Annotated in this window: 53 protein-coding genes and 1 other RNA gene (1 of these 54 running past the window's edge); 32 read left to right on the forward strand and 22 right to left on the reverse strand. The window is 72.6% G+C overall.

Going from position 1 to position 55,199, the window contains the following annotated elements; translation table 11 throughout:
* Window positions 1-868 precede the first annotated feature (868 nt).
* The 3 genes from ACIBK8_RS29950 to ACIBK8_RS29960 all read left to right on the forward strand — a co-directional run bounded on the left by ACIBK8_RS29950 (window position 869) and on the right by ACIBK8_RS29960 (window position 2,517).
* Complete coding sequence (locus tag ACIBK8_RS29950; RefSeq protein ID WP_399045325.1) at window positions 869-1,162, forward strand: hypothetical protein; 294 nt, start codon at window positions 869-871, stop codon at window positions 1,160-1,162.
* 327 nt (window positions 1,163-1,489) lie between these two features.
* Entirely contained in the window at window positions 1,490-1,909 is a 420-nt protein-coding gene (locus tag ACIBK8_RS29955) for a hypothetical protein (protein WP_399045176.1), read from the forward strand.
* Window positions 1,910-2,172: 263 nt separating this feature from the next.
* Window positions 2,173-2,517, forward strand: coding sequence for a hypothetical protein (locus tag ACIBK8_RS29960; RefSeq protein ID WP_399045177.1), 345 nt, complete (start codon window positions 2,173-2,175; stop codon window positions 2,515-2,517).
* Window positions 2,518-2,589: 72 nt separating this feature from the next.
* On the opposite strand, the gene ACIBK8_RS29965 is transcribed toward ACIBK8_RS29960, so the two are convergent.
* A complete protein-coding gene (locus ACIBK8_RS29965; protein ID WP_399045179.1) occupies window positions 2,590-3,528 on the reverse strand; it encodes an alpha/beta fold hydrolase in 939 nt (312 codons plus the stop codon).
* Window positions 3,529-3,777: 249 nt separating this feature from the next.
* On the opposite strand from ACIBK8_RS29965, the gene ACIBK8_RS29970 reads away from it, so the two are divergent.
* Together ACIBK8_RS29970 and ACIBK8_RS29975 are read left to right on the forward strand one after the other, a co-directional pair.
* On the forward strand, window positions 3,778-4,362 hold the full coding sequence (locus ACIBK8_RS29970) for a TetR/AcrR family transcriptional regulator (RefSeq protein ID WP_399045181.1): 585 nt from the start codon (window positions 3,778-3,780) through the stop codon (window positions 4,360-4,362).
* Window positions 4,363-4,916: 554 nt separating this feature from the next.
* The gene (locus tag ACIBK8_RS29975; RefSeq protein ID WP_399045183.1) at window positions 4,917-6,074 is read left to right on the forward strand and encodes a Cmx/CmrA family chloramphenicol efflux MFS transporter; all 1,158 of its coding nucleotides are present in this window, start codon (window positions 4,917-4,919) and stop codon (window positions 6,072-6,074) included.
* 151 nt (window positions 6,075-6,225) lie between these two features.
* Here ACIBK8_RS29975 and ACIBK8_RS29980 read toward each other — a convergent pair whose 3' ends face one another.
* The 3 genes from ACIBK8_RS29980 to ACIBK8_RS29990 are packed head-to-tail and all read right to left on the reverse strand — an operon-like array spanning window position 6,226 to window position 9,219.
* Window positions 6,226-7,470, reverse strand: a complete 1,245-nt coding sequence (locus ACIBK8_RS29980) for a sensor histidine kinase (protein WP_399045185.1) — start codon at window positions 7,468-7,470, stop codon at window positions 6,226-6,228.
* Window positions 7,471-7,513: 43 nt separating this feature from the next.
* A complete protein-coding gene (locus ACIBK8_RS29985; RefSeq protein ID WP_399045187.1) occupies window positions 7,514-8,242 on the reverse strand; it encodes an ABC transporter permease in 729 nt (242 codons plus the stop codon).
* Window positions 8,242-9,219 carry an ATP-binding cassette domain-containing protein gene (locus ACIBK8_RS29990; protein ID WP_399045189.1) on the reverse strand — a complete coding sequence of 326 codons (978 nt, stop codon included), beginning with the start codon at window positions 9,217-9,219 and terminating at the stop codon, window positions 8,242-8,244. Before ACIBK8_RS29990 ends, ACIBK8_RS29985 begins: the two co-directional genes overlap by 1 nt.
* Window positions 9,220-9,511: 292 nt before the next feature.
* Between ACIBK8_RS29990 and ACIBK8_RS29995 the strand changes: the two genes are divergently transcribed.
* The 3 genes from ACIBK8_RS29995 to ACIBK8_RS30005 all read left to right on the forward strand — a co-directional run bounded on the left by ACIBK8_RS29995 (window position 9,512) and on the right by ACIBK8_RS30005 (window position 12,554).
* On the forward strand, window positions 9,512-10,396 hold the full coding sequence (locus ACIBK8_RS29995) for a MaoC/PaaZ C-terminal domain-containing protein (protein WP_399045191.1): 885 nt from the start codon (window positions 9,512-9,514) through the stop codon (window positions 10,394-10,396).
* Between the two features lie 60 nt (window positions 10,397-10,456).
* Window positions 10,457-11,533: a Zn-dependent alcohol dehydrogenase gene (locus ACIBK8_RS30000; protein ID WP_393679805.1), complete on the forward strand. Its 1,077-nt coding sequence runs from the start codon at window positions 10,457-10,459 to the stop codon at window positions 11,531-11,533.
* 79 nt (window positions 11,534-11,612) lie between these two features.
* Window positions 11,613-12,554: a 3-oxoacyl-ACP reductase gene (locus ACIBK8_RS30005; RefSeq protein ID WP_399045193.1), complete on the forward strand. Its 942-nt coding sequence runs from the start codon at window positions 11,613-11,615 to the stop codon at window positions 12,552-12,554.
* A gap of 75 nt (window positions 12,555-12,629) precedes the next feature.
* Here ACIBK8_RS30005 and ACIBK8_RS30010 read toward each other — a convergent pair whose 3' ends face one another.
* Together ACIBK8_RS30010 and ACIBK8_RS30015 are read right to left on the reverse strand one after the other, a co-directional pair.
* Window positions 12,630-12,797, reverse strand: coding sequence for a hypothetical protein (locus ACIBK8_RS30010; RefSeq protein WP_393679802.1), 168 nt, complete (start codon window positions 12,795-12,797; stop codon window positions 12,630-12,632).
* A gap of 151 nt (window positions 12,798-12,948) precedes the next feature.
* Window positions 12,949-14,475, reverse strand: coding sequence for a hypothetical protein (locus ACIBK8_RS30015; protein ID WP_399045195.1), 1,527 nt, complete (start codon window positions 14,473-14,475; stop codon window positions 12,949-12,951).
* Window positions 14,476-14,723: 248 nt separating this feature from the next.
* Between ACIBK8_RS30015 and ACIBK8_RS30020 the strand changes: the two genes are divergently transcribed.
* The 4 genes from ACIBK8_RS30020 (at window position 14,724) to ACIBK8_RS30035 (ending at window position 18,659) form a co-directional block, all read left to right on the forward strand.
* Complete coding sequence (locus tag ACIBK8_RS30020) at window positions 14,724-15,758, forward strand: ABC transporter substrate-binding protein (protein WP_399045197.1); 1,035 nt, start codon at window positions 14,724-14,726, stop codon at window positions 15,756-15,758.
* Window positions 15,759-15,858: 100 nt separating this feature from the next.
* Window positions 15,859-16,725 (forward strand): Nif3-like dinuclear metal center hexameric protein, encoded by an 867-nt coding sequence (locus ACIBK8_RS30025; RefSeq protein ID WP_399045199.1) that lies wholly within the window; start codon window positions 15,859-15,861, stop codon window positions 16,723-16,725.
* Window positions 16,722-17,465: a zinc ribbon domain-containing protein gene (locus ACIBK8_RS30030; RefSeq protein ID WP_393680333.1), complete on the forward strand. Its 744-nt coding sequence runs from the start codon at window positions 16,722-16,724 to the stop codon at window positions 17,463-17,465. The genes ACIBK8_RS30025 and ACIBK8_RS30030 overlap by 4 nt, the downstream gene beginning before the upstream one ends.
* A gap of 3 nt (window positions 17,466-17,468) precedes the next feature.
* A complete protein-coding gene (locus tag ACIBK8_RS30035; RefSeq protein ID WP_399045200.1) occupies window positions 17,469-18,659 on the forward strand; it encodes a bifunctional RNase H/acid phosphatase in 1,191 nt (396 codons plus the stop codon).
* Between the two features lie 98 nt (window positions 18,660-18,757).
* Here ACIBK8_RS30035 and eda read toward each other — a convergent pair whose 3' ends face one another.
* Both eda and yaaA read right to left on the reverse strand, forming a co-directional pair.
* Window positions 18,758-19,420, reverse strand: coding sequence for a bifunctional 4-hydroxy-2-oxoglutarate aldolase/2-dehydro-3-deoxy-phosphogluconate aldolase (eda, locus tag ACIBK8_RS30040; RefSeq protein ID WP_399045202.1), 663 nt, complete (start codon window positions 19,418-19,420; stop codon window positions 18,758-18,760).
* Window positions 19,421-19,483: 63 nt separating this feature from the next.
* Window positions 19,484-20,281, reverse strand: coding sequence for a peroxide stress protein YaaA (gene yaaA, locus ACIBK8_RS30045; RefSeq protein WP_399045203.1), 798 nt, complete (start codon window positions 20,279-20,281; stop codon window positions 19,484-19,486).
* Window positions 20,282-20,446: 165 nt separating this feature from the next.
* On the opposite strand from yaaA, the gene ACIBK8_RS30050 reads away from it, so the two are divergent.
* The 3 genes from ACIBK8_RS30050 (at window position 20,447) to ACIBK8_RS30060 (ending at window position 23,110) form a co-directional block, all read left to right on the forward strand.
* Window positions 20,447-21,958, forward strand: a complete 1,512-nt coding sequence (locus ACIBK8_RS30050) for an RNB domain-containing ribonuclease (RefSeq protein ID WP_399045204.1) — start codon at window positions 20,447-20,449, stop codon at window positions 21,956-21,958.
* A 62-nt stretch (window positions 21,959-22,020) separates the two neighbouring features.
* An RNA gene (gene rnpB, locus ACIBK8_RS30055) (RNase P RNA component class A) lies at window positions 22,021-22,448 on the forward strand.
* Window positions 22,449-22,786: 338 nt separating this feature from the next.
* Window positions 22,787-23,110 (forward strand): Lsr2 family protein, encoded by a 324-nt coding sequence (locus ACIBK8_RS30060; RefSeq protein WP_393679788.1) that lies wholly within the window; start codon window positions 22,787-22,789, stop codon window positions 23,108-23,110.
* Window positions 23,111-23,384: 274 nt separating this feature from the next.
* Here the strand turns inward: ACIBK8_RS30060 and ACIBK8_RS30065 are convergent, their stop codons facing one another.
* The 3 genes from ACIBK8_RS30065 to ACIBK8_RS30075 are packed head-to-tail and all read right to left on the reverse strand — an operon-like array spanning window position 23,385 to window position 26,098.
* Window positions 23,385-24,278, reverse strand: coding sequence for a PhzF family phenazine biosynthesis protein (locus ACIBK8_RS30065; RefSeq protein WP_399045207.1), 894 nt, complete (start codon window positions 24,276-24,278; stop codon window positions 23,385-23,387).
* Between the two features lie 53 nt (window positions 24,279-24,331).
* Entirely contained in the window at window positions 24,332-25,144 is an 813-nt protein-coding gene (locus tag ACIBK8_RS30070) for an SDR family oxidoreductase (protein WP_399045209.1), read from the reverse strand.
* 42 nt (window positions 25,145-25,186) lie between these two features.
* Window positions 25,187-26,098, reverse strand: a complete 912-nt coding sequence (locus ACIBK8_RS30075) for a DUF4429 domain-containing protein (protein WP_399045210.1) — start codon at window positions 26,096-26,098, stop codon at window positions 25,187-25,189.
* A gap of 160 nt (window positions 26,099-26,258) precedes the next feature.
* On the opposite strand from ACIBK8_RS30075, the gene ACIBK8_RS30080 reads away from it, so the two are divergent.
* From ACIBK8_RS30080 to ACIBK8_RS30100, 5 genes are all read left to right on the forward strand, one after another.
* On the forward strand, window positions 26,259-27,581 hold the full coding sequence (locus ACIBK8_RS30080; protein ID WP_399045212.1) for a Bcr/CflA family multidrug efflux MFS transporter: 1,323 nt from the start codon (window positions 26,259-26,261) through the stop codon (window positions 27,579-27,581).
* A 56-nt stretch (window positions 27,582-27,637) separates the two neighbouring features.
* The gene (locus ACIBK8_RS30085) at window positions 27,638-28,711 is read left to right on the forward strand and encodes a serine hydrolase domain-containing protein (RefSeq protein ID WP_399045327.1); all 1,074 of its coding nucleotides are present in this window, start codon (window positions 27,638-27,640) and stop codon (window positions 28,709-28,711) included.
* Window positions 28,712-28,763: 52 nt separating this feature from the next.
* A complete protein-coding gene (locus ACIBK8_RS30090) occupies window positions 28,764-29,705 on the forward strand; it encodes a small ribosomal subunit Rsm22 family protein (protein ID WP_399045213.1) in 942 nt (313 codons plus the stop codon).
* A gap of 77 nt (window positions 29,706-29,782) precedes the next feature.
* Window positions 29,783-30,379 (forward strand): TetR/AcrR family transcriptional regulator, encoded by a 597-nt coding sequence (locus ACIBK8_RS30095; protein WP_399045215.1) that lies wholly within the window; start codon window positions 29,783-29,785, stop codon window positions 30,377-30,379.
* A 164-nt stretch (window positions 30,380-30,543) separates the two neighbouring features.
* Window positions 30,544-31,287: a bifunctional DNA primase/polymerase gene (locus ACIBK8_RS30100; protein ID WP_399045217.1), complete on the forward strand. Its 744-nt coding sequence runs from the start codon at window positions 30,544-30,546 to the stop codon at window positions 31,285-31,287.
* A gap of 63 nt (window positions 31,288-31,350) precedes the next feature.
* Here the strand turns inward: ACIBK8_RS30100 and ACIBK8_RS30105 are convergent, their stop codons facing one another.
* The 4 genes from ACIBK8_RS30105 to ACIBK8_RS30120 all read right to left on the reverse strand — a co-directional run bounded on the left by ACIBK8_RS30105 (window position 31,351) and on the right by ACIBK8_RS30120 (window position 35,594).
* The gene (locus ACIBK8_RS30105) at window positions 31,351-32,343 is read right to left on the reverse strand and encodes a hypothetical protein (protein ID WP_399045218.1); all 993 of its coding nucleotides are present in this window, start codon (window positions 32,341-32,343) and stop codon (window positions 31,351-31,353) included.
* A 182-nt stretch (window positions 32,344-32,525) separates the two neighbouring features.
* On the reverse strand, window positions 32,526-33,377 hold the full coding sequence (locus ACIBK8_RS30110) for a heme ABC transporter ATP-binding protein (RefSeq protein WP_399045219.1): 852 nt from the start codon (window positions 33,375-33,377) through the stop codon (window positions 32,526-32,528).
* Window positions 33,374-34,477, reverse strand: a complete 1,104-nt coding sequence (locus tag ACIBK8_RS30115; protein ID WP_399045328.1) for a FecCD family ABC transporter permease — start codon at window positions 34,475-34,477, stop codon at window positions 33,374-33,376. The genes ACIBK8_RS30110 and ACIBK8_RS30115 overlap by 4 nt, the downstream gene beginning before the upstream one ends.
* A gap of 31 nt (window positions 34,478-34,508) precedes the next feature.
* On the reverse strand, window positions 34,509-35,594 hold the full coding sequence (locus tag ACIBK8_RS30120) for a hemin ABC transporter substrate-binding protein (protein ID WP_399045221.1): 1,086 nt from the start codon (window positions 35,592-35,594) through the stop codon (window positions 34,509-34,511).
* A 248-nt stretch (window positions 35,595-35,842) separates the two neighbouring features.
* Between ACIBK8_RS30120 and ACIBK8_RS30125 the strand changes: the two genes are divergently transcribed.
* Window positions 35,843-37,480 (forward strand): HtaA domain-containing protein, encoded by a 1,638-nt coding sequence (locus ACIBK8_RS30125; RefSeq protein WP_399045330.1) that lies wholly within the window; start codon window positions 35,843-35,845, stop codon window positions 37,478-37,480.
* Window positions 37,481-37,662: 182 nt separating this feature from the next.
* Here the strand turns inward: ACIBK8_RS30125 and ACIBK8_RS30130 are convergent, their stop codons facing one another.
* Window positions 37,663-37,977, reverse strand: a complete 315-nt coding sequence (locus tag ACIBK8_RS30130; protein WP_399045222.1) for a hypothetical protein — start codon at window positions 37,975-37,977, stop codon at window positions 37,663-37,665.
* A 171-nt stretch (window positions 37,978-38,148) separates the two neighbouring features.
* On the opposite strand from ACIBK8_RS30130, the gene ACIBK8_RS30135 reads away from it, so the two are divergent.
* Window positions 38,149-38,841 carry a PhzF family phenazine biosynthesis protein gene (locus tag ACIBK8_RS30135; RefSeq protein WP_399045224.1) on the forward strand — a complete coding sequence of 231 codons (693 nt, stop codon included), beginning with the start codon at window positions 38,149-38,151 and terminating at the stop codon, window positions 38,839-38,841.
* A gap of 46 nt (window positions 38,842-38,887) precedes the next feature.
* Here the strand turns inward: ACIBK8_RS30135 and ACIBK8_RS30140 are convergent, their stop codons facing one another.
* A complete protein-coding gene (locus tag ACIBK8_RS30140) occupies window positions 38,888-39,559 on the reverse strand; it encodes a heme oxygenase (biliverdin-producing) (protein WP_399045226.1) in 672 nt (223 codons plus the stop codon).
* Between the two features lie 127 nt (window positions 39,560-39,686).
* Complete coding sequence (gene map, locus ACIBK8_RS30145) at window positions 39,687-40,544, reverse strand: type I methionyl aminopeptidase (protein ID WP_399045228.1); 858 nt, start codon at window positions 40,542-40,544, stop codon at window positions 39,687-39,689.
* A gap of 66 nt (window positions 40,545-40,610) precedes the next feature.
* Here map and ACIBK8_RS30150 point away from each other — a divergent pair, with 66 nt between their 5' ends.
* Complete coding sequence (locus tag ACIBK8_RS30150) at window positions 40,611-40,868, forward strand: hypothetical protein (RefSeq protein ID WP_393679759.1); 258 nt, start codon at window positions 40,611-40,613, stop codon at window positions 40,866-40,868.
* Between the two features lie 158 nt (window positions 40,869-41,026).
* On the forward strand, window positions 41,027-42,109 hold the full coding sequence (locus ACIBK8_RS30155) for a sugar ABC transporter substrate-binding protein (protein WP_399045231.1): 1,083 nt from the start codon (window positions 41,027-41,029) through the stop codon (window positions 42,107-42,109).
* 42 nt (window positions 42,110-42,151) lie between these two features.
* Here the strand turns inward: ACIBK8_RS30155 and ACIBK8_RS30160 are convergent, their stop codons facing one another.
* The 3 genes from ACIBK8_RS30160 to ACIBK8_RS30170 all read right to left on the reverse strand — a co-directional run bounded on the left by ACIBK8_RS30160 (window position 42,152) and on the right by ACIBK8_RS30170 (window position 45,427).
* On the reverse strand, window positions 42,152-42,790 hold the full coding sequence (locus ACIBK8_RS30160; protein ID WP_399045232.1) for a hypothetical protein: 639 nt from the start codon (window positions 42,788-42,790) through the stop codon (window positions 42,152-42,154).
* Window positions 42,791-42,873: 83 nt separating this feature from the next.
* Window positions 42,874-44,379, reverse strand: a complete 1,506-nt coding sequence (locus ACIBK8_RS30165) for a sialate:H+ symport family MFS transporter (protein ID WP_399045233.1) — start codon at window positions 44,377-44,379, stop codon at window positions 42,874-42,876.
* Between the two features lie 67 nt (window positions 44,380-44,446).
* Window positions 44,447-45,427 (reverse strand): dihydrodipicolinate synthase family protein, encoded by a 981-nt coding sequence (locus ACIBK8_RS30170; RefSeq protein WP_399045235.1) that lies wholly within the window; start codon window positions 45,425-45,427, stop codon window positions 44,447-44,449.
* Between the two features lie 179 nt (window positions 45,428-45,606).
* Between ACIBK8_RS30170 and ACIBK8_RS30175 the strand changes: the two genes are divergently transcribed.
* The 7 genes from ACIBK8_RS30175 (at window position 45,607) to ACIBK8_RS30205 (ending at window position 52,444) form a co-directional block, all read left to right on the forward strand.
* The gene (locus ACIBK8_RS30175; RefSeq protein ID WP_399045236.1) at window positions 45,607-46,290 is read left to right on the forward strand and encodes a FadR/GntR family transcriptional regulator; all 684 of its coding nucleotides are present in this window, start codon (window positions 45,607-45,609) and stop codon (window positions 46,288-46,290) included.
* Window positions 46,291-46,560: 270 nt separating this feature from the next.
* Window positions 46,561-47,652, forward strand: coding sequence for an exo-alpha-sialidase (locus ACIBK8_RS30180; protein ID WP_399045238.1), 1,092 nt, complete (start codon window positions 46,561-46,563; stop codon window positions 47,650-47,652).
* Window positions 47,649-48,980 carry an ABC transporter substrate-binding protein gene (locus tag ACIBK8_RS30185; RefSeq protein ID WP_399045240.1) on the forward strand — a complete coding sequence of 444 codons (1,332 nt, stop codon included), beginning with the start codon at window positions 47,649-47,651 and terminating at the stop codon, window positions 48,978-48,980. Before ACIBK8_RS30180 ends, ACIBK8_RS30185 begins: the two co-directional genes overlap by 4 nt.
* On the forward strand, window positions 48,977-49,948 hold the full coding sequence (locus ACIBK8_RS30190) for a carbohydrate ABC transporter permease (protein ID WP_399045242.1): 972 nt from the start codon (window positions 48,977-48,979) through the stop codon (window positions 49,946-49,948). Before ACIBK8_RS30185 ends, ACIBK8_RS30190 begins: the two co-directional genes overlap by 4 nt.
* A complete protein-coding gene (locus tag ACIBK8_RS30195; protein ID WP_399045244.1) occupies window positions 49,945-50,793 on the forward strand; it encodes a carbohydrate ABC transporter permease in 849 nt (282 codons plus the stop codon). Before ACIBK8_RS30190 ends, ACIBK8_RS30195 begins: the two co-directional genes overlap by 4 nt.
* Window positions 50,794-51,145: 352 nt before the next feature.
* The gene (gene npdG, locus ACIBK8_RS30200; protein WP_399045246.1) at window positions 51,146-51,925 is read left to right on the forward strand and encodes an NADPH-dependent F420 reductase; all 780 of its coding nucleotides are present in this window, start codon (window positions 51,146-51,148) and stop codon (window positions 51,923-51,925) included.
* Window positions 51,926-52,213: 288 nt separating this feature from the next.
* Complete coding sequence (locus ACIBK8_RS30205) at window positions 52,214-52,444, forward strand: hypothetical protein (RefSeq protein ID WP_399045248.1); 231 nt, start codon at window positions 52,214-52,216, stop codon at window positions 52,442-52,444.
* A 221-nt stretch (window positions 52,445-52,665) separates the two neighbouring features.
* On the opposite strand, the gene ACIBK8_RS30210 is transcribed toward ACIBK8_RS30205, so the two are convergent.
* Entirely contained in the window at window positions 52,666-53,472 is an 807-nt protein-coding gene (locus ACIBK8_RS30210; RefSeq protein WP_399045250.1) for a site-2 protease family protein, read from the reverse strand.
* A 912-nt stretch (window positions 53,473-54,384) separates the two neighbouring features.
* Between ACIBK8_RS30210 and ACIBK8_RS30215 the strand changes: the two genes are divergently transcribed.
* Window positions 54,385-55,199: the beginning of an AfsR/SARP family transcriptional regulator gene (locus tag ACIBK8_RS30215; RefSeq protein ID WP_399045252.1), read on the forward strand. The gene runs 2,989 nt beyond the window's last position; only the first 815 of its 3,804 coding nucleotides appear in the window; it begins with the start codon at window positions 54,385-54,387; the stop codon falls past the right edge of the window.

Below are 55,199 nucleotides of genomic sequence, written 5' to 3' on the forward strand. Positions count from 1 at the left end.
GCTACGAGCGCAAGGCTGACCACTTCCTCGCCTTCACCAGCATCGCCTGCACCCTCATCTGCTACCGCAGACTCGCCAAATGAGATGACTTCTTAATCCCGTGGCACCCCCGGCACAGCACCTGAACGTTCCCGTCCACGCCCTCGCCGCCGAGCGACAACGGCCGCTACGTCCAACAGCTCACGTGGCGAACGCGTTCAGGCGCCAGTCACACCATCCGCGCCCCCGCTCGTCCACGCGTCGCCGGAGTCGAGCAGCAGCGTGCAGGCTGGCTCGTTGCCTGCCCCGCGCACGTCGGGTGCGGACGCGCTCCCGTCCCTCGTACGTCGTGTGAGGGGAAGTGCAGCGTCCGCGGTGCGTCGCAGGCTCGGTGCAGTCGATGCAGCGCATGATCAACGCGCTTTACTGACCTGCCTATTGGAACCTGATTGATCTCGGAATTTGGAAATTGGGCGGCCTCGAACACGCAATGATGATTGGTACGACTGAGCGACCCTGATCGGATGCGGTGGCGCGTGGCGCGAGCCTGAAAGTGGTAGCCGTTGGCTGACGCGTTGCGGCTGCTTGGCGCCAAACACGCCAAGCAGCAGTTGACTGCTGTAGTCGCGTTGCTCAGGCGGTTGCCCCGCTGTGCTGCTCGCAGCGCCGCATTCGGTGGGTGGAGCCAGCAGTTAGAACAAGCGTATGCCTGATCATCACGCTGTGAAAAGCATTCGATGCAGTTACACCTTCCAAGCCATCTGCTCCTGAGCATGTAGCAACGGGCAAGCTGCTGGACAGGATTCCTGCGGACGCCCGGAGGTCGTGAATTGACGCACTGCGGGCACTCGAATGCGACACAGTGAGATAAGGGAGTTGCAAAGTGAGCATGATTCAAACCGGCAATCTGCAACTGCGCTCGCAGCACCCCGTAGCGACCACGGGTGGCGACGCCAGCACCTTCACACGGGTCGAATTTCCCACTCCGTTCCCGGCCGGCTCGGATGTCATCGTGCACGCCACCACGCAGACCTTCGATGCACCTGACACCCCGGGTATCCGGCTGCACGAGGTGAGCGAGACCGGATTCCTTATTCGCTTTAACGAACTCTTCGGAGCAGGCACCAAGTCAAATGGCCTGCACGGCCTGGAGACTGTCGGGTGGACCGCTTACACGGTCTGACACGCTAAATGCGTATCCCGGTGCGATAGATTCCGCCGATCGGCCAGCCGCTCGACTTTGTTCCTCGCGGCTGGCATGCCGGGATAAAGCCAGCGGGCCTGCCCCTGTTGCTGTCACTGCGCCAGCGGCGGGCCTGCTGGTCGCAAAGCATGTTGCCGACGACCGGCCCGCCCCGACCCCCGTCCCCTCGCCGCCTTTGCGATCCCCTGACGAAACGGAAGGCAACGCCCTCCCGGGACGTACCGTCTCATCGGTCGACAGAGCGCTGATCACCGGGCAATTCCGGTAGTCGGCGCGGCAGTTGGAGATCCCTGAGAGGGATGGAACATGATGCTCGACACGAAGAGGCGTTCCCTGCGCATGGCCACCATCGGCGCGATGGGAGCGACCGTGGTCGCTCTGGCCGCGGCTCCCGCGTTCGCCAAGGGGGACATCGACCTCACCGTCACGCCGCGCACCGTGGCCGTCGGCCACACCGTCAAGGTGACGGCCGGCGGCGACGATGACGCGGCGCAGTACCTGCGTACCTGCATCCAGCAGCGCACCGGCAGCCACGGCGCGTGGCACACCGTCACCTGCGGCAAGGTGAGCGGCTCCTGGGGCGACGCGAAGGCCAACGCGTCGGTGAAGGCGGCCCACCGCGGCGCCCTTCAGTTCCGTGCCGTGCTGTACGGGTCCGACACCCTGCAGGCCAAGCACCCGGTCGTGGAGCGGACCTCGCCCGTCAAGACGGTCACCGTTCGCTGATACGCGGTACGCAGTGGGCCCGCCGCGTCCGTCGGGCGCGGCGGGATGGCGGGGCCGTGGGGGCGGCGTGGTCCCGTCAATCCCGGTCGGGGCGTAACAGCCCTTTGTCTAATACCTGGTGCTGCCTGGAGATGACCGGAGGATCGATTCTCCCTTCCCGATCGGGTGACCGGGAGGATTGCTGACGGCGGGCGGGGAAGCTTGTCTCTCGTCACTGTCGCGGCAAGCGTGAGGTGGAAATGAAGCGAGCCAGGTTCTTGTGGGTGCCGGTCATCGTGGCGCTCACCGCCGGTACGGGTTACGCCTTTGCTCAGAACGGGCCCGACGAGCCCAATGCGCCGGGGAAGAAGATCCAGCAGACCGTCTACCGCCAGGTATTCGGCCCCAACGTGACACTCCAGCCCGGACAGGAAGGGGGAGTGACGGTCGAGTGCCCCGCGGGACAGGTTCCCACCGGGGGCGGCGGTGGTACCGGCACCACGGGAAATCTCAACTTCGACTTCTCCTATGCTTCCGGCAGGTCATGGATCATCCGCGGCAAGAATTTCGGAAATGCCGCTGAAGACCTGAGGGCTTTCGCGGTCTGTACCGCGGGCGTTGCCGCCTAGTACGGCAGTCAGACTTCGTGGTCCGAGTTTCGCGCGGCCTTGGGTGGCGCGTCGGGTGGGTAACGACGGGTGTCAGTCGCCGTCGGTGATGAAGTCTGTTATCGCGGCAGCGATAGCTTCGGGCTGCTCGTCGGGGATGAAGTGTCCAGCGTCGGGCACGACGATTCGGGTGGTGTTGTCGGCCCACGGGCTGATGGAGGCGGCCATGTCCGGAACGGAGCCGTGGCTGCTGGAGATTCCGAGGATGGGCACGGTCAGGTGCCGCCGCTTGAGCGCCTCGCGGTTCTTGCGCGCTGACTCCGCGGCGTCTCGGTAATACGCGAGGGAAGCGCGCAGGCCGCCGTCGACGGCGACGGCGGCTGCGTAGTGGTCGAGCTCGGCGTCGTCGAACGTGTCGGGAGACAGGGCCTTCACCTTCAGGAACCAGCCGACGTACTCGCGTTCGCGGCCGGCGAGCAGCGTCTCGGGCAGGTCGGGCACCATGTGGAACGCGAAATGCCAGGTTTTCCACGCGCGATCCGGGTCGGTGGGAATCGCCTCCGGGAGAGTGATACCGGGAATTCCGGCGTCGAGCAGAGCGACCCCGCGCAGGTGGCTCTCGAAGTTGAGGGCGAGGGAGAAAGCGACCCAGGCGCCGATGTCGTGGGCGACCAGGGAGTACGTCGACACTCCGAGAGCCTTCACGGCGGCGTGGACGTGCGCGGCGACCGCGTGCGTGTCGTAGCTGCGCTCCGGACGCTCGGAGTGGCCCTGCCCCGGCAGGTCGATCGCGATGACGTGGAACCGGTGGGTGAGGCCGGGCATCACCTTTCGCCAGGCCCACCAGGTTTGCGGGAATCCGGCGAGCAGGACGATGGCCGGGCCGTTCGGCCGTCCGCCTTCGACGGCATGAAGGCGGACGCCGTCCGCGTCGACCCAGCGGTGAGTGAATCCGGCCAGATGCTGCAGGGGCAGGTCACGGATGGGGTTGCTTTCGGAGACATGCGGAGTGCTGGTTGCTGGGCCGGTCACGGGGATCCTCCATCGGTGGCAGGTGGCAGGTGGCAGGTGGCAGGTGGCAGGTGTGCGGTGTGCGGTTGGGGCGGTGTGGCTGACGGCGGGGGCTGGGGCCACGTGGTGTGTTTCTCGCGCGGTCGCGAAGTGCGCGGTACGCCTGGCCATGACCGCGCTTGAAGGCTACACATCTTGAACTGATCAGTTCAAGATAGAATGGTGCGCAACACAGTCCGAACCATCGACGCCTCGGTAAGGAAGTGCCGCGTGGCAGGCAAGAAGCAGTTCGACGTGGACACGGCGCTCGACGCCGCGATGATCCAGTTCTGGCGCGACGGCTACGCCGACACCTCATTGGACGATTTGTCTCGGGCAACCGGCCTGAACCGCAGTTCCATCTACTCCTCCCTCGGCGGCAAGGACACGCTCTTCCTGCGCTGCCTGGATCTCTACGCCGCGCGCTATGGCGAGAAGTACGACGCCGCCCTGTCGTGTGCAGCCTCGGACCCCGTTGCCGCTGTTCGTGCGTTCTTCGACGTCACCCTTGAGCGCATCGCCGATCCCGAACTGCCTGATGGATGCCTGATTGCCCAGTCAGCCATGGCAATTCCGGTGCTGAGTCCGAGCGTCGCAGCGCACGCCAAGCAGGCGCTCGGCTTCCAGTGCCTGCGTCTGCGCACCGCGCTGAAGGCCGGCCGGCTGACCGACCAGGACGCCGAGACCTTCGCCGTACACGTGGCGGCTGTGAACCAGTCGCTCGCCGTCATGAGCAGAGCCGGGGCGAGCCCGGCGCAGCTCCTGGCTGTCGTGAGTGTGACCGTGGACGCGCTGTCGCAGGCGCTGCGCGCGTGACGCATCCGATACGGCCGTCGGACTCACAGCCTGGTACGCACCGCCATTTCATGAGTGCGAGGCGTGCGCGCCGGTCGCTCCGTGCGGGGCCGGAGCAGGCCCGTACGGAGCGTCGCGGCATGGTGCGGTGGCGGTCTCGTCCCGCACCTCGACCGAGAAAAGGGTTGGACGCCGCCCTCCGGGCCCTCGTACGCTGCGGCCATGTCCAGTCCCGAGGCGTCAAGACGCTAGCCACCGCATCCGGTGGCCCCTGCCCGCCTCAGCCGCAGCGTTCTGCCCTGCGCGGGTGCCGGGCTGTGTTCCCCGCCTCCGCCACCGGAGCGCCGTAGTACGGGAGTTGTGGTCCGTGCCGGTGTCGATGTGCCTTTCCGGCACCGCCGGTCCCTCCCGCGGTGGTTGCGTGTCTTGCCGCTCACGGTGAGGAACTGCCCGATGTGCCCGGCCGGTTGCGGTCCGGGTGCCGGGTTCCGGCGGGGCGCTGCCTGGCGCCGTGACCACCGCTGCCAGTCGATCCCTTCCGGTCGGTCCACGCTGTGGTTGCGGAGTTCTCTGTCATGCCCTTTGTCATCCATGTGTTGTCCCTTGCCGTCTTCGCCATGGGGACGTCGGAGTTCATGCTGTCCGGGCTGGTGCCGGACATCGCCCATGACCTCCGGGTTTCCGTGCCGGCGGCGGGCTCGCTGACCGCCGCGTTCGCGGTGGGAATGATCATCGGCGCGCCGTTGATGGCGGCCGTCGGCCGCCGCTGGCCCCGGCGTCGCGCGCTGTTCGCCTTCCTCGTCACGTTCCTGCTCGCGCACGTCGTCGCCGCCGTCACCACCAGCTACCCGGTGCTGCTCGCCACCCGGATCGTCGCCGCGCTGGCCAACGCCGGGTTCCTGGCCGTGGCGCTGGTGGCGGCGACCGCGATGGTGGCGGCCGACGCCAAGGGCCGGGCCACCTCCGCCCTGCTCGGCGGTGTCACCCTGGCCTGCGTCGCCGGGGTGCCGGCCGGTGCCCTGCTCGGCCAGCACTGGGGCTGGCGGGCGGCGTTCTGGGCGGTGGCCGCCCTCTCCGTGCCGGCCCTGATCGCCCTGCGGTCGGTGCCTGCCGGTGACCCGGACGCCGCCGCTCCGGCGCTGCGCGGTGAACTGCGGGCGCTCGGTGCCCCGCGGCTGCGGGTGACCCTGCTGCTCGGCGCCCTGGTGAACGGCGCGACGTTCTGCTCCTTCACCTACCTCGCGCCGCTGGTCACCACCGTCACCGGATACGGCGCGGGCGGGGTGCCGGTGATGCTGGCGCTGTTCGGCGCGGGGTCCTTCGTCGGGGTCCGGGTGAGCGGGCGGTTCGCCGATGTGCGTCCGGTGCCCTTCCTGGTGGCGGGCGGCGCGGCGCTGCTCGTCGGCTGGCTGCTCCTCGCGCTGACGGCCGGCAGCCCGGTGGTCGCGCCGGTCCTGGTCTTCGTCCAGGGTGCCCTCTCGTTCGGCGTCGGCTCCACCCTGATCTCGCAGGCCCTCTACGCGGCGGCCGGGGCGCCGACCCTGGCCGGCGGCTTCGCCACCGCCGCCTTCAACGTCGGTGGCGCGCTGGGCCCTTGGTGCGGCGGCCTGGCCATCGGCGCGGGCCTCGGCTACCGCTCCCCGCTGTGGGCGAGCGCCGCACTGGTGGCGCTCGCGCTGCTCGCCGCGGCGGTGGCGGGCGGCGTACGGCGCCGGGTGGCCATGGTGGGCTGAACCCCGTAGGGGGGCACCGGGTGGCCGTGGTGGGCTGAACCCCGTAGGGGGCACCGGGTGGCCATGGTGGGCTGAACCCCGTGGGTGCTGGGCGCGCCCCCGGACGCCCCCGCACGCCCCCGCCGTCGCCCGGAGCGTCGACCACGCCCGCTCACGCCTCCGCCGTCTCGCCCATCCCGCCCTCCTCCACCGGCAGTTCGGCGGTCAGGCGGAAGCCGCGGCGGCCGTCAGGGCCGGCTTCCAGGGTGCCGCCGGCCGCGGCCAGGCGCTCGGCGAGGCCCTTCAGGCCGCTGCCGCCGGACGGGCCTGGCGCCTTTGCCGGGCCGCGCCCGTCGTCGGTGACGGTCAGGCGCGCCCGGTCCGCGTCGCCCCGCACCTCGATATCGCAGCGGGTGGCGCCGCTGTGCCGCACGGTGTTGGTGACGCCTTCGCGTACCACCCAGCCGAGGAGCGCACCGGTCTGCGGGGGCAGCGGCGGGCCCGACTGCCGTACGACGGGGTCGATGCCGGCGGCCTCCAGCATCGAGCGGGCGCGGTCGAGTTCGGTGGTCAGGCTGCCCTCGCGGTAGCCGCTGACCGCCTCGCGGATCTCGGTCAGTGCCTGCCGGCCCACCGCCTCGATGTCGGTGACCTGGGCGAGCGCGGCGTCCAGGTCGCGCGGCGCCAGCCTGCGGACCGCCTCCGCCTTGACCACCACCACGGACAGGGTGTGGCCCAGCAGGTCGTGCAGGTCGCGGGAGAACCGCAGCCGCTCCTTCTCCACGGCGCTGTGGGCCAGTTCCTGGCGGGTGGCGTCCAGTTCGCGGATGGTGTCGAAGAGGCTGAGTACCGTCGCCGTCACCAGGCCGGACAGGAAGGTGCCGTAGCCGATGCCGAAGGAGTCGCCGGGATCGCCGCCGTGCCGGCCGGCCAGGTATCCGGCCGAGCCGCTGAGCGCGATCAACCACAGGGCCAGTTTCCTGCCGCGCAGCTTCCGTACGGTGCCGGACGCCAGGGACAGCAGCGGGAAGAACAGGAACCAGTTGCCGCCGAAGCCGAGGGCGATGGCGTAGGTGACCGCGGTCAGCGCGCCGAGCGCGTAGAGCGGGTAACGGGAGTCGCGCAGCCGCGGGTTGAAGGAGAAGAAGACGACGCTGATGTAGAGGGAGTTGAAGGCGAGCAGCCCGGCGCCGGCCAGCCAGGGGTTGCCCGACCTGCCCTGGATGATGTTGGAGAAGGCGCCAAGACCCATCAGCAGCCAGGGCAGGAAGGTGTATCTGCCGGGCCCCTTGGACCGGACGGCGCCCTCTGCCGCCGTGGCGCCGACCGGGTCCGGCGACCAGGAGCGGCAGGACCATTCGCCGCCGCCGGACCGGCCGCCGGCCGTGCGCCGTCGTTTCGTGTTCCGCACTGTCATTCCCCAGGTCGGGTCCGTGCCGCGGGTGGCGGCTCCGGAACGGTCATATCACCCGCGCCGATCTGCGGTAGGCGTGGACCGCGTAGCCGCCGAAGAGCGCGAGCCACGCCAGCATGACCGCCACCGTCGTCAGGCTCGGCGCGGTGCCCGCCGTGACGCTCCGGCCGAGGTCCGCGAAGCGGTTGGCGGGTGTCCAGACGGACAGCGAGCGCAGCGGGCCGGGGAACGCGTCGGCCGGGAACCACAGGCCGCCGACGATGGCGAGCAGCATCAGGCACCCGGTGTTGACCAGACCGGTGGCCTGGGAGGACAGCCGGTAGCCGTTGCCGAGCCCGAGCAGGGTGAAGGGCGCGGTGCCGGCCCACAGCAGCGCGAGCAGCGCGGCCCACTGCCACAGCGGCAGCCGTACGCCGTTGACCAGCGCGCCCGCCAGCAGGACCGCGCCGACGGCGGGCAGCACGGTCACCGAGCCGGTCAGCCCGCGGCCCACCACCACCCGCACCGGGCCGAGCGGAGTGACCCGCAGCTGCCGCAGCCAGCCCAGGCTCTTGTCCTCCGCGACGCCGGTGCCGGTGCCGATGGCCGCGCCGAGGCCGCCGTACGCGGCCATCCCGACCATCGCGGAGACCTTCCACTCCATCGAGGCGCCGCCCGTACCGGTACCGAGGCGGGTGAACAGCAGGTACATCAGGACCGGCATGCCGATGCCGAAGACGAGGAAGCCCTTGTCGCGCAGCGTGCGGCGGACTTCCAGGCGGACGTAGCCGAACATCACACGGCCTCCTTCGTGCCGGGCTCAGGGGCTGAGGTGGCGGAGGTGAGCGTGAGGAAGGCGTCCTCCAGGGACGCGGGCGCGACCTCCAGGCGGCGTACGAGGCCGAGCCCGGCGAGTGCGACGACCGTCGCGTCGGGGTCGGTGCTGCGCAGCCGCGCACGGTCGCCGCGGATCTCGACGGAGCCGACGCCTGGCAGGCGGGACAGCGGGCCGGTCGGCGCGCCCGCGAGGTCGAAGGCGACCAGGGCGCCGCCGCCCCGCCGCTTGATGGCGTCGCCGCTGCCGTCGGCGACCACCCGGCCGCGGTCGAGCACCACGATCCGGTCGGCGTGCGCGTCCGCCTCCTCCAGGTAGTGGGTGGAGAACAGCAGGGTGTGGCCGCGCCGCGCGTACGCCCGCATGGAGCGCCAGAACGCCCGGCGGGCCTCGACGTCCAGCGCGGCGGTCGGCTCGTCGAGCACCAGCAGCGCGGGGTTGCCCGCCAGCGCCACCGCGAAGCGGACCCGCTGGGCCTGGCCGCCGGAGAGCCGGTCGATGCGACGGCCGCCGAACCCGCCGAGTCCGGCCAGTTCCAGGGCCTCGTCGACGTCCATCGGCGCGGGGTACGCCGACGCGACGAAGGTGAGCAGCTCGCGGACGGTGACCCGGGGTATCGGCTTGCCGTCCTGGAGCATCGCCCCGACCCTGCCCGCGCGTACCGCGGCCTCCGGGGCGGCGCCGAACAGCCGGACGGTGCCGGTGTCCGGCGGCAGCAGGCCGAGCAGCAGGTTGATCGTGGTGGACTTGCCCGCGCCGTTGCGGCCGAGCAGCGCCACCGTCTCACCTGCCGCGATGCGCAGGTCGATGCCGGCCACCGCCCGTACCGCGCCGTGGTTCCGGGTGACACCGGAGAACTCCACCGCGGCATCGGCGCCGTCCGCCGCCCCCTGTGGTCCGGGCAGCTGCCGCGTGACCGTCCTGCCTGTGCTCGTCATGTCAGGGAGATTACGGAGCGTGTCCGGGAAAGGGACAGTGCCGGATGTGGGTGATGTCCCCTGACAAATGTCACAGGGCGGCCCCCCGGCGCCGCATCTGACGACACGTCAGGGGTCTTCCGGGTGTCGGGCCGATCGGCTATACATGAGTGCCATCGGCTAGAACGCGTTCTAGAAGTGCGTCCGGCGCACCCCGGAAGCGGCCCGGCCGAAACCGGTACGACCCCGGCCCCGCCGACGGTGCGGACGGCGGGCCGGGGTCTTCACAGCGTGGTGAAGGAGCAACAGCCCCATGCCCATCGACGCCGCCAAGGCCACCTCCGCCGAGCCGCGGACCTGCGAACTCGCCTGGGACCACAAGGACGTCCAGCTCTACCACCTCGGCATCGGCGCCGGCGCCGCCACCCCGGAGAAGGCGCACCCCGCCACCGACCCCGACGAGCTGCGCTACACCCTGGAGAGCGCGCTGCACGTCCTGCCCAGCTTCGCCACCGTCGCCGGCGGAGGCATGGCGGTGGCCGGCGGTCTGTCCGCCCCCGGCATCGACGTCGACCTCGCGGCCGTCCTGCACGGCGGCCAGACCGTCACCGTGCACCGGCCCCTCCCGGTACGCGGTCGCGCCACCCAGACCTCCACCGTCCCCGCCGTCCACGACAAGACCAAGGCCGCCGTCATCGTGCTGCGCTCCGAAGTCGCCGACGACGACGGGCCGTTGTGGACCTGCGACACCCAGATCTTCGTCCGCGGCGAGGGCGGCTTCGGCGGCGACCGCGGCCCCTCCACCCGCATCGACCTGCCCGACCGCGCCCCCGACCTGACCACCGAACGGCACATCCGCGAGGACCAGGCACTGCTCTACCGCCTCTCCGGCGACTGGAACCCGCTGCACGCCGACCCCGGGTTCGCCAAGCTCGCCGGCTTCGACCGGCCGATCCTGCACGGCCTGTGCAGCTACGGAGTCACCCTCAAGGCCGTCGTCGACACCGTGCTCGGCGGCGACGTCTCCCGGGTACGCGCCTACACCACCCGGTTCGCAGGGGTCGTCTTCCCCGGCGAGACGCTGCGCCTGCGCATCTGGCGCGAGGCACCGGAACCCGGCCGCATCCAGGTCGCGGTCACCGCAGCTGACCGCGACGACGCCCCGGTGCTCGCCGACACCGTCATCGAGCACAGCTGACCCACCGGGCTCCTCCCGGGGCCCGCCCCCGCACGTCCTACCTACGTAAGGAGCCGCACCGTGCGCGCAGCCGTACAGCACGAGACAGGACAGGACACGCTCGAAGTCCTCGACGACGTCGAAGCGGTGGGGTTCGGCCCCGGCAAGGTCAGGATGCGGGTCCGGGCGACCGGTCTTTGCCACTCCGACCTGTCCGCGATGAACGGGGTGCTGCCGCAGCCGGCGCCGTTCGTCCCCGGGCACGAGGGCGCGGGCGAGATCATCGACGTCGGCGACGGCGTCACAGGACTGGCGCAGGGCGACCGCGTCCTGATGTGCTGGCTGCCCGCCTGCGGCAGCTGTCCCTCCTGCAAGCGCGGCCAGACCCACCTGTGCCTGGCCGGCTTCATGAACGCCGGGACACCCAACTTCCGGCGCGCCGAAGGGGACGTCTTCGGTTTCGCCGGGACCGGCACCTTCGCCGAAGAGGTCGTGGTCGCCGCCGACTGCGCGGTGCCCATCCCGGACGACGTGCCGTACGAGATCGCCGCCCTCATCGGCTGCGGCGTCACCACCGGCATCGGCGCCGCGGTCAACACCGCGAAGGTGGAGGCGGGTTCGTCGGTCGCCGTCATCGGCTGCGGCGGCGTCGGCATCTCCGTCATCCAGGGCGCGCGGGCCTGCGGCGCCGCCCGGATCGTCGCCGTCGACCCGGTGGCCGCCCGCCGCGAGGCCGCCCTGCGGTTCGGCGCCACCGACGCCGTCGAACCCGACGGACTCGCCGACGCCAAAGCCAAGATCACCTCGGGTGAGGGCTTCGACTACGTCTTCGAGGTGGTCGGCAAGTCCGCCACCGCCCGCACCGCGTACGAGACGACCCGGCGCGGCGGCACCCTGTGCGTGGTCGGCGCGGGCGCGATGGACGACACCTTCCAGGTCAACATGTTCGAGCTGTTCTTCGACGAGAAGCGGATCCTGCCGTCGCTCTACGGCGGCGGCGACGTCCTGCGGTCCTACGAGCGGGCCATCGCCCTGTGGCGGGCCGGCCGGATCGACCTCGAAGGGCTCATCACCCACCGCGTCCCGCTCGCCGACATCAACGACGCCCTCGACCAGATGCGCACCGGTACTTCCCTGCGCACCTGCATCGAGATCTGACACCCGGCACCGGGGCCCGGCCTCCGCACCGCCGGCCGGCAGCCCGTACCGCACTCCGAAAGGAACGGCATTGACTGGCATGGCACTGCCCCTGGACGGCCTGACCGCCGTCGTCACCGGCGCCGGCCGCGGCCTGGGCCGCGCCGAGGCCCTGGAGCTGGCCCGCCTCGGCGCGGCCGTCGTCGTCAACGACTTCGGCGCGCCGGGCCGCGACGGCTCGGGCGACGCGTCCGCCGCCCCCGCCCAGCGGGTCGCGGCCGAGATCACCGCGGCCGGCGGCCGGGCCGTCGCCCACACCGGCGACGTGGCCGACCACGAACAGGCCCGCGAACTGGTCGAGTTGGCCGTCAGCAGCTACGGAAAACTCGACATCCTGGTCAACAACGCGGGCATCCTGCGCGACCGGATGATCTTCTCGATGACCGAGGACGAGTGGGACTCGGTCATCCGCGTCCACCTCAAGGGCCACTTCAACACCACCCACTTCGCCGCCGCCCACTGGCGCGCCCGCTCCAAGGCGGCCGGCGGGCCGGTCCACGGCCGGATCGTCAACACCTCGTCCGAGGCGTTCCTGGCAGGCGCGGCGGGCCAGCCCAACTACGCGGCGGCCAAGGGCGGCATCGTCGGCCTGACCACCTCCACGGCTCTCGCGCTCGCCAAGTACGGCGTCACCGCCAACGCCATCTGCCCGCGCGCCCGCACCCGGATGACCGAGGACGTCTTCGCCGGCTTCGCCGAGCCGGGCGAAGGACAGCTCGACCCGCTGGCACCCGAGCACGTCGCACCGCTCGTCGGCTACCTGGCCTCACCCGCCGCCGCCGGCGTCAACGGCCAGCTCCTGGTGGTGCACGGCGGCATGGTCGCGATCGCCGAACGCCCCCGGATCGCCGCCAAGTTCGACAGCGCGAAGGACGCCTTCAGCTACGCGGAGCTGGACGGGCTGCTGACGCCGTACTACGCCGACCGCCCGCCGAACGAGACCTTCGGCGCCGCCGAGGTGCTGGGCCTCAAACGCGGTTGACGGCACGGGAAAGCCGACGGCCCCCGCGGCCTTCAGACGAAGGCGGCGGGGGCCGTGAAGGGGCTGCGGTGACCCCTAGGCGTTCTGGGGCTGCTTGTCGCGGCGGTGGCGGCCGTTGGCGGCCTCTTTGGCCTCCTCCGTCGCTGCCGGGCCGCGGTGCCTCCCGGAGCCGGTGGCCTCGGCGGCCTGGGCGGAACCCTCAGGGGTTCGCGCCTCGGTCGTGTCGGTTCGGGCTTCGGACATGAAAAGAGTCACTCCGTCAGTTCGCTTACGGCTGTACGCGTCGGGACCGCCGCGGCGTCACCGTCGGTGGCCGGGTCAACCGGCTGCGTAGGGCGTGTCCGTTGGGGTGCCGTGGCGTCGCGGCACCCCAACGGACACGCCCTGGCCCCCGTCAAATTCTAACGGGGCGGGTGATCACGCTCCACCGGGCCTCCCCGGCCGCCAGTGGCGCCTGTTGCAACGGAACCGGCCTGCACGAAGAGGGATGCGCGGGCGCCGCGAACGGTTCCCGCGCCGGGCTGTCCGGTTGTGAGGATGCTGTGGAGTCGTTGTCAGGATCCGGGGGAGCAGGGGTGATCTCCGTGTCGAACCGGGCGACCCCGCCGAAGGTCCGCAGGGGGTGCATGTCGTGTATGCCGGATGCGTCATCCGGCGCCCGCAGGCTGTGCAGACCCTGCATGTTCCGCACGTTCCGCAGGTGTTGCACGTGCTGCAGGTTCCGCAGCCTCCCGGTGTCGCGGGCGGCGCGGGCTCCGGGCGGCACGTCGGCCGGTGGCTCGGGCGGCGTACCGGGCCGCGGGGGTGCGGGCGGGGGCGCCGCGGGCAGGGGCGCGCCGGGCGCCGCGGGCCGCGTCCTGGCGGCCACCGGCAGCGGCCCTGAGCTGCGGACCCAGCGCCCGCGGGCCGGCTCCAGCGGCACGGCCATCCTGGCCACTCCGCAGGGCACCGCGTCCGTGACGTACGGCAGCAGCAGTTGGCCGCCGGGTGTCCAGCGGCCTGCGCCGGACAGCCACCCCTCGGGCGCGGGCAGCCGCCGCAGCCGCTTCCCCGCGGGCCGCCAGACGCCGAGCGTGCCGCCCTGCGCCGCGTCGAGCCGGAAGGCCACCGCGCAGCGCTCGGGGGTGAGCATCTGCCCCGGCTGCACGGCGAACGGCAGCGGCGCGGGGTCCGCGGCGTGCAGGGAATCGGGGAAGCGCACCGGACGCGAGCTGCCCAGCACCCCCCAGCCCAGCCGGTCCTGGCCCGGTGCGTCGGACCGCACGATCAGCAGCCCGCTGTCCGGATCGGCAAGCAGCAGCCGGTCGTTGCTGTCCTCGGTGATCGCCAGCAGCAGAGTCGTTTCGGCACCGCGCTCCAGGTTGATGGCGACCGTTTTCGTCCGGCCGTCCAGCTCCTGGTCGACGGCGAGCAGCCCGCCGTGGTGGTCGAGCCAGACGCCGCCCGTGCAGCGTCCCGGCACCTCGGCCAGGTGCTCGGGGCCGCGGCGGCCACCGTGCACCAGCCACAGCGACGTCGATTCATCGCCGGGGGTCAGCGCGTAGCCGTGCCGGCCGCCGGGTGCCGGCGGCAGCAGGGCCAGCTCGGGCGCCTCGATGCTGCCGAGCGGGAGTTCACCGGTCCCCGGTCCTGTCGGGTACAGCAGGGAGAGGGCGAACCGCTCGGCGATCCGCCGCCGGATCAGCACCCGGCCGTCGGCCAGCGGCAGCAGCTCGCTGTCCGGTTCCTCCGGCTGATTGCCGGGCAGCGGCACGGCGTAGGGCTCCGGGCCGCTCATCGTCCAGCGCTCCGGATACCAGTTGCCTGCCGCGTCGTCGTGACGTGCGAGCCGTGCGGCGTACGAGCCGTCGGCGGCGATCGTCAGCGCCGCGCGGTGCGGGCTTCCGAGCGCCGTCACGTCCTCCATGACACAGACCGTCATCGGATGGTCACCTCCAGTCAGGGGATGAAGGTAGTTTTCGCACTTCCAGTCGATCAACGTGTGGTGCGGCACTTCACGCATAAGGATGGCAATAGTCCGATTCGCCGGTACTGGTGGGGGCGGCTGTGCTGGGTGTTTCACGCGTGCGTAAAGTTAGGTCTGCCTAAGTTGTGCACAGTGTGTGCTGTAGGTGCGGTTCCGCCCCCGCGCGACGCCGCCCGGCAGCCCGATCTCCCCTGGAGTACGCGATGTTCCTTCGCCGCCGCGGCGCCGCCGCCACCGCACTAGCCGCCGCCGGCGCCCTCGCGCTGACGGCCTGTGGCTCGTCCGGAGGGGACGCCGACAAGAGCGGCAACGGCGCGGGCTCCAAGTCCGTCGCGCAGGGCGGCAAGGACTTCGGCAAGGCCGCCGAGGAAACCGCGAAGATGGGCACCGACGCCAAGCCGGGCGAGTTCCCGCGCACCATCAAGCACGCGATGGGCAGCACCCCGCTGAAGTCCGCACCCAAGCGCGTGGTCGTCCTCGACGTCGGCGAACTCGACAACGTCGTCTCGCTCGGCCTCAAGCCCGTCGGCTACGCCCCCACCGAGGGCGACGAGGCGATCCCGGACTACCTCAAGAAGGACGCGGGCCACCCCAAGAGCGTCGGCACCATCAACGGCCTCAACCTGGAGGCCATCAACAAGCTCAAGCCCGACCTGATCCTCGGCAGCAAGCTCCGCGCCGAGAAGCAGTACCAGCAGCTCGCCAAGATCGCCCCGACCGTCTTCTCCATCCGCCCCGGCTTCACGTGGAAGGAGAACTACCTCCTCAACGCCGCGGCCCTGGACAGGACCGCCGAGGCCAAGAGCAAGCTCGCCGCGTACGAGGCCAAGGCGAAGAAGCTCGGCGAGGACATCGGCCCGAAGAAGCCGACCGTCACGATGCTGCGCTACATGCCGCAGTTCACCCGCCTCTACGCCCAGCAGTCCTTCATCGGCACCGTCCTCAAGGACGTCGGCCTGCCGCGGCCGAAGAACCAGCAGGTGCAGGACCTCGCCACCGAGGTCAGCCCGGAGAACATCAACCAGGCCGACGCGGACTGGATCTTCACCGGCGTCTACGGCGACCCCAAGTCCACCAAGCGCGCCACCGCCGAGAACAACCCGCTGTGGAAGAAGCTCAAGGCGGTCAAGGACGGTCACGCCAAGAACGTCAAGGACGAGACCTGGTACCTCGGCCTCGGCGTCACCGCGGCCGACAGCGTCCTGGACGACCTGCGCGGCTTCCTCGTCACCAAGTAGCCGGTCGGCTCCGGCGGCCCGGCGCACGGATCCGGCCGCCGGGGCCGCCGGCCGGGTACGACGGGGCGTCGGGGCACGGGCGGGAGGTAACCTTCCCCCCGTGCCCGCACTGTCTGAAGTCCTCACCGCGCTCGACGCCCTGTGGCCCCCCGAGCGGGCCGAACAGTGGGACGCCGTCGGCACGGTCTGCGGCGACCCCGAAGCCGAGGTCGGCCGCGTCCTGTTCGCCGTCGACCCGGTCCAGGAGATCGTCGACGAGGCCGTCACGCTCGGCGCCGACCTGCTCGTCACCCACCACCCGCTCTACCTGCGCGGGACGACGACGGTCGCCGCCTCGTCCTTCAAGGGCAAGGTCGTGCACACGCTCATCAAGCACGACATCGCCCTGCACGTCGCGCACACCAACGCCGACACCGCCGATCCCGGAGTCTCGGACGCCCTGGCCGGCGCCCTGGACCTGCGGATCACCGGCCCGCTGGTGCCGGACCCGGCCGACCCGCACGGCCGCCGCGGCCTGGGCCGGATCTGCGAATTGGCACACCCCATGACGCTGGCCGAACTCACCGCGTACGCCGCCGCACGCCTGCCCGCCACCGCGCAGGGCATCCGCGCGGCCGGCGACCCGGACCGCACGATCCGCACCCTCGCGGTCTCCGGCGGCTCGGGCGACAGCCTCTTCGACGACGTACGGGCCGCCGGTGTGGACGCGTTCCTCACCGCCGACCTGCGCCACCACCCGGCATCCGAAGCCACCCAGAAGAGCCCGCTGGCGCTGCTCGACGCCGCCCACTGGGCCACCGAATGGCCGTGGTGCGAGCAGGCAGCGGCCCAGCTCGACGCGGTCTCCGACCGGCACGGCTGGGGGCTGCGCACGCACGTCTCCCGCACGGTCACCGACCCCTGGACCGCCCACGCGGCGTCCGCCCCCCTCTTCACCCCGACGCACACCACAGGAGCCCCACGCTGAACGCCGCGCCCGCCGACCAGATCCGCCTTCTCGACGTCCAGGCCCTGGACGTCCGGCTCACCCAGCTCGCGCACAAGCGCAAGAACCTTCCCGAGCTGGCCGAGCTCCAGGCGCTGGAGGCCGACCTCATCCAGCAGCGCGACCTGCTCGTCGCCGCCCAGACCGAGGAGAGCGACACCGCTCGCGAGCAGACCAAGGCGGAGCAGGACGTGGACCAGGTGCGCCAGCGCGCCTCCCGCGACCAGCAGCGCCTGGACTCCGGCTCCGTCACCTCCCCCAAGGACCTGGAGAACCTCCAGCGCGAACTCGCCTCCCTCGCCAAGCGCCAGGCCGACCTGGAGGACGTCGTCCTGGAGGTCATGGAGCGCCGCGAGGCCGCCCAGGAGCGGGTCACCGAGCTGACCGGCCGGGTCGGGTCCGTCCAGGCCAAGGCCGACGACGCCACCGCCCGCAGGGACGCCGCCTGCGGCGAGATCGACGCCGAGGCCGAGACCGTGCTCAAGGAGCGCGAGCTGACCGTCGCCGACATCCCGGACGACCTCCTCAAGCTCTACGACCGGCTGCGCACGAAGCAGGGCGGCGTCGGTGCCGCCCGGCTCTTCCAGCGGCGCTGCGAGGGCTGCCGCCTGGAGCTGGACATCACCGAGCTGAACGACGTCCGGGCCGCAGCCGCCGACACGGTCGTACGCTGCGAGAACTGCAGCCGCATCCTGGTGCGCACCCCCGAATCGGGCCTGTAGGCCGTGCCGCACAGGTTCATCGTCGAGGCGGACGGCGGCTCACGGGGCAACCCGGGCCCCGCCGGGTACGGCGCCGTCGTCATCGACCCGGCGACCGGCGAGACGCTGGCCGAGGCCGCCGAGTTCATCGGCACCGCGACCAACAACGTCGCCGAGTACAAGGGCCTGGTCGCCGGGTTGCGGGCGGCGCACGCGCTCGACCCGCAGGCGCTGATCCAGGTGCGGATGGACTCCAAGCTCGTCGTGGAGCAGATGTCGGGGCGCTGGAAGATCAAGCACCCGGACATGCGCCCGCTCGCCGCCGAGGCCGCGTCGGCCCACCCGGCCGACCAGGTCTCGTACGAGTGGATCCCGCGCGAGAAGAACAAGCACGCCGACCGGCTCGCCAACGAGGCGATGGACGCCGGGAAGATCGGCAAGCAGTGGCAGCCGGGCGACTCCCGTGCCGCCCTCGCCACCACCCGCAGCGGCGCCGCCCGCGCCGCGGACGCGGCGGCCGAAGCGGCGGACGGCGCGGCGGCCGGAACCCGGCCGAGCGCCCCGGCGGCCGGCTGGGGCGCCCCCGACCTCGGTACGCCCGCCACGTTCGTGCTGCTGCGGCACGGCGAGACCGCGCTGACCCCACAGAAGCGGTTCTCGGGCAGCGGCGGCACCGACCCGGAGCTGTCACCCGCAGGACTGCGGCAGGCCGAGGCAGCCGCCACGGCCCTGGCCGCCCGCGGCACCATCCAGGCCGTCGTCAGCTCCCCGCTGCGCCGCTGCCGGCAGACCGCCGGCACGGTCGCCGCCCGGCTCGGCCTGGACGTCCGCGTCGATGACGGGCTGCGCGAGACGGACTTCGGCGCCTGGGAGGGGCTGACCTTCGCCGAGGTGCGCGAGCGCCACCCCGACGACCTCGACGCGTGGCTGGGCTCGGCCAAGGCGGCGCCCACCGGCGGCGGCGAGTCGTTCGCGGCGGTCGCCCGCCGGGTGGCGGTGGCCCGGGACAAGCTGATCGCCCGGTACGCGGGCCGCACCGTGCTGGTGGTCACCCACGTCACGCCCATCAAGACCCTGGTCAGGCTGGCGCTCGGTGCCCCGCCCGAGTCGCTGTTCAAGATGGAGCTGTCCGCCGCCTCACTGTCGGCCGTCGCCTATTACACCGACGGCAACGCCTCGCTGCGGCTGCTGAACGACACCTCGCACCTGCGCTGAGGGCGGTACCGCGGGCCGCCTCTTGGAACGAAGGGCCCGGCGCTCCGACCCGTACGGGACGGAGCGCCGGGCCCTTCGGCATCCCTGCCGCGCCGCGGTCAGACCGCCAACGCCGCGGCCTCCCTGGCGAGTTCGGTGACCCGGCCCCAGTCCTTCGCGGCCAGCGCGTCGGCCGGGAGCATCCACGTACCGCCCACGCAGCCGACGTTGGGCAGCGCCAGGTACGCGGGCGCGCTCGCCAGGCCGATGCCACCGGTCGGGCAGAACCTGGCCTGCGGCAGCGGCGAGGACAGCGACTTCAGATAGGCCGTGCCGCCCGCCGCCTCGGCCGGGAAGAACTTCATCTCGGTGACGCCCTCGTCCAGCAGCGTCACCACCTCCGACGCCGTCGAGACGCCGGGCAGGAACGGCGCCCCGGAGTCCCGCATGGCGCCCAGCAGCCGCGGCGACCAGCCGGGGCTCACCAGGAAACGCGAACCCGCCGCGCGGGCCGCGCTGACGTGCTCGGGGGTCAGCAGGGTGCCGGCGCCGACCACGGCGCCTTGGACCTCGTCGGCGATCGCCCGGATGGCGTCCAGCGCGGCGGGGGTCCGCAGCGTCACCTCGATCGCGGGCAGGCCGCCGGCCACGAGGGCGCGGGCGAGCGGAACGGCGTCGGCGGCGTCCCGCACGACGACGACCGGGATGACGGGGGCGAGCCCGAGGACCGAGGGGGTCTCGGCGGGCACGGGGGAGGAGGCGGCGCTAGTCACGCCGCCCATAGTGCGCCCTTGTCTCATTCTCCGCAATGGCCGTTGCGTATGTTGCAACCCCCTCCGTGTGCCTCACAGCTCCGTGACGATCACATCCACCGCCCACGCCTTGCCGCCCTTCACCGGAGCCTCGGCCTCCACCGCGTAACCCAGCGCGCGCAGCGCCTCCACCAACTCGGCGGGCCCCTCGGGATCCGCCCCGGACGTCAGCAGATCACGCACCAGCCGGCCCTTCGTCGCCTTGTTGAAATGGCTGACCACCGACCGCTTCTCGACCCCGTCCACGATCTTCGACTGGAGCACCCGCACCGTCGCCGTACGCCCGGCCACCTCGCCCTTCGGCTTCCACGCCGTCGCATACGCCGCCGACCGCAGATCGAGGACGAGGCTGTCACCGGCCACCGCCGGCAGCACCTCGGCCATCGGCGCCCGCCAGTACGCACCCAGCGCGCCGAGCCCCGGCAGCTTCACCCCCATCGAGCAGCGGTACGACGGAATCCGGTCCCCGATCCGCACCGCGCCCCACAGCCCCGAGAACACCAGCAGCGACCGCTCGGCGCGCTCCCGCGCCGCCGCGTCCAAAGTGGCCAGGCCCAACGCGTCGTACAGCACCCCGGTGTAGATCTCCCCGGCCGGCCGCGCCCCGGCGGTGCGCAGCCCCGCGTTCTTCGCGATCTCGCCCCGCAGCCCGTCGCTGAGCCCCAGCACCTCCTGGGCCTTGGCCTCGTCCGCGGCACACAGCTCGACCAGCTCCGCCAGCACCGCCTCGCGCGGCGCGGCCAGACCGGGCAGCGAAAGCGAGGCCGGATCCAGCGGCGCCCCGGCCTTCCCCGCGGCCTTCCCTTCGGACGGCGGCAACAGCACGAGCACGGCGTTCTCCTTCACGGCGGTACGGCCGGGCCCGCCCGTTCGGCACGGCCCCGGAAAAGGGTAGGGCGGCGCGGCACCCGCCGGGAAACCGCCGCCGGAGCCTCCGTTCGCCCGGCCCGCCGCCACGCCGCGCCCCGCGGGCCCCGCCGCCATACGCTCGGTGCCATGCCCCGTCGCCACATGCACGTGACCGACGCAGCACAGGCCCCCCTGCGTGCCGCGCTGCGTGAGCTGCGCTGGAAGCTGGAGATCCCGGAGCACTTCCCGCCCACGGCACAGGCCGAGGCGGACAGCGCGGCCCTGTCCCCGCGCATCCCGACGGCCACCGGCGACGTGACCACAGCCGACACCCTCACCGACGTCACGGACCTGCCGCTCTTCACCATCGACCCGCCCGGATCCCAGGACCTCGACCAGGCGATGTTCCTGAGCCGGCGCACCCCGCCCGGCGCCGCCCGCCCCACCGCCCGCAGCGGCTACCGCGTCCACTACGCCATCGCCGACGCCGCCGCCTTCGTCACCCCGGGCGGCGCCCTGGACGCCGAGGCGCACCACCGCGTCACCACCCTCTACTTCCCCGACGAACGCATCCCGCTGCACCCGTACGCGATCAGCGAGCGCGCCGCCAGCCTGCTGCCCGACCAGGACCGCCCCGCCGTCCTGTGGGAACTGGACCTGGACGCCGACGGCACCGTCACCACGGCGTCCGTCCGCCGCGCCCTGGTCCGCTCCCGCGCCCGGCTCGACTACGCCGCAGTCCAGCGCACCCTCGACGACGGCACGGCCGAGGAACCGCTCGCGCTGCTCCGCGACATCGGCATCCTGCGGGAGGAACAGGAGGTCGCCCGGGGCGCGATCTCGCTGCACGCCCCCGAACAGGAGATCGTCGAGCGGGACGGCGGCTACACCCTCGCCTACCGCGCCCCGCTCCCCGCCGAAGCCTGGAACGCCCAGATCTCCCTGCTCACCGGCATGGCGGCGGCCGACCTGATGCTCGCGTCCGGCACCGGCATCCTGCGCACGCTGCCCACCGCACCGGACGGCTCGGTCGCCCGGCTGCGGCTGACCGCCCGCGCCCTCGGCGTCGACTGGCCGCACCACACCTCGTACGCCGCCCTCATCCGCACCCTCGACCCGCGCCGCACCACGCACGCCGCCTTCCTCCAGGAGTGCACCACCCTGCTCCGCGGCGCCGGATACACCGCCTTCGACGGCACCGCACCCGACCCGGCCGACGCCGTGCACTCCGCCGTCGCCGCGCCCTACGCGCACGTCACCGCCCCGCTGCGCAGGCTCGTCGACCGCTACGCCTCCGAACTGTGCCTGGCCGCATCGGCCGGGGCCGGCGCGCCCGGCTGGGCCCGCGGCGCGCTGCCAGGACTCCCGGCCACCATGGACACCGGCACCCGGCGCGCCAACCAGGTCGAGCGGGAGTGCGTCGACCTCGTCGAGGCCGCGCTGATGCGGGGGCGGATCGGCGAGACCTTCGACGCCCTCGTCGTCGACGTCCAGGAGAACGACCCGACGCAGGGCACCGTGCACCTCTACGACCCGGCCGTGATCGGCCGGGTCGCCGCCCGGCCCGACGGCCCCGCCCTCCCGCTGGGCGACCGCATCCGGGTCCGCCTCGCGGACGCCGACCCGGGCCGCGACCCGGTCCGCTTCACGCCGGTGTGACGACCACGGACCGGCCGTCCGGTACGCGTCCCGGGGCCGGGTAGCATGGTCGGCACGGCGGACGAGCCGGCCGGGCGGTCGCGTGGGGATCGGATGTCTTCGGACATACGCATCCTCCCGAGGAACGTCCGGGCTCCACAGGGCAGGGTGGTGGGTAACGCCCACCCGGGGTGACCCGCGGGACAGTGCCACAGAAAACAGACCGCCGGGGCCGCAAGGTCCAGGTAAGGGTGAAACGGTGGTGTAAGAGACCACCAGCCTCCGAGGTGACTCGGAGGGCTCGGTAAACCCCACCCGGAGCAAGGTCAAGAGGGGCCGACGTCCTGAAGAGGGCGCCGGTCCTGCGCGGACGATCGAGGGCTGCCCGCCCGAGTCCGCGGGTAGACCGCACGAGACTGCCGGCAACGACAGTCCTAGATGGATGGCCGCCTCCCCTCGGCCCGCAAGGACCGGGGGAGACAAAACCCGGCGTATAGGCCGGACTCGTCCGCCGCCCAGTCGGCAGAAGGCCCCCCGGCCCGGCGCTTCGCCAGGTCAGGGGGCTTTTTTGCGTGGGTGCCCGGCTGCCGGGCCGGTTGCCGCGCCGGGGGGCGCGTGGATCCGGGTGGGCGGAATGCCGGTCCGCGGATAACCCGGAACCGGATATCCGGCAGACCGAGGTGATCTGCCGGATGGCAGAAGAAGGCGGACTCGGACAACTCCGAAGCCGTCGGGAAGTCCGTGAACGAAGTCGTCCGTGAAGTCCGTGAACGGAGACCGGGCGAAGGGCATCGGCGGTGCTTTTCCCCTGGTGTTGTAGGGGGCCCATTCGGCCGTACAATCACGCTCATGGCACAGAAAGTAATCACCATCTACACGGACGACCTCACGGGCGAAGAGTCTTCGGAGGCCGCGACCCACACCCTCTCCCTCGACGGTGTGACGTACGAACTGGATTTGGGCCCGGACAGCTACGACCGGCTGCTGGAGGCCATGGCGCCTTTCACGAAGGTCGGCCGGCGGACCGGGAAGGCGCGTAAGCCGCGCAATGCGGCGGCGAGCAGCGAGGACACCGCGGCCATCAGGGCGTGGGCCAAGGAGAACGGCTACAACGTCAACGACCGCGGGCGCGTTCCCGCCGACATTCGTGAGGCATACGCAAAGGCGAAGTAGCGGCGTGCACAACCGCCGATCCCACGGCGAGTGCGACCGTCCGCGGCCGGCGTTCCACCCGTTCCGGTGCTCAGTAATTCAGGGCAGAACGGTTAATGGCAACGTAAAGCGGAGCGGCTGCGAAAATCGGGAAGGCTGCTTCGGGAAGGCCCGGCGAGTGGTATTGCGGATACCGAACCCGGCCGGACCGGATTCCTTCACGCGTCGCGGACTTACCGCCCATGGGCCCCCTTCCGGTCATCGGAAGGGGGCCCATGGGTGTGTAAAGGCCGGGTCAGGCGGCGATGGCCGTCGCCGTGCCGCTGACGTGCGAGCGGGGGTCGCCGTCCCGCAGTTCGACGGTCAGCACGCCGGGGCGGCCCAGGTCATGGCCCTGGTGGAGGGTGAGGGTGACCGGGGCCGACACCACGCCGAGGGTGCGGGCGTAGGCGCCGAAGGCGGCGGCTGCGGCGCCCGTCGCCGGGTCTTCGACGACGCCGCCGACGGGGAACGGGTCGCGGACGTGGAAGACGGAATCGCTCTCCCGCCAGACCAGTTGCAGAGTGGTCAGGTCCAGGCGCCGCATGAGGGCGGCCAGCCGGTCGAAGTCGTACGCCAGCCGCGCCAGGCGGTCGCGGGTGGCGGCGGCGAGCACGAGATGGCGGGCGCCCGCGTAGGCGATGCGGGGCGGCAGGCCGGGGTCCAGGTCGGACGCGGCCCAGTCCAGGGCCGCGATCGCCTCCGCGACGTCGGCATCGGCGACGGCCGTGACCCGCGGTTCGACGCTGGTGAGGGTGGCCCGCAGGGCGCCGTCCCGCTCGCCGACCGTGACCGGTACGGGCCCTGCCTGGGTGGCGAAGAGCAGGTCGCCCGCGCCGATGCGTTCGGCGAGCGCGACAGCGGCGGCGACCGTCGCGTGCCCGCAGAACGGCACCTCGGCGAGCGGGCTGAAGTAGCGGACGGTGAAGGCGCGGCCCGCCTCGCCCAGGCCCTCGGGCGCGGCGGTGAGGAAAGCGGTCTCGGAGTAGCCGAGACCGGCGGCGACGGCGAGCTGCGCGGCGTCGTCCAGGCCCCTGGCGTCCAGTACGACGCCGGCCGGATTGCCGCCCTCGGGGTCGTCGGAAAAGGCGGTGTAGCGCAGGATCTCGGGGGCGCGGGCGGTGTCCCCTGCGGCGGCTTCGCGTGTCATGGCGGGGAGAACCCGGCTGCCCCGCGGGCTATTCCCGTGCCGGGCCGGCGCCGTCAACCCCGCCCGATGTAGGGCATGTTCGTCGCCATCACCGTCGCGAACTGGACGTTGGCCTCCAGCGGCAGGGACGCCATGTGGACGACGGTGCGGGCGACATCGGCCGCGTCCATCACCGGCTCGGGTGCGGTGCGCCCGTCGGCCTGGAGGATGCCGGTGCGCATCCGGCCGGTCATTTCGGTCGCGGCGTTGCCGATGTCGAGCTGCCCGCAGGCGATCCGGTACGGACGGCCCTCCAGGGAAAGGGACTTGGTCAGTCCGGTCATGGCGTGCTTGGTCGCGGTGTAGGCGAGCGACTGCGGGCGCGGTACGTGCGCGGAGAGCGAGCCGTTGTTGATGATCCGGCCGCCCTGCGGGTCCTGGGCCCTCATCGCGCGGAAGGCGGCCTGCGCGCACAGGAAGGCGCCGGTGAGGTTGGTGTCGACGACCGTCCGCCAGTCGTCGTAGGACAGCGCGTCCAGGGCGACCGGGGGGCCGAAGGTGCCGGCGTTGTTGAACAGCAGGTCGAGGCGGCCGAAGCGGTCGTGGACGGCGGCGAAGAGTGCGTCGACGTCGCCGGGGCGGGTGACGTCGGTGGGGACGGCGAGGGCGGCGGGGGAGCCGGGGCGGTCCGCGCCCGCGGCGGTTCCGGCGAGCGCGTCGGCGCGCCGGCCGGCCAGTGCGACGTGCCAGCCGGCCGCGGTCAGGGCGTGCGCGACCGCCCGTCCGATGCCCGATCCGGCGCCGGTGACCACCGCGACCCGTGCGCCGTCCGCCGTGCCGTCCCCGCGCCGGGCGGGCCCTCCGGATGCCTGGGTGTGCTGTGTCATGGCGGCAGGGTAGGCGGCGGGGCGGTCCGGCGCCGCCCCGTCTCAGCCCGCGGAGTGGAAGCTGCGGAGCACGGCGGCCTTCGCGGTGGTGAATTCCTCTTCGGTGAGGACGCCGTCGCGGTGCAGCTCGCCCAGTTCGCGCAGGCGGCGCAGGAGTACGTCGTGGTCGTTGCCGGACGCGGCGCCTTCGCCGGCCGGCTCCGGTGCGGGCGGGGGCACGGCGGCGGCCTTGGACAGGAGGGCGGGGCCCGCCGACGGGTGGGGGAGCCGGGCGGCAACCGCCGCGGCCAGCAGGGCCGTTCGCCCGCTCTCCTTCTTGAAGCCCCACAGCTCGATGGCGTTGGGGTCGTGCTCGGGCTTCATGTGCGGGGTCGTGCCGCGCGGGCGGAAGCGCAGGAAGCCCGACTCCAGGCCGACGGCGGCGCGCCACTCCACCGCTTCCAGGTCGGCCAGGGGGAAGTCCCTGGGGCCCGCGTGCTTCTTGTTCTCGCTGGTGTTCCAGCGCCATTCGATGCGTACCCGCTCGCCGTCGAAGGTGGCGAGGCCGTCCACACCGGCCGCCGACAGGGGCACGGCCGGCCCCGGCAGCAGATAGCGGTCGGCGGGCCCCTCCGGGACCTGTTCGAGGGTCAGCGCCTGCCGCACCTCGTGGACGAAGTACTCCGCGACGTCGGTCCTGCCCGCGTCCACCGAAAGCTGGTACGGGTTCGCGTCGGCCGGCAGCCCGCCGCCGGTCACCTGGAGCAGCGGATCGGCGCCGTCCCGGATCCGCAGCCGCAGCCGGCCGCCCTTGCGGGCCGGTTCGTAGGCGATGCCCGCCAGCGCCGCCAGCGGAACGGCGTACTCGCCGAGGTCCTGCCGCAGTTGGTGCACCCCGCGTTCGCGCCCCGGCACCATCCGCACGGCGTCGCCGTCGAAGGTCCACGTGCCGTCGCGCACCATCAGTTCAGCCATGTACCGGATCCTAAGGGGCGGTCCGGTGGGGCCGGGCCGTCGGCGACGGACGCGGCGCATTCCGGGGCGGCGTAGGTCCAAGGGCCGAGGGCCGAGCGGCCGGTGATCAGGGCGGTGCGTGACACCATGGTGCGGCCATCAACAAAAGACGGAGACGCACATGACGGACGCCGGCACCGGCACGGCCGCGAACCAGGATCTTCCCCCCATAGCCGAGCGGGGCGCGGTGGCAGCACCGACCGCGTCCCGCCGCACCGGACTCCTCGTCACCCTCGTACTCGGCGGCCTCACGGCGGTCCCGCCGCTCTCCATGGACATGTACCTGCCGGCCCTGCCGGAGGTCACCACCTCACTGCACAGCCCGGCCGCCACCGTCCAGCTCACCCTCACCACCTGCCTCGCGGGCATGGCGCTCGGCCAGATGATCGTCGGCCCGATGAGCGACAAGTGGGGCCGCCGCCGCCCGCTGCTGGCCGGCATGGTGATCTACGTGCTGGCCACCGCGCTGTGCGCCATCGCCACGAACGTCGAGATCCTCATCGCCTTCCGCCTGCTCCAGGGCCTGGCGGGCGCGGCCGGCATCGTCATCGCGCGGGCGGTGGTCCGCGACCTGTACGACGGCGTGGCGATGGCCAGGTTCTTCTCCACCCTGATGCTGATCTCCGGGGTGGCGCCGGTCGTCGCCCCGCTGATCGGCGGGCAGATCCTCCAAGTCACCGACTGGCGCGGGGTCTTCGCCGTGCTGACCGTCGTCGGCGTGCTGCTGACCACCGTCGTCTGGCGCACGCTCCACGAGACGCTGCCGCCCGAGCGACGCCATTCCGGCGGCCTGGGCCAGACCCTGCGCACCATGCGCGACCTCCTCGCCGACCGGGCGTTCTCCGGCTACCTCCTGGTCGGCGCCTTCGCCTTCGCCGCCCTCTTCGCGTACATCTCCGCCTCGCCGTTCGTCATCCAGGAGATCTACGGCGCGTCCCCGCAGACCTTCAGCCTGCTGTTCGGCGTCAACTCCGTCGGCCTGGTCCTGGTCGGCCAGCTCAACGGCAAGGTGCTCGTCGGCCGGGTCAGCCTGAACCGGGTGCTGGGCGTGGGCCTGACGCTGGTGGCCCTCGCCGCCGCCGCGCTGCTGCTGATGTCGTCCGGCGTCTTCGGCACCGTCGGGCTGTGGCCGATGGCCGCCGGACTCTTCGTGCTGATGTCGTCCATGGGCCTGGTCATGCCCAGCACCAACACCCTGGCCCTGCTGCGCACCCCGCACGCGGCCGGATCCGCCTCCGCGCTCCTGGGCACCTCGACCTTCCTGCTCGGCTCGGTCGCCTCCCCGCTGGTGGGCATCGCGGGCGAGCACACCGCCGTGCCGATGGCCGTCGTCCAGCTCGGATGCGCGGTATTGGCGCTCGTGAGCTTCCTGGGGATGTGCCGTCCGTGGCAGCGTAGGGAGGTGACCGACGGGGGCACCGAAGGCGAGAGGACCGTGCTCTGAACGCACCGACACTCAGACCCGGCACGCCGGGCGAGGCGCGGCTCGCGACCGTGTGGATGCAACGGCTGGTCAGCGGCGTGCGCGCGCTGCCGGACGGCCGCCCCGCATGGTGCGCGGGCGCCGTCGTACTCGCCGGGCGCGGCCCGGTCGTCGCCGCGGAGGCCGCGACGGGCTGGGCGGTCCGCTACCGCGCCTACGACCCGGAGAAGGACCGCGGCGTGGACCTGCCCCGCGACCTGTGGGAGCGCACACGGGTCGGCACCGTCTTCGACCTCGCCTCGCTCACCAAGCTCTTCACCGCACTCGCCGCACTCCAGCAGGCCGAGCACGGCCGGCTGCCACTCGACGAAGAGGTACGCGCCAGGCTGCCCGCCTTCGCGCCCGGCATCACCGTCCGGCAGCTGCTCACCCACACCTCCGGGCTCCGCCCCGGACTGCCGCTGTACGAACGGCGCGGGCGGGCCGCCCAGCTGGAGCTGCTGTGGGCCCAGGCCGCCGCGCCCGACGGCCGCCCCGGCAGCGGCCACCGCTACTCCGACCTCAACCTCATCGCCCTCCAGCTGCTCATCGAACAGTGCACCGGGCAGCGCCTCGACGTCCTGGTGCGCGAGGGCATCACCGGGCCGCTGGGCATGCGCAGCACGTCCTTCGGGCCGCTGGCGCCACAGGGGGTGGCGGCCACCGAGGACCAGCGGCGGCCGTGGGCGAAGGCGGACCGCGGCATGGTGCGCGGCGAGGTGCACGACGAGAACGCCTGGGCGCTGGGCGGGGTGGCGGGCCACGCGGGGCTCTTCTCCACCGCCCAGGACCTGGCGGTGCTGTGCCGGACGCTGCTCAACGGCGGCGCGTACGGCGCCGCGCGGATCCTGCGGCCCGCCACGGTCGCGGCCCTGCTGGAGCCGCCCGGCCTCGGCTTCGCCGTCGACCAGCCGTACTTCATGGGCGAGCTGGCCGGCCGCGGCGCCGCGGGCCACACCGGCTTCACCGGCACCAGCCTGGTCCTGGACCGCGCCACCGACACCTTCCTGGTGCTGCTCGCCAACACCGTCCACCCACGGCGCCGCGACGGCGGCAGCGGGCCCCGTGCCGCGGCGGCGACCTGCCTGGCCCGCGCGGCACGGCGGCACTGAGCGGCCGGGCACTCGGACGGCCCCGCCGCGCCGGGGCCGTAAACTTGGCCGAATGCACGAGGAACTGCGCGCCGCCCTGGCCGGCCTGCTCGACGGCCTGCCGCCCAAGCAGGCCACCGCACGGCTGATCACCCACTACCGCGGCACCACCCCCACCGACGCCCCGGTGCTCAGGGACCGCGCGGACGTCGCCGCGTACGCCGCCTACCGGATGCCCGCGACGTACGAGGCGGTACGCGCCGCGCTGACCGCCTTCGCCGGCCGGCTGCCGGACTTCTCACCCGCCACCCACGTGGACATCGGCGGCGGCACTGGCGCCGCGACCTGGGCCGCAGCCGCCACCTGGCAGGGCCACCGCAGCACCGTCCTGGACTGGGCACAGCCCGCCCTCGACCTGGGCCGCGAGCTGGCGGCCGGCACGCTGCCCGACACGGTATGGCACCGGCAGGTGATCGGCGACGGGCTGACCGTCCCGGCCGGCACGGACCTGGTGACCGTCTCCTACGTGCTGGGCGAGCTGCGCCCGGAGGCCCGCCGCTCGGTGGTCGCCGCCGCGTCCGCCGCCCCGGCCGTCGTCCTGATCGAACCCGGCACACCCGCCGGGTACCTCCGCATCCGCGAGGCCCGCGAGCAGCTGGCCGCGGCCGGGCTGCGGATCGTCGCGCCCTGCCCGCACGGCGAGCGCTGCCCGATCGTCCCGGGCGACGACTGGTGCCACTTCGCGGCCCGGGTGAACCGCTCGTCCCTGCACCGCCAGGTGAAGGGCGGCACCCTGCCGTACGAGGACGAGAAGTTCAGCTATGTCGCGGCGACCCGGCTGCCCGCGTCCGCGGCCCCCGCCCGCATCGTCCGCAAGCCCCAACTCCGCAAGGGGCAGGTGCTGTTGGACCTGTGCACGGCGGACGAGGGGCTGCGCCGCACCACCGTCACCAAGCGGCAGGGCGACGGCTACCGGGCGGCCAGGGACGCGTCCTGGGGCGACGACTGGTCCTGAGCGGGCGGCGGTCGCCCCGTCCGGGCCCGCCCCGTGAAGACGATACGTCTCGCCTCATGCGTCGCTAGGATCGCTCCATGGCCCCCAAGACGGCACCCGACGCCTCCCGCCGCAGTGAACGTTCCCGCCGGGCGATCTTCGACGCGGCCCTCTCCCTGGTCGGCGAGGTCGGCTACCCCCGGCTCACCATCGAGGGCATCGCCGCGCGGGCCGGCGTCGGCAAACAGACCATCTACCGCTGGTGGCCGTCGAAGGCCGCCGTCCTGCTGGACGCGTTCACCGACGGCGTCGACGACTACGGCGCCGCCCTCCCGGACACCGGCGACCTGGAAGCGGACCTCAAGCACGTCCTGCGGGCGACCGCCGACGAATTCAACGACCCCGCCTTCGAAGCCCCCTACCGCGCCCTCGCGGCGGCCGGCGCCAACGACGAGGAACTGTCCCGCACCTACGTCGCCCGCCTCCTCGAACCCGGCATCGCCGTCTACGCCGACCGGTTCCGCGCGGCCAGGGACGCCGGCCACATCGACCCGGACACCGACCCGCGGATCGCCGCCGAGCTGCTGCTGAGTCCCTTCTCACAGCGCTGGCTGATGCGCACCGGCGAACTGACCCACGCCTACACCGACACCCTCGTCGACCTGGTACTGCGTGCCCTGCGGCCACCGCGGTGACCCGGCCGCCCGAGGGCCGGGCGGCCCGTCCCGCCTGCCGGTGATGAGCGGGAATCCACCGTAATCGCCGGGTGCGCCCCCGCCCCGGATCGGGACACCGGTCACCCGGAGCGCAGGATGGTGGCAGCATTGATCCCAGACCACCGCTCGAAGTGAGGGGATAGATGGAACGCAAGAGCAGGTTCTCCCAGTGGCTGCGCCGGCCGAAGAGCGGATCGGACGGCGGCGATACGGACACGGGATCGACGGCCGCCCGCGGCCGGGAGGACCTGCTGCTCGCCGCGGCCGACGCGGGATTCCCGGTGGCCCCCGCCGCGCACCCGTCCGGCTACGGCTGTTCCTGCGAACGCATCGGCTGTCCCACCCCCGGACGCCATCCCGTCTCCTTCGGCTGGCAGACCGTCGCCAGCACCGACCGCGACAAGGTCGCCGCCTGGATCCGCACCCTCCCCGACGCCAACTTCGTCACCGCCACCGGCATCGCCCACGACGTGCTGGACGTCCCCGTCGAAGCGGGCCGCAGCGCACTCGGCAGGCTGGAAGCGGCCGGCGTGGAGGTCGGCCCCGTCACCCTCAGCGGTGCCGGCTTCGGGGACGGCCGGATGCTCTTCTTCACCGCCACCCGCGGCACCCCGGACGACGAGGACGAGTGGTGGCCCTGCGAGCTGGACTGCCACCCGGAGACCCTGGACGAGCACCCCGGACTGCGCTGGCACTGCCGCGGCAGCTACGTCCTGCTGCCGCCCTCGCGGCTGCCCGGCGACCAGCCCGACGTGAGCTGGCTGCGCGGGCCCGAGCTGCCGCTGCCCGACCCGCTGACGCTGCTGGAAACCCTGACCGACGCCTGCGCGGAGTTCATCGACCGCACCCCCGACCACGAGACGGCGGCCTGGCCGATCGGCCGCTGACACCCGGAACCGCCGGACACCGGTGGGCCCACGGCGCCCGCCGCAGGCCCGTCCGGCTGCCGCCTACGGCACCCGCGCCGACGTCCGCGCCTCGATGAGGTTCAGCACCTCGATCTTGCCGGACGCGTCCTTCGCCGGGACCTTGACCGCCTGCCCCGTCAGATACGTCAGGGTGATCTTGCTGGCCTGCTTCACGGGCTTGGCCATGACGCCCTGCACCGCGGCCGACACGTTCATCGTCGAGCCCTTGAACACCGTCTTCTGCTGGTGGTAATAGCTCGCGAAGAACACCAGCGCCCCGCCGTCCTTCGTCCGCAGCGCCACCGGCGGGAAATCGGCCGGCTGGTCCACCCACTGGATCCGGGCGCCGACCGTGTGCGACTTGGCGGCCCGGTCGCGGCGCCGCAGGTCGGTGTCGGGCCCGGAGGCGAACAACTCGCCCTCGCCGGTCTTGAGGTAGTCCGTGTAACTCCGGCTGAGCTTGTCCGGATCCACCGTCAGACCGGACGGGCCGTCCCCCGCGGGCACCGCCTCGGCGTAGCCGTCGGCGTCCCGCGCCAGCTCCGGCACCTTGTTGTCGGGGAGCGTCGACAGGTACACCGCACGCCAGGGCGCGTCGACGGCGTCCCGGCTGAACACCAGGAACCAGCGGGTGTAGTTGCCGCCGCGGTCCTTGCGGTTGCTGACCGCGTCGGCCAGGAACGACTTCGGCCAGCCCGCCTGCTTGGGCACCGTGAAGTGCGCGTCCTTCAGCGTCAGTCCGGGGAAGTTGGGGTTGCCCTGCGGCCGGGTGGCGTGGGCTGCCTTGATGCCCGCCTCGTCGATGCTGAGCAACGCCCCCGCCTCGTAGGAGGCGTTGACCTTTGGATCGAGGGTGCGGTTGGCCTTGTTGAAGCCGTCGGTGAAGTGCTGGAGCGCCTTGGCGGCCTCGGCCTTCGACACCGCCGGGACGATCTCCCGCTCGCCGTGCACCGTCATGCACCCGCTCAATATCACCAGTGCCGCCGCTGCCGACGTCAGTGTGGCGGGCACCCGGAACGGCGACCTGCGTGTCATGGGGCTCGGGCTCCTTCGGGGCGACCGGGGCGGACACGGAGGCCGCCGGGGTGGCACGATTCGGCGCAACCCTACCGGGGGCGGGGAAGCCGGTGGGGGCGGGGACCTGATACCGCGCCCACACCGTGACCTGAAGCACCGTCGGACCCGGGCGGACGGCACGGTCATGCCGGGTGGCACGGTCATGCCGGGCGGCGGGGCAGGACCAGCGGCACCCCGGTCCGCGGATGCCCGAGCACCTCGACCGGCTGCCGGTACACCCGCGACAGCAACTCCGCCGTGAACACCTCGCCAGGCGGCCCCTGCGCGGCGAGCCGCCCCTCGTGCAGCACCGCCGCCCGGTCCGCGTACGCCGCGGCGAGACCCAGGTCGTGCAGGACCACCACCACCGCGTCACCTGCCGCTGCCCGGCGCCGGCAGATCCCCAGCACCAGCTCCTGATGGCGCAGGTCGAGCGCGGCGGTCGGCTCGTCGAGCAGCAGCAGCGGTGCGCGCTGTGCCAGCACCCTGGCCAGCGCGACCCGGGCCCGCTCACCCCCGGACAGCGCGGCGAACGGCCGCCGGGCGAAGCCGTCCACCTCGGTCGCCGCCATCGCGGCTGCCACCGCGGCGTCGTCCCCGTCCGCGGCCGGCGTACCGGCCCACGGCGCCCGGCCCATCCGCACCACATCCGCCACCGCGAACGGGAACGACAGCGCCGCCGACTGCGGCAGCACCGCCCGGCGCAGCGCCAGTTCGGCCGCCGACCAGTCACCGGCAGGCCGCCCGTCCACCCGCACCGCGCCCGCGGCGGCGGGCAGATCAGCGGCGAGCGCGGCCAGCAGCGTCGACTTGCCCGCGCCGTTCGGCCCGACGAGGGCCAGCACCTCACCGGCCCGCGCGGTCAGATCCACCTCGCGCAGCACCGTACGGCCGCCGAGCCGCACCGTGAGCCCCACGGCCTGCGCGCAGACCGCGCCGGCCGCCGCCGCGCCGGGCAGCCGCCTGCTCCGCCGCGGGAACAGCTTCCCGGCCACACCCCTGATGCCGCTCATGCCCAACCTCCTTGCCTGCGACGGGTCCTGCGCAGCAGCCAGAAGAAGAACGGGCTGCCGAACAGCGCGGTCAGCACCCCGAGGGGCAGCTCGGCGGGCTGCGCGAGGGTACGCGCCGCGAGGTCGGCGACGACCAGCACCAGCGCCCCGCCGAGCGCGCTGCCCGGGATCAGGAACCGGTGCCCTGGCCCCGCCGCCATCCGCAGCAGATGCGGCACCAGCAGCCCCACGAACGTGATGACACCGGCCACCGCCACCGCAGCCGCCGTCAGCAGGGCGACCACCAGCACCAGCGCCAGACGCAGCCGTTCGACGTCCACCCCCAGATGCCGGGCGGGCCGCTCGCCCAGCGCCAGCAGATCGAGCCGCCGCGCGTACCGCGGCGCCACCGCCAGACCCACCACCGCGCACGGCAGCACGGCGAGCACCTTCGGCCAGGTCGCCTGGGCCAGCGAACCGAGCTGCCAGAACGTGATCTGGGTGAGCTGCGCGGTGTCGGCGGTGAACAGGAACAGGCCGATCAGGGCGCCGGCGAAGGCGTTCACCGCGATACCGGTGAGGATCAGCGTGACCACTTCGGTGCGCCCGCCGGAGCGGGAGAGCAGGTAGACGGCCAGCACGGTCAGCAGCCCGGCGGCGAACGCGCAGACCGTCACGGTCCAGTTGCCGAGGAACGTCAGCCCCAGGGACAGGGCGCCGACCGCGCCGACCGCCGCGCCGGATGAGATCCCGATGATCCCCGGTTCGGCCAGCGGATTGCCGAACACCCCCTGCATCAGGGCGCCCGCGCAGCCGAGCGAGCCGCCGACGGCCACCGCCAGGACCACCCGCGGCAGCCTGACCTGCCACAGCACGCTCTCCCCGACCCGGTCCAACGCGCCGCCGCCCAGGTGCAGTTGGTGCAGCAGCGAGCCGATGACGTCACCGGGCGGAATGTCGTACGCGCCGGATCCGGCGGACAGCAGCGCGGCGAGCAGCAGGGCGGCGCTGAGCCCGATGGTGAGCAGGAGGGTGCGGGGGCGGGCGGCGGGCGGCGGCCCCGCCGTATCCGCCGGCGCCGGGTCCTGTTCCGGCGCAGGGCCGCCCGCCGTGGGCTTCAGGCCGGCGTCGTCCCGTGGCGGTGCCGGCACGTCACTCGCCCCTGCCGTGCGGCTGCCCGGATCCGGCGGGCCCCGCGTGGATCTGGTCGGCAAGCGAGCGCAGCACCTGGTCCGTGCGCGGGCCGAAGTTGAGCAGTACGCCGTCGTCGACGGACGCCACCCTGCGGTCCATCCCGGCCGGTGTCTCGGCCACACCGGGAATCTTCACCAGACCGTCCACCCCGCCGACCGACTCCAGGCCCTTGGCCATGACGAGGATGACGTCGGGGCGTGCCTTCGCCAGCGCCTCGCTGGTGATCGGCGTGAAGTCCTTCGTCAGCCCGGACGCCTTGCCCGCGTCGATGCCGCCGGCCGCCTCGATCAGCGAGTCGGCGCCGGATCCGGCGCCGCCGATGAGGTAGACGGACGCGGATCCACGCAGGTACAGGAACGCGACCCGGGGCCGACCGGCCGGAGCGCCGTCCCGGTGCGGGATGCCGCGCTCAACCGCCTTCATCCGCGCGTCGGTACGGGAGGCCAGCGCGTCCCCCGCCTTCGGCACGCCGAGCGCCGCGGCGACCTCCGTGATGCGCCGGTCGACGTCGGACAGTGCGGTGGCCGGGCGCAGTACGACCACCGGGATGCCCGCGTCGCGGAGCTGCCCGACGGCTTCGGCGGGCCCTGTGGAGGTGTCGGCGAGCACCACGTCGGGCTTGAGCGAGAGCACGTTTTCGGCCGATACGTCGTGGGCGCGGGTCACCACGGGAAGCTTCTTCGCCTGGGCGAAGGTGGCGGTGATGTCGCGGGCCACGACGTGGTCGCCGAGCCCGAGGCTGAAGACGATCTCGGAGAGCGCCCCGGTCAGCGGCACGATCCGGCCGGTCTTGCGGACCGTCACCCGGTGGCCGTCGGCGGAGCGTACGGTCGCCGGCAGGACGGCCTTCGGGGCGGGGCCCGGCAGCGGCTCGACCCGGTCGGCGGCCGGTTGCCCCGCAGAGGTGGCGGCCGGTGACGGGCCGCCCGCTCCGGTGGCGCCTGCCGAACAGCCGACGAGGGTGAGCGCGATGGCCACCGCGCCGGACGCGGCACGCAGCCGGATGCCGGGGCGCCATGGCGGCCGTTGGTGGGGTGCTGTCACTTTCCCGCCTTTCTCTGGAGGCCGGTTGACCGGATGCCGGCGAATTCGTGAGGAGTCCGGGTTCCCCCACGAGCGGAGTTAGCTTAGGTTAGCCTTACCTAAATAACTACCCCTTGGAGGGGTGCCTCATGCTGCCGTTCCGACCGGCCGCCGACCCCGTCGCCCACCGCCCGCGCCGCCCCGCCCGCGGCCCGCTCCGCCACCGCACCCGCCTGGCCTGCCACGGCCTGCGGCGCGCGCTGCTGCGGATGGTCACCGTCGCGCTCGGCGCCGTCCTGCTGGCCGGCGCGGCGAGCGCGTTCCTCCCGGCAGGCGCGGCGCACGCGGCGGGCCGCACGCTGGCCGGCGGGCGCCTCGACTGGGGGATCAAGACCTCCTTCCAGTCCTACGTCACCGGGCCCGTCGCGCACGGGAGTTGCCGCCTCACCGACGGCGCGGCCACCGTCGGCAGCCGCTTCCGCTTCCACTCGGCGAGCGGCAGCTACGACCCGGACAGCGGCGCCGTCACCGCCGGCTACTCCGGCGGCGTGCGCTTCACGGGGCACCGCACACCCGACGGCTCCTACCAGTTGGACCTCACCATCAGCCGCCCCCGCGTCGTCATCTCCGGCGGCAAGGGCACCCTCTACGCCGACATGACCAGCAAGGCGAAGGGCTCAGGCGAGGTCACCACGGCCACCGGGGTGCCGCTGGCCACCCTCGGCGTCGGCGGCCTCGACACCCGCGGCGGCGCCACCCCCATCGCACTCGACCGCCTCCCCGCCACCCTCACCGCCCAGGGCGCCCGCGCCTTCGCCGGCTACTACACCGCCGGCACCCCGCTCGACCCGGTCAGCCTCTCCGCCGACGTCCGCACCGGCGGCAAGCCGGGCGACGGCACGGACGACGCCACCGAGGGCGAGGGCGGGGCCGCACATCAGGGCGCCGCCGACGGGAAGTTCAGCGGCGCGGCCGTCGACTGGGGCGTGCGCCGCACCTTCCGCGAGTACGTCACCGGGCCCGTCGCGCAGGGCCGCTGGCGGGTGAGCGACGACGCCGAGGACGGCGGCGCCCGCTTCCGCTTCCCCCACGGTAAGGGCACCTACGACGCGGCACGGCACACCGTCGACGCGCGCTTCAGCGGCGCACTCCGCTTCACCGGCAGCCACCTCGACCTCGCCCTGAGCGCCGTCACGGTCACCGTGAAGGACGGCCGGGGCACCCTCGCGGCCGACGTCACCACCGGCGGGCACACCGACCGCAAGACGCCGCTGGTCACCTTCGACGCCGGTCAACTGCGGCCCCACGACGGCCTGATCGCCGTCAAGGAGGCCCCGGCGAAGCTGACGGCCGACGGCGCGAAGGCGTTCGCCGGCCTGTACCCGGCGGGCACCGCCATGGACCCGGTCTCGCTCGCCGTCCCCGTCGATGCGGGCGCCCGGCTGCCCGCACTGCCCGACCTCGGCAGCGACCCGGTGAAGCCCCTGACGCCGACGGCGGATGCGGGCAAGCGGACGGCGAAGGCGGCCGATGACGGCACCTCGTCCGCGGCCCTGCCGCTGTCCCTGGCGGGCGGCGCCGTCGTCATCGCCGCCGGCGCCAAGGCGTTCGACAACATGTACCGCAAGGGCGAGACCCTCGACCCGGTCACCCTGGCGGTGTCCCTGGACGGCGACGCCGCCCTCCCGAGCGGCAACAGCGGCGCGGGCGACGGCACTTCGGACACCGGAACGGCCGGCACCGGCGCCGCGTCGGACGGCACATCGGGCGCCCCCGGCTTCCGCAGCGGCTCCCTCGCGGCCACCGGCTCACCTGCCCCCGTCGGCGCCCTGATCGGCACGGCCGCTGCCCTGGTCGTCGCGGGCGCCGCCGCCACCTACGCCACCCGGCGCCGCGCCGCCCGTTAGGTCCTGACGCACGAAGAAACCGGTGGAGCCGGGCCGCCCTCGGGCAACCGTCCGGCTCCACCGGTCGTGAGCTTCGGTGGCGGCGCCCCGTCCCGCACGGCCGCGGATCACGCGCGGGGGAGGGGCCGCCTCCGTCGGCGCCGCTGCGCGAGGATCGTCATCCCCGGCAGCTCACCCGTTGTTTACAGGGGGCGCGCCCACAGGTCGTACTGCAGGCCCCCGCCGTCGCAGAAGGGGTCGGCCCACTTGCCGGAGCTCACCAGATCGGTGCCGGCCTCCTGGCAGCCGCTGAGCGTCCAGAACTTCTTCCCGGTCCACACGGTTCCGGGAGGGCCGTCCATCGGCTTCTGCTGCTGCACGTGGACGGCGGCCGGAGCGGTCGCGGAGGCTGCGGCGACCGGAGTGGCCGGTGCGGCGCTGGCCTGGGTCGTGCCCAGCCCGGCGACCGCCAGGGCGACGGCGGCGAAGGCGCCGGTGATGATTCGCCTGTTACGCATTGGGTGGTTCCTTTCCCCGTGGTTCAGGGCTCCGTTGCGAGCCCTTCCCCCTGCACACGGCCGAGGCCCTCGCGCCGTATGACACCGCATCATGTGGCCTGTGTCACATTGCCGTGCGGGGTGGTGAGGGTGGCCGGGGCGCGCGGCCCCCGTGGTGCGCACAATGACCGGATGATCGCCTACGAAGTGCTCCGAGTGTTCTGCGGCCCCGACGGGTCGGGAGGCAACGCGCTGGGTGTCGTACGGGACGGCGCCGCCCTCCCCGACCCGGCGGCGCGGTCCGCTTTCGCCGCCGAACTCGGCTTCAGCGAAACGGTGTTCCTCGACGACGCCGAGCGCGGCACCGTCGACATCCACACCCCGAGCGTCCGCCTCACCTTCGCCGGACACCCGCTCGTCGGACTCGCCTGGCTGCTGCGCAGCCTCGGCAGCCCGCCCCTGACCCTGCGCCCGCCGGCCGGCGAGGTGACCGTCTTCTACGAGGGAGCGGCGGAAGGCGGGGCGGCCGATGAGGGAACGGTCTGGGTGCGCGGGCGCCCGGAGTGGGTGACGGGGCGCAGCACCGAGCGGTACGCGTCGGCCGCCGAGGTCGACGCACTGCCCGCGCCGCCGCCGGGCGAGGGCTGGCTGTACGCCTGGGCCTGGCAGGACGAGGCCGCGGGCACCGTGCGGGCCAGGGGCTTCCCGCGCCGCGCGGGCGACACGACCGAGGACGAGGCGACGGGCGCCGCCGCGATACTGCTGACCCACCGGCTCGGCCGCTCGCTGGACGTCCGCCAGGGGGCCGCGTCGCAGATCCTCACCCGGCTGTACCCGGACGGCAGCGTCGCGGTCGGCGGGCGGGTGCGCGCCGAGGCGCCGTAGGGCGGAGCCGCGGGCGCCGGTCCGGCGCCCGCGGGCCCGGCCGCCGCTACGCGCTCAGCGGGAACTGCGCGCCCAGCTCCTGGAAGACCGCGCTGTTGAGGGCGAAGGCGCGCTTGCACTCGTCGATCACCCGCTGCTTCTCCAGGTCGTCGACCGGCAGGGCGTCCAGCAGCTCGCGGTACTCGCGCTTGAAGGCGGCGGGGTTGCCGATGTCCTCGAAGACGTAGAACCGCACGCCGTCGCCCTTGCGGTCGAAGCCCCAGGTCTTCTCCGCGGTGCCGCGGATGATCTGGCCGCCGGAGAGGTCGCCGAGGTAGCGGGTGTAGTGGTGGGCGACGTAGCCGGCGGGCCAGTCGCGTGCGCACTGCCGTATGCGGTCGGCGTACGCGGCGGTGGCCGGCAGCGGCTCAAGGCCCGCGGACCAGGACGGGCCGCCCAGGTGGGCGAGGTCGCGCTCCAGCTCGGCGGTGCGGGCCAGCTCGGGGCGGATGAAGGGCCCGGCGACCGGGTCCTGGGCGAGCGTCCCTGAGGCGCCCTCCAGCGCCCGGTAGACGAACCACAGCTGCTCGGTGTAGCGCCGGTAGGCGGGGACGCCGAGCCGGCCGCTCAGCAGGTCGCTCATGAACGAGGAGTTCTCGGCCTCGGTGTGCTGCTCGTGCGAGGCGGTGCGGATGAGCGTCGAGAACGGGGTGGGCGTGCTCGGGCTTGATGCTTCCACGGCTGGCCTCCGGGGACCGAGGGGAGCGGAGAGGAACAGGTCAAGGTAGGCTCACCTAACTACTTAGGTTTACCTAAGTCAACCTGTTCCCGACGCGCTGTCGGTAAAACTTTACCCCGGGCCTCCGTCAGGGAAGCGTGAGGATCTCCGCCCCCGTCTCCGTGACGACCAGGGTGTGCTCGAACTGCGCCGTCCGCTTGCGGTCCTTGGTCACGACCGTCCAGCCGTCGTCCCACATGTCGTAGTCGTAGGAGCCCAGCGTCAGCATCGGCTCGATCGTGAACGTCATGCCGGGCTTGATGTCGGTCGTGTGGTGCGGGCTGTCGTAGTGCGGGACGATCAGACCGGAGTGGAAGGAGGAATTGACGCCGTGGCCGGTGAAGTCCCGGACCACGCCGTAACCGAACCGCTTGGCGTACGACTCGATGACCCGGCCGATGATGTTGATCTGACGGCCCGGCTTGACGGCCTTGATCGCGCGGTTGAGCGCCTCACGGGTGCGCTCGACGAGCAGCGTGGACTCCTCGTCCACGTCGCCGCACAGGTACGTGGCGTTGTTGTCGCCGTGCACACCGTGGATGTACGCGGTCACGTCGAGGTTCACGATGTCGCCGTCCTTGATGACGGTCGAATCGGGGATGCCGTGGCAGATGACCTCGTTGAGCGAGGAACACAGCGACTTGGGGAAACCGCGGTAGCCGAGCGTGGAGGGATAGGCGCCGTGATCGCACATGAACTCGTGGGCGACCCGGTCCAGTTCATCCGTGGTCACACCAGGCGCGATGAGCTTGGCGGCCTCCTCCATCGCCTGCGCGGCGATCCGGCCGGCGATCCGCATCCGCTCGATGGTGTCGGCGTCCTGCACCTCGGGCCCCGTATAGGGCGTGGGCGCGGCCTTGCCGACGTATTCGGGGCGCGGGATCGAGGCGGGGACGGGGCGGGTGGGGGAGATGTTCCCCGGGACGAGAAGCGACTGGCCAGACATGCCAGCGAGTGTATCCGCGGGCCATCGGGCAGGATGGCGGCACAGGACGGACCACAGGAGGCGGCAATGGCGCTGTTCAAGAGGCGTACGGAAAGCAGGCCCGGCGAATGGTTCTACTGCCTGCGGCACCAGAAGGTCGAGGAGGGCCCCGAATGCCGGGCCGCCGACCGCTTCGGCCCCTACGCCAGCCGCGAGGAGGCCGCGCACGCGATGGAGACGGCCCGCGAGCGGAACCTGGAGTGGGAGACCGACCCGCGCTGGCACGAGCAGGACAAGCGCGGCGGCAGCGGCGACGAAGGCGACGGCAAGCGGGACGCTCCGTAGCGACCGCGGGCGGATCCCATAAGGGCCGCTCGGTCCCCCTATTTGTAGCGTCAACGTAAATCGCTGGTTTGTATCGTTATTGCTTCGATTCTTGACGATGCGGGTGGCGGTGACGTTCACTTCAGCCGTTCCGGCGGCCCCAGGGGGAGAAAACTGAAATGAACGCACCACTACGTCGCATACTCACCGGCGCGATGGCACTTTCCCTCGCGGTGCCCCTGGCCGCCTGCGGAAGTGATCACAAGGAAGCGGGGGCGTCCGAGAAGTCCATAGGTCTGCTCCTGCCGGAGAACAAGGCGTCCCGCTACGAGGATTTCGACCGCCGCATCATTTCGTCGAAGGTCGCGTCCCGCTGCCTCGAATGCCGATTGGACTACCACAACGCCAAGTCGAGCGTGGATGCCCAGCGGCAGCAGTTCGACGCCCTGGTGAAAAAGGGCGTCAAGGTCATCATCCTGGACCCGGTCGACGCGCAGGCCGCCGGGACCTGGGTGGACGCGGCGGCGAGAAAGGGCGTCAAGGTCGTCTCCTACGACCGGCTCGCCGAGGGCAAGGTCGCCGCGTACGTCTCCTACGACAACGAGAAGATCGGCCGCCTCCAGGGCGAGGGCCTCGTGGCGGCACTCGGATCCCGCGCCGCCACCGCCGACGTCGTGATGCTGAACGGCTCGCCCACCGACCCGAACTCCCCCGGTTTCAAGAAGGGCGCGCACGCCGTCCTCGACCACAAGGTCCACAAGATCGTCTACGAGCGGGACATCACCGGCTGGTCGGCGAGCAAGGCCGGCGAGAAAATGACCGAGGCCGTCAAGAGCCTCGGCCCGGCCGGTTTCGACGCGGTCTACTCGGCGAACGACGGAATGGCCGGCGGTATCGCCGACGCACTGAAGTCGGCCGGCGTGAGCAACGTTCCGCTCAGCGGCCAGGACGCCGAACTCACCGCCCTGCAAAGGATTCTGAAGGGCACTCAGTCCTTCACCATTTACAAAGAAGTCAGGCCGGAAGCCCAGACCGCGGGCGACATCGCCGTCAATCTCCTCCAGGGAAAGAGCATCACGTCCCTGGCCCCGACGACCGTCACCGGCAAGAGGGCATCCGGTATTCCCGCCAAACTGTTCAGCGCGAAGATCGTCACCCGGAACACCATGCAGGACACCGTGATCCGCGACGGCGCCGTCCGCGCCGACCTGATCTGCACCGATGACCTCAAGGCGGCGTGCAAGTCCCTGGGAATTTCCTAGGGTTCGGGGCGGCGGGCCCGCCTGCGGCAGGTGCCCCCGCCCTCACCAGCGCGGTGGCGGCGGCGCGGTCAGCTCGTCCGCGAGCCGGGCCAGCCGGTCGCGGAAGCGGCGGTGCCTGCGCGGTGCCGGCAGGCTGTTCTCGCCGGCCGCGGCGCTGACCAGGTGCTGCACGGCGTCGAGGTCGAGGGGGTGGGGCTGCTCGCCGTCGTCACCGGCCCGGTCGCCGGTGGGGGCGGGGGCGGCCAGCGCGTCGTGGGCCAGGGCGTGCAGTTCGCGGTCGCCGCCGTCCAGGGCCAGTACCGTCGCGCCGTTGCGCCGGGCGTCGTGCACCCGCTCCAGGAGTCCGGCGCCCGGCTGCCCCGGCGAGACGACCAGCAGCGTCGCGCCGCGCCCGGCGGACGCCAGCCGGCCGATGCCCACCGACAGATGGGCCGGGCCGCCGCTCGGCACGCGGTGGCGCACCAGCGTCGGCGACAGCTCGGGCAGCCCCGACCAGGCGGCCTCGTCGTCGAGGTGCGCGGCCAGGTGCCAGGGCTCGTACGTGGCGCTGCCGACCAGCAGCAGCCCGCCGCCGTGCGGGGCGACCGAGGCGCGCAGCGCTCCGGCGAAGCGGCGGGTGGACTGCACCCACTCGGTGGTGGCGAGGACCTCGCGCAGCAGCGCGACCCGTACGGCATCCATGGCCCGGCATCCTGGCGCAGGGCCGGGGCCGGCACGGCGTATCCCGCCGGCATCACCCGAAAGGGGACGCCGGCCCGGGGCGGTCAGGAACTGCCCGCGCTCTCCCGGGAGTTGCCGAGGTCCGCAGTGTCCGTGGCGTCCGCCCCGCCGGTCCCCTCCGCGGGCGGCCCGTCCGCCAGGTGGTCGCGTGGACTGCCGGGAATCATCAGCCGGTTGAGGCGGGCGGGCACGTCGAAGCCGACCAGCAGCACCACCAGGATCGTGCCGGCGAAGGCCAGCGTGGCCAGCGCGCCGCCCAGCGACCTGCCCTCCGCGAGGTGCGCGCCCAGCACCGGCGCCACCGCGCCGCCCAGCGCACCGACGTTGTACGTGAAGCCCAGCCCGGCGCCGCGGCTCGACGTCGGGAAGTGCCCGCCGATGTAGCGCGGCAGCAGCCCGGAGATGCCGACGCTCAGCGCCTGGAGGACGAACAGCAGCGCGCCGAGCAGCAGCAGGTTGCCGGAGACGGCGAACACCGGGAAGACGAACACGAGCGAGGCGATCAGAGTGAGGACGTACGCCTTCTTCGTGCCGATCAGGTCCCCCACGAAACCGGCCAGGCAGCAGCCGGCCATGGTGCCGAAGCCCGCGAAGAACAGCACATGGGTCACCTCCGACGGGCTGTAGTGCAGCTCCGTCTTGAGATACGTCGGCAGCAGCCCCTGGATCGGCCAGGAGTAGAGGAACGCCACGAAGACCGTGACGATCAGCGACAGGTACAGGACCCAGCCGCGACGCCCGCCGAGCTGCACGGCGAGCGCCGCGATGGCCAGGCCGCCGACCACCGCGAGCAGCGGCACCCCGCCCGCGCCCACCGGCGTGAACACCCCGAAGAGCGCCGCCGTCGCCACCGCCGTGACCAGCACGTTGGCGGTGGCCCGCCGCGGCGTGGCGAACAGCGGACGGAACGGATTGGGCCTGGCCGCGCGCCCGGCGACCGCCGCACTCCACTCCTCGGCCTCCGGCAGCGACCGCCGCACCCACAGGGCGACGAGGATCGGCGCGAGGCCGATGTAGAACATCCAGCGCCAGCCCAGCGCCGGTTCGACCCACTTGTAGCACTCGGCGGCGAGCACCGAGCCCATCGAGAACCCGGAGATCAAGAAGCCACTGGCGCGGTTGCGGACGCGGGCGGGCCAGCTCTCCAGGACGTAGGTCGCGCTGGCGCTGTACTCACCGGCCATCCCCATGCCGATCAGCAGCCTCGCCACGAACAGGCTGGTGTAGTCCCAGGCGAACCCGCAGGCGAAGGTGCCCACGGAGTAGAGCAGGATGCTCGCCACCATCGACAGCTTGCGCCCGAAGCGGTCACCGAGCGCGCCGAGCACCGCGCCGCCGAGCCAGCGGGTGATGAAGGCGCCGGAGATCAGACTGGCCGCCGCCGCCGTGCTCAGGTCGAACTCCTCGCCGATCTCGGTCAGTACGAGGGTGATCAGGACGAAGTCGAAACCGTCGAGTACGTAGCCGATCCAGGCGGCGAAGAACGCCTTCCACCGGGTGCGGCCCACCTCCCGGTACCACGGGAGGGACGCCTTGCGCGAAGGGTGCACGGTGACTCCAGAGTGCCGGACGCTCGCCGTCGAGCGCGGTCTACGGGGTGCGGGCCGCGGCCCGCGGTCAGTGCCGCAGGGTGGCGGCGAACCGTACGGGCGGCAGTCCGGCCGCGCCGAGCAGCCGGCCGACCTCGGCGACGGACTCCTCGCTCAGCGGGAGCTGCGGTGCGGCGGTGGCGCCGTGCGCGATGACGCCGCGCAGCCGGAGCGCGGCCTTGAACGCGCCGAGCGCCGACGAGCTGCGGCCCATCTCGGCCTCCGGGCCGACGTCGACCATGGCGAACAGGGCGGCGAGCCGCTCCTGTTCGGCGGCTGCGGCCTCCCAGTCACCGGCCCGCGCGGCGTCGTAGAGCCGCACGTAGGCCGCCGGGTCGACGTTGCCGATGCCGGGGACGACGCCGTCGGCACCGGCCAGCAGGGCGGCGTCCACGGTCAGTTCGGAGCCGGTCAGGACCGAGAAGCCGGGGGCGGGGCCCGCGCGCCGCCCGGTGCGCCCGCCCAGCGCGACGATCAGCCGACGCAGCCCGGCCTCGTCGCCGCTGCTGTCCTTCAGGCCCGCCAGCGTGCCGTCCCCCGCCAGCTCCCGCACCAGCGCGGCGGACAGCTTGCTGTGCACGGCGACGGGGATGTCGTAGGCGAACAGCGGCAGGTCCACGGCGGCGCGGATCCGGCGGAAGTGCGCGGCGGCCTCCCGCGGGTGGGTGCGGGTGTAGAAGGGCGCGGTGGCGACGAGGGCATCGGCGCCGAGACCGGCCGCGGCCCTGGCGTGCCCGGTCACCCGGTGGGTGGTGGTGTCGATGACGCCGGCCAGCACCGACACCCGGCCGTCGGCGGCCTTCACGACGGTCTCCAGGACGGTGGCGCGCTGGGTGTCGGTGAGATACGCGACCTCGCCGGTCGAGCCGAGCGCGAACAGCCCGTGCACGCCGCCGTCGACGAGGTGGTTGACCAGGCGGGTGAGGGACGCGGTGTCGACCTCGCCCCGCGGGTCGAGCGGGGTGCAGACCGGCGGGACGACGCCGTGCAGCGGTGCGGGCAGTGCCATGGGGGCTCCAGCGGTGGTGCGGTGCGAGCGGGGCGCCCGCCAGCTTGTTGGACGTCGGACATGGGATGTCCTATGTCTGGGTCACAATAGACCCGTGCACACGCGGCCGGTCAAGGGTTCAGGTCCCGGAGGGGGGCCGGGCGAACCGGCCGCACAGCAGACGCGGGAGAGGGAGAACCATGGCGCGAGGCACGATGTCCGAAGACGTCCAGGGGCAGATCAAGCAGCTCATCCTGCACCGCGGGCTGACCCCCGGCGACCCGCTGCCCACCGAAGCGGAACTCGTCGGCCTGCTCGACGTCAGCCGCAACTCCGTCCGCGAAGCACTCAAAGCGCTCCAGGCCATGCGCATCGTCGAAATCCGCCACGGCTTCGGCACCTACGTCGGCCCCCTCACCCTCGAACCGTTCGTCGAAGGCGTCGCCTTCCGCGCCGCGGTCCGCCACCACCAAGGCGAATCCAGCCTCTACGAACTCATGGAGGTCCGCGAAGCCCTCGAATCCGGCCTGATCGCCACCGTCGCCCACGACCTGCCGCCCGAGGACCTCGGCACGCTCAAAGATCTGGTGGCCCGCATGGAACAGGAGGCGGGCAACGGCCGGGTCGACAGCTCCACCGACCGCGCCTTCCACCTCGCCCTCTACCGCTCACTGGGCAACCACCTGCTCAGCGAGGTCCTCGACGCCTTCTGGGCCGCCCTGCGCCGGGTTCGCGAAGACCTCTCCGACGACCGCCAGGACCCCCAGGTGACCTACCGTCAGCACGCCGAGATCGTCGCGGCACTCGAAGCGGGCGACGGCGAACGCGCCACCGAGGCCATGCACCGCCACTTCGACGGCATCCGCCGCCGGCTCGCCGACTGACACCCCCGCCCGCCGACGGCCCGCCACCCCGCCCGGCGGGCCGACCGGCCCCCGTTCACCGGGATTTCACCCACCGGCGGCCCGGCCGTTGCCGACGCGAGCGACACGAAACCGGGACATGTCCGCTGCCTTGACGCCCAGTTGAGCCCTCCCTATGGTCACCGCACAGGACGAAGGACGTCCTACGTCCGGTCCAGACGCCCGCCCGCCCTCCGGGCAGTCGACGGGAGTTCCACGACAGGACCTACGTCCGGCCGATGGGGGAGCCCCGTGGCATACGAGACGTCAGTGCCGTACCGCGCAGGGGACGACGGATACACCTCCTTCCGCATCCCCGCCGCCGTCCGCACCCGCTCCGGCACCCTGCTCGCCTTCGCCGAAGGCCGCGTCACCTCCGCCGCCGACTCCGGCGACATCGACATCGTCGTCAAACGCTCCACCGACGGCGGCCGGACCTGGAGCCCCCTCCACGTCGTCGCCCGCAACGGCACCGGCACCGCAGGCAACCCCGCACCCCTGCTCCTGCCCACCGGCCGCATCCTCCTCCTCCAGGTCCGCAACGCCGCCCACGCCACCGAGGAACGCATCCGCCGCGGCCAGGTCGACGCCGCCGACGGACGCCGCGTCCACCTCCAGCACAGCGACGACGACGGGACCACCTGGAGCCCGCCCCGCGACCTCACCGACCAGGCCAAAAACCCCACCTGGCGCTGGTACGCCACCGGCCCCGGCCACGCACTCCGCCTCCGCCACGGCCCCCACACCGGACGCCTCGTCGTCCCCGCCAACCACTCCACCCCACCCACCGACCCCACCCACAACGGCACCGAACCCCGCTACAACGGCGCCCACACCCTCCTCAGCGACGACCACGGCACCACCTGGCGCATCGGCTGGACCGACAGCGACACCCACCCCTCCGTCGCCCCCAACGAAACCACCGCGGCCGAACTCCCCGACGGCACCCTCTACTTCACCACCCGCAACGAAGCCCCCGCCCCCTGGCACCGCGCCGACACCCGCTCCACCGACGGCGGCACCCACCTCACCACCCCCTTCCGCCCCCAGGCAGGACTCACCGGACCCCCCGTCCAGGGCAGCACCCTCCACCTCGACGACCACCACACCCTCCTGTACGCAGGCCCAGCCCACCCCACCGCCCGCGCCCTGATGACCCTCCGCGCCAGCCACGACCACGGCCACACCTGGCGCCCCGCCCACACCGCATCCGGCCTCCCCGCCGGCTACAGCGACCTCGTCCGCGTCGACCCCGCAACCGTCGGACTGCTCTACGAAACCGGCGACTTCAGCGCCTACGCGACGATCACCTTCCGCCGCATCCCCGTGGAGGACCTCCTGTGAGCACCCACCCCCTGCCCCGCAGAACCGTCCTGGGCACAGCCGCCGCCACCGCAGCCGGCCTCGCCCTCGCCGGCTGCGGCAACAGCGCGGGCAGCGGCGGCCCGCCCCGGGAACGCAAAAAAGGCCAGAAGATCACCCTGACCTTCTGGTCCTGGGTACCCGGCATCGACAAACCCGTCGACCTCTGGAACCGCCACCACCCCGAAGTCCAGGTAAAGGTCGAAAAGGTCTCCGCGGTCAACGGCCAGCAATACGCCAAAATGCACGCCGCCATCAAAGCCGGCAACCCACCCGACCTCGGCCAGATCGAATTCCCCGTCATCCCCAGCTTCCTCCTCGACAACGGCCTCCGCGACCTCGCCCCCCTCGGCGCCGCCCGCCACAAGAATCGTTTCGTCGGCTGGCAATGGCAGCAATCCGTCTTCGGCAACGGCATCTACGCCATCCCCCAGGCATCAGGCCCCATGGGCCTCTTCCTCCGCCAGGACCTCTTCGACGCGTGGGACATCGCCCCGCCACGCACCTGGGACGACTACGAAACCGCCGCCAAAACCATCCGCAGAAAAGGCGCCTGGATCGAAACCTTCGCCCCCACCAACGGCAACCGCTTCGCCGGATACGCCTGGCAGGCAGGCGCCGCCTGGTACACCGCCCACGGCGACACCTGGACCCTCCACATCGACGACGAACCCACCCGCAAAGTCGCCGACTACTGGGAATCCCTCGTCAAACAGAAACTCGTCAAAACCATCCCCGACCGCCAGAACGCCTGGTACAAGGACATCCAGACCGGCGCCGTACCCGCCTGGCTCGGCGCCAGCTGGGGCGACACACTCCTCGCAGGAAACGCCCCCGCCACCCGCGGAAAATGGCGCGCCGCCCCCCTGCCCCAATGGACACCCGGCGCCGACGCACAAGCCAACTGGGGCGGCTCCACCACCGCCGTATTCGCCGCCGCCACCTACCCCGAAGACGCCCTCGAATTCGCCCTCTGGCTCAACACTGACCCCGCCTCCATCGCCCTCCTCATCGACGGCGGCTACGGATTCCCCAGCGCCAAAAACGGCTATACCACCACCGACCTCGACGTCGACAAGGAATTCTTCGGCGGCCAGCACTACAGCACCGTCTTCGCCGACGCCGGAGCACACGTCGACACCCGCTGGCAATGGGGCCCAGGCGTCGACACCCTCTACCAACGACTCGGCGACGCCTTCACCGACGCACTCGGCGACGGCAGCTCCTTCCGCTCCGCCCTGAAAAAAGTCCAGAGCCAGACCCTCGCCGACCTCAAAGCCAAAGGACTGAAAGTGGAGAGCGGCCGATGAGCCGCGACACCCTCGACCCCCCGGTGGCACACCCCCGCCACGCCACCCCAGGACGGTCACGCCGCGCCACCCGCCGCCCCACCCGCCACACCCGCGCCGCCGTCGGCCTCCTCCTGCCCTTCCTCACCCTCTTCGCCCTCTGCTTCCTCGCCCCCCTCGGCTACGCCGTCCACGAAAGCCTCCACCGCACCGAACGCACCGGACCCCTCGGCCTCGGCGGCGAACACGACGTCTTCGCCGGCCTCGCCAACTACACCCACGCCCTCGCCGACGACCGCTTCCTGACCGGCTTCGCCCGCGTACTCCTCTTCGGCGCCGTCCAGATCCCCCTCATGATCGCCCTCGCCACCGCCCTCGCCCTCCTCCTGGAAAGCGCCGCTGCCCGCGGCGTCCCCTTCTTCCGCACCGCCTTCTTCCTCCCCTACGGCGTCCCCGGCGTGATCGCCTCCATCCTCTGGGGATTCCTCTACGTCCCCGGCATCAGCCCCCTCGTCACCCTCGCCCAAACCCTCGGCTGGCACGTCGACTTCCTCGCCCGCGGCACCGTCCTGTGGTCCATCGCCAACATCGTCACCTGGCAGTTCACCGGCTACAACATGCTCGTCCTCATCGCCCAACTCAAAGCCGTACCAAGCGAGTTGTGCGAAGCCGCCCGCATCGACGGCGCCAACGCCTGGCACACCGCCCGGTACATCAAAATCCCCCTGATCCGCCCCGCCCTCACCCTCACCTGCGTCTTCAGCATCATCGGCACCCTCCAACTCTTCGCCGAACCCATGGTCCTGCGCCCCCTCGCCTCCGCCATCGACTCCGGCTACACCCCCAACCTGCACGCCTACAGCGAGGCATTCGTCGGCAACAACCAGCACCTCGCCGCCGCCGAAGCCGTCCTCCTCGCCCTCGCCGCCTGCGTCCTGTCGTTCGGCTTCCTGCGACTCACCGGCGGCCACGGAACGGACCGCCGGTGACCCGCCCCCCGGCCCGCTACCGGATCATCACCGCGACCCTGCTCACCATCGCCGCGATCTACTTCCTCATCCCCGTCTACTGGCTGATCGTCTCCGCCACCAAGAACAGCGCCGACCTCTTCGGCACCTTCGGCTTCTGGTTCTCCGGCCACCCGCACCTCATCGACCACCTCGCCGACGTCCTCACCTACGACCACGGCGTCTACCTCCGCTGGTTCGCCAACTCCCTGCTCTACGCCGGGATCGGCGCGACCACCGCCACCCTGCTCTCCGCCGCCGCCGGATACGCCCTCGCCAAATACGCCTTCCCCGGCCAGGAAACCGTCTTCAACATCGTCCTCGCCGGCGTCCTGATCCCCGGCACCGCACTCGCCCTCCCGCTGTACTTCCTCTTCAGCGAGATCGGCCTGTCCAACACCCTCTGGGCCGTGCTCATCCCCAGCACCGTCAGCCCCTTCGGCGTCTACCTCTGCCGCATCTACGCCGCCGCCGCGGTCCCCGACTCACTCCTGGAAGCCGCCCGCATCGACGGCGCGGGCGAAGCCCGGATCTTCGCCGGACTCGGACTGCGACTGATGACCCCCGCCCTGGTCACCGTCTTCCTGTTCCAGTTCGTCCACATCTGGAACAACTACTTCCTCCCGCTGGTCATGCTCTCGGACTCCGACCTCTACCCCATCCAACTGGGCCTGACCTCCTGGACCGGCTACGCCGACCGCCAGCCGGTGCTCTACCAGTACACGGTCGGCGGCGCGTTCCTGTCCGTCGTACCGCTGATGATCCTGATGACCGTCCTCCAGAAGTACTGGCGCACGGGGCTGACGGACGGGAGCGTCAAGGCGTGAGGGGCGGGGGCCGTAGCAGAGGGCCTGGGGCAGGGTTCGTACCGGTGGGCCGGGGTGGGGCTTGTGCCGGTGGGCCCGGGGCAGGGTTCGTGCCGGCGGGTCCGGGGCGGGGCTCGTGCCGGTGGGCCCGGGGCGGGGCTCGTGCCGGCGGGTCCGGCGAGGCGATGGGTGGCGGCCTGCTGCGAGGGCCCCAACGGCGGGGCGGGCGGGCCCTGGTGGCCGATGCGTGGGACACGGCAGCGGTGACGGAAGTGGCGACGGAAGTGGTGACGGCGTAAGGGGACGGCATCCGTGCGGACGGACCGGCGGGCGGGGCGGCCCGGCAGCGTGACGGCGTGACAGTATCGCTGTCATGACTACTCCTGACGACGCCGGATCCGCCGCCCGCCCCGCCGACCAGCCCGACGACCGGCCCGCCGCCCAGTCCGAAAACGTCGCGACCCGCGTGAAGGCCGCACTCAAGCGCGACCCCTGGGAACTGCCGGACGTCTCCGGCCTGGTGGTCGGCGTCCTCGGCGGCACCGGCGACCAGGGCCGCGGACTCGCCTACCGCCTCGCCAAGTCCGGCCAGAAGGTGATCATCGGCTCCCGCGCCGCCGAACGCGCACAGACCGCAGCCGACGAGATCGGCTTCGGCACCGAAGGCACCGACAACGCCGCCTGCGCCCTGCGCAGCGACATCGTGATCGTCGCCGTGCCCTGGGACGGCCACGCCAAGACCCTGGAATCCCTCCGCGAGGAACTCACCGGCAAACTCGTCATCGACTGCGTCAACCCCCTCGGCTTCGACAAGAAGGGCGCCTTCGCCCTCAAGCCCGAAGAGGGCAGCGCCGCCGAACAGGCCGCGGCCCTGCTCCCCGAATCCCGCGTCACCGCCGCCTTCCACCACCTCTCCGCCGTCCTCCTCCAGGACCCGGAGACCGAGGAGATCGACACCGACGTGATGGTGCTCGGCGAGGCCCGCGCCGACACCGACATCGTCCAGGCCCTGGCCGCCCGCATCCCCGGCATGCGCGGCGTCTTCGCCGGCCGCCTGCGCAACGCCCACCAGGTCGAGTCCCTGGTCGCCAACCTCATCTCCGTCAACCGCCGTTACAAGGCCCATGCGGGGCTGCGGTTGACGGATGTGTGAGGGGCTCGTTCGTACGCGTCCGTAGGTGGTGACGCGTGAGCGGTGCGGGTCTTACGCCTGACCGGTGCGGGTCCGGCGGGTGGTCGGTACGGGCTCGGCGTGGGCTCGGCGTGTGGCGGTCCGGTGGTGGGCGGCCGTCCGTCGGGCGTCACGCGGCCGGGCGGCACGGCGGCCGGGCGTTATGGCGACGGGGGCACGGCGACCGCTTCACGCGACCGCTTCATGATCGGCGGAGGGCATGGGGGACACTGGAAGGGACCACCGCACCCCCGACAGGAGCCGACCCCCATGCCCTCCGTTCCCTCGTCCCGCCCGGCCCCGCGACTGGCGCTGTTCGCCGTCGCGGTATGCGTCCTCGCCGTCGTGGCCGCCGTCGTCTCGTTCGTACAGGGCAGCTGGCTCGGCGTCGTCTGGATCCTGATGGCGGGCATCTCCAGCAACATGGCGTGGTTCTACGTACGCCGCACGAAGCTGGAACGAGAGGCCGCCGCCCGGACCGAGGCCGCGACGACGGCTTGAGGCCGGAGGCGACGGCTTGGGGCCGGAGGGCACGGAGACGGCCTGAGGCCCGAGGTTATGGAGACGGCCTGAAGGCGAATGGCTGCCTGAAGGCGAATGCCTGACGGCCCCTGAGGCGATGGCCTGAACGGGATGGGGGCCGCCGCCTCGCCCCCGATTCCGCCCTCGAATTCCGCTCTCGATTCCGCCCCCGATTCCGCCGGGCCTGCGGGGCCGCGGGCCTACGCGCCGCCCCCGACCTGCGGGATCTGCGGCTCGCCCTGCCAGAAGCGGAAGAATTCCTGGCCCCAGTAGGAGTCCCAGTTGGAGACGCCCAGGGCCCGCAGGATCATGTCGACCAGGTTGAAGAACACGTGGTTGATCTCCGGCACCCACAGCAGCCCGAAGACCGCCAGCAGCCCGAACGGCGCGAACGGCTCCACCTGGCGCCGGAAGGAGTGCGAGAGCCAGGGCTCGATCACGCCGTAGCCGTCGAGGCCCGGTACCGGCACGAAGTTGAGGATCGCCGCCGTCACCTGGAGCAGCGCCAGGAACGCCAGCGCGTAGCGGAACGGGTCCGGCACGCCGTCCATCGCGCCCAACCAGAAGGGCGCCGTGACGATCGCGGCGAACAGGATGTTCGTCAACGGGCCCGCTGCCGAGATCAGGCTGTGCCGCCAGCGTCCGCGGATCCGGCCGCGCTCGATGAACACCGCACCGCCCGGCAGCCCGATCCCGCCCATGATCACGAAGATCACCGGCAGCACGATGCTCAGCAGCGCATGGGTGTACTTGAGCGGGTTCAGCGTCAGGTAACCCTTGGCGCCCACCGAGATGTCGCCGCTGTGCAGGGCGGTCCTGGCGTGCGCGTACTCGTGCAGGCAGAGCGAGACCACCCAGCCGGACACCACGAACAAGAACACCGCGAACCCGGTACTGGCCGCGAGCTGCCCGCTCCAGACCGCCCAGCCCGACACCGCCATCACGGCGACGAGCGCGAGGAACACCGGGCTGATGTGGCGGTCGGCGCGCCGTATTGCTGTGGTCATCGTGCGGGACTCCCGGGTGTGGTGGGTTCGGCCGTCGGCGGACCGGCCGTTGGCGGTGTGCCGGCCAGCCCCGACGGTATCGGCGCCACGGCGCTCTGTGCACACCTCCTTGGATGGCCAGGCGGCTGGGGTGGTCAGGCCGGCTCCGGGGTGGTCCGGCGTCCGGGGTGGTCCGGCGTCCGGGGCGGCCCGGCTTCGGGGAGCGCGGGTTCCGGGGTGCCGTCGGCCTGTGGATGCCGTCGGCCCGTGCGTGGGGTGCCGTCGGCCTGTGGATGCCGTCGGCTCGTGGGTGCCCCGGCTCTTGGGCGTCGTGGGGTCCGGGCGCCGTAGAGTCCGGTGGGGGCGTCGCGGGATGGGGTGTGCTTCTGTCTGGCTCCGTTCCGGGCCTGGCTCCGTCCCGTTCCTTTCCCCCGCGCGTCTCCTTTTGCGGAAAACGACGCGCGCTGTCGGGCCGGTTCCGGGCAAGGTGGACCTCCGGGCCGAATCCGGGATCGGCCGGAGGCGGATCGGGGGCGCGGGCGCGGACGGCTCGGGGATGTGTCGGGGGCCACATCGGGGATTGCCCGGGGAACCACGGAACGGAACCGTCCGGAGACCGGTGAGAGATCGCCATGGGATCCCCAGGGACGGACCGGCGGTCGCGGCGGCCGGCCCCGCCCCACCCCGCCCCACCGCAGATACTCCAGCCGGTGGCCGGTGGCCGGTGGCCGGTGGCCGGTGGCCGGTGGCCGGTGGCCCGTAGGCGGTCGTCGGTCCGGTCGGCGGTAAGGCCCGTCGGAGCCGGGCGGCCAGCGGTCGGACGTAGGGCCGTGGGCCCCGACGGTCGGCGGTGGCGGTAAGTGGCAGGTGGCAGGTGTGTGGCAGGTGTGTGAGGTGCATGAGGCGGGGGAGCGGAAAGTGGGCGGCTCGGGCGTGACCGACAATGGCCAGGTGCGCTATGGAATTCTTGGCACCACCCAGGCTCTGAGGGCCGACGGCACCCCCGTCGCCCTCGGCGGCGCACGCCTGCGCGCCCTGCTCGCCGCGCTCGCGCTGCGGCCGGGCCGGGCGCTCCCCCCGGACCTGCTGATCGCCGACATCTGGCGGATGGACCCGCCCGCCGACGCGCCGGGCGCACTCCAGGCGCTGGTCGGCCGGTTGCGCAGGGCGCTGGGGCACGAGGCGGTCGCATCGGCCGACGGCGGCTACCGCCTGTGCGCCGGGCCCGATGCCGTCGATCTGACCCGTTTCGAGCGGCTCGCGGCGGACGGCACCCGGGCGCTGGCCGACGGGGAACCGGCCCGCGCCGCCGCCCTCCTCGACGACGCGCTCGCCCTCTGGCGCGGCCCGGCGCTCGCCGATCTGCCCGAGGCCCGTGCCGACGCGGCCCGTGCCGAACGCCGCAGGCTGGACGCCCAGCGCAGCCGGCTCGCCGCCGATCTCGCCCTCGGCCGCGCCGATCACGCGCTGCCGGCGCTCGGCGCGCTCTGCCAGGACCATCCGCTCGACGAGCCGCTCCAGGCGCTGCGGCTGCGTGCGCTGCGGGACGCGGGCCGTACCGCCGAGGCGCTGGCCGCGTACGAGGAGATACGCGCCGGCATCGCCGACCGCCTGGGCGCCGACCCCGGCCCGGAACTGCGTGCCCTGCACGCCGAGCTGCTGCGGCCCGGTCCGGCCCAGGCCCCGGTGACGCCGCCGGCCCCGGGCCACGACACGCCCGGCCACCCTCTGGGAGGAGCGGCCCGCGG

The sequence above is a fragment of the Streptomyces sp. NPDC050161 genome (assembly GCF_044460025.1).
Lineage (GTDB): Bacteria > Actinomycetota > Actinomycetes > Streptomycetales > Streptomycetaceae > Streptomyces.

What these genes read in the sequence shown, in the direction of transcription:
- ACIBK8_RS29950 (WP_399045325.1), top strand. Translation starts at nt 869, where the DNA reads ATGATTCAAACCGGCAATCTGCAACTGCGCTCGCAGCACCCCGTAGCG.
- ACIBK8_RS29955 (WP_399045176.1), top strand. Translation starts at nt 1,490, where the DNA reads ATGATGCTCGACACGAAGAGGCGTTCCCTGCGCATGGCCACCATCGGC.
- ACIBK8_RS29975 (WP_399045183.1), top strand. Translation starts at nt 4,917, where the DNA reads ATGCCCTTTGTCATCCATGTGTTGTCCCTTGCCGTCTTCGCCATGGGG.
- ACIBK8_RS29980 (WP_399045185.1), bottom strand. Translation starts at nt 7,470, where the DNA reads ATGACAGTGCGGAACACGAAACGACGGCGCACGGCCGGCGGCCGGTCC.
- ACIBK8_RS29985 (WP_399045187.1), bottom strand. Translation starts at nt 8,242, where the DNA reads ATGTTCGGCTACGTCCGCCTGGAAGTCCGCCGCACGCTGCGCGACAAG.
- ACIBK8_RS29990 (WP_399045189.1), bottom strand. Translation starts at nt 9,219, where the DNA reads ATGACGAGCACAGGCAGGACGGTCACGCGGCAGCTGCCCGGACCACAG.
- ACIBK8_RS29995 (WP_399045191.1), top strand. Translation starts at nt 9,512, where the DNA reads ATGCCCATCGACGCCGCCAAGGCCACCTCCGCCGAGCCGCGGACCTGC.
- ACIBK8_RS30005 (WP_399045193.1), top strand. Translation starts at nt 11,613, where the DNA reads ATGGCACTGCCCCTGGACGGCCTGACCGCCGTCGTCACCGGCGCCGGC.
- ACIBK8_RS30010 (WP_393679802.1), bottom strand. Translation starts at nt 12,797, where the DNA reads ATGTCCGAAGCCCGAACCGACACGACCGAGGCGCGAACCCCTGAGGGT.
- ACIBK8_RS30015 (WP_399045195.1), bottom strand. Translation starts at nt 14,475, where the DNA reads ATGACGGTCTGTGTCATGGAGGACGTGACGGCGCTCGGAAGCCCGCAC.
- ACIBK8_RS30020 (WP_399045197.1), top strand. Translation starts at nt 14,724, where the DNA reads ATGTTCCTTCGCCGCCGCGGCGCCGCCGCCACCGCACTAGCCGCCGCC.
- eda (WP_399045202.1), bottom strand. Translation starts at nt 19,420, where the DNA reads ATGGGCGGCGTGACTAGCGCCGCCTCCTCCCCCGTGCCCGCCGAGACC.
- ACIBK8_RS30050 (WP_399045204.1), top strand. Translation starts at nt 20,447, where the DNA reads ATGCCCCGTCGCCACATGCACGTGACCGACGCAGCACAGGCCCCCCTG.
- ACIBK8_RS30060 (WP_393679788.1), top strand. Translation starts at nt 22,787, where the DNA reads ATGGCACAGAAAGTAATCACCATCTACACGGACGACCTCACGGGCGAA.
- ACIBK8_RS30065 (WP_399045207.1), bottom strand. Translation starts at nt 24,278, where the DNA reads ATGACACGCGAAGCCGCCGCAGGGGACACCGCCCGCGCCCCCGAGATC.
- ACIBK8_RS30070 (WP_399045209.1), bottom strand. Translation starts at nt 25,144, where the DNA reads ATGACACAGCACACCCAGGCATCCGGAGGGCCCGCCCGGCGCGGGGAC.
- ACIBK8_RS30075 (WP_399045210.1), bottom strand. Translation starts at nt 26,098, where the DNA reads ATGGCTGAACTGATGGTGCGCGACGGCACGTGGACCTTCGACGGCGAC.
- ACIBK8_RS30080 (WP_399045212.1), top strand. Translation starts at nt 26,259, where the DNA reads ATGACGGACGCCGGCACCGGCACGGCCGCGAACCAGGATCTTCCCCCC.
- ACIBK8_RS30085 (WP_399045327.1), top strand. Translation starts at nt 27,638, where the DNA reads ATGCAACGGCTGGTCAGCGGCGTGCGCGCGCTGCCGGACGGCCGCCCC.
- ACIBK8_RS30090 (WP_399045213.1), top strand. Translation starts at nt 28,764, where the DNA reads ATGCACGAGGAACTGCGCGCCGCCCTGGCCGGCCTGCTCGACGGCCTG.
- ACIBK8_RS30095 (WP_399045215.1), top strand. Translation starts at nt 29,783, where the DNA reads ATGGCCCCCAAGACGGCACCCGACGCCTCCCGCCGCAGTGAACGTTCC.
- ACIBK8_RS30100 (WP_399045217.1), top strand. Translation starts at nt 30,544, where the DNA reads ATGGAACGCAAGAGCAGGTTCTCCCAGTGGCTGCGCCGGCCGAAGAGC.
- ACIBK8_RS30105 (WP_399045218.1), bottom strand. Translation starts at nt 32,343, where the DNA reads ATGACACGCAGGTCGCCGTTCCGGGTGCCCGCCACACTGACGTCGGCA.
- ACIBK8_RS30110 (WP_399045219.1), bottom strand. Translation starts at nt 33,377, where the DNA reads ATGAGCGGCATCAGGGGTGTGGCCGGGAAGCTGTTCCCGCGGCGGAGC.
- ACIBK8_RS30125 (WP_399045330.1), top strand. Translation starts at nt 35,843, where the DNA reads ATGGTCACCGTCGCGCTCGGCGCCGTCCTGCTGGCCGGCGCGGCGAGC.
- ACIBK8_RS30130 (WP_399045222.1), bottom strand. Translation starts at nt 37,977, where the DNA reads ATGCGTAACAGGCGAATCATCACCGGCGCCTTCGCCGCCGTCGCCCTG.
- ACIBK8_RS30135 (WP_399045224.1), top strand. Translation starts at nt 38,149, where the DNA reads ATGATCGCCTACGAAGTGCTCCGAGTGTTCTGCGGCCCCGACGGGTCG.
- map (WP_399045228.1), bottom strand. Translation starts at nt 40,544, where the DNA reads ATGTCTGGCCAGTCGCTTCTCGTCCCGGGGAACATCTCCCCCACCCGC.
- ACIBK8_RS30150 (WP_393679759.1), top strand. Translation starts at nt 40,611, where the DNA reads ATGGCGCTGTTCAAGAGGCGTACGGAAAGCAGGCCCGGCGAATGGTTC.
- ACIBK8_RS30155 (WP_399045231.1), top strand. Translation starts at nt 41,027, where the DNA reads ATGAACGCACCACTACGTCGCATACTCACCGGCGCGATGGCACTTTCC.
- ACIBK8_RS30160 (WP_399045232.1), bottom strand. Translation starts at nt 42,790, where the DNA reads ATGGATGCCGTACGGGTCGCGCTGCTGCGCGAGGTCCTCGCCACCACC.
- ACIBK8_RS30170 (WP_399045235.1), bottom strand. Translation starts at nt 45,427, where the DNA reads ATGGCACTGCCCGCACCGCTGCACGGCGTCGTCCCGCCGGTCTGCACC.
- ACIBK8_RS30175 (WP_399045236.1), top strand. Translation starts at nt 45,607, where the DNA reads ATGGCGCGAGGCACGATGTCCGAAGACGTCCAGGGGCAGATCAAGCAG.
- ACIBK8_RS30190 (WP_399045242.1), top strand. Translation starts at nt 48,977, where the DNA reads ATGAGCCGCGACACCCTCGACCCCCCGGTGGCACACCCCCGCCACGCC.
- npdG (WP_399045246.1), top strand. Translation starts at nt 51,146, where the DNA reads ATGACTACTCCTGACGACGCCGGATCCGCCGCCCGCCCCGCCGACCAG.
- ACIBK8_RS30205 (WP_399045248.1), top strand. Translation starts at nt 52,214, where the DNA reads ATGCCCTCCGTTCCCTCGTCCCGCCCGGCCCCGCGACTGGCGCTGTTC.
- ACIBK8_RS30210 (WP_399045250.1), bottom strand. Translation starts at nt 53,472, where the DNA reads ATGACCACAGCAATACGGCGCGCCGACCGCCACATCAGCCCGGTGTTC.